This window comes from Mesorhizobium sp. WSM1293 (genome assembly GCF_000513875.1).
GTDB classification, from domain to species: domain Bacteria; phylum Pseudomonadota; class Alphaproteobacteria; order Rhizobiales; family Rhizobiaceae; genus Mesorhizobium; species Mesorhizobium ciceri.
Genome location: NZ_AZUV01000001.1, coordinates 945644 through 1003314, shown reverse-complemented (window position 1 = coordinate 1003314; position 57671 = coordinate 945644). Strand labels below are relative to the sequence as shown.

The window sequence follows — 57671 nt, the reverse complement described above, 5'->3', positions numbered from 1 at the left end:
TCAGCCGGGAACGCGCGCCGTCACCCTGCTTCAGGACCCGGACTCACGCATCGCCGGCGCGGAGGTGGAGAGCAAGGGCCGACGCACGAAGATCGTCGCGCGCCGCGGCGTCGTCATCGCAACCGGCGGCTTCGAATGGGACGCCGAAATGCGCGCACGCCACTTCCCCGGCGCCTTCGACCGGATCGGCAGCCCGCGCGGCAATGAGGGCGACGGCCAGAAGCTTGCGGCTTCCGTCGGCGCGCAATTGGACCGCATGGATCAGGCCAACGTCTATCCCTGCCTGCCGACGCGCTACCAGGGAAAATCGCACGGTCTGCCTATGACCTTCCAGGCCGAGCCGCACTCGATCGTGGTCGATCGCCACGCAAAGCGCTTTGTCAGCGAAAACGCCTTCAACATCGGCGAGGCGATCGATGCGCGCGGGCCGGATGGCGCGCCGATCCATCTGCCCTGCTATCTCGTCGGCGATCATCGCTTCCTGAAAACGTCGCTGCCTTTCCGCTGGTATGCCTCCTACGAGCGCGACTGGATCAAGAAGGCCGATACGATCGCTGGCCTTGCCGCCAAGCTCGGGCTGCCAGCAGCGGCGCTCGAGGAGACGATCGCCCGCTGGAACAGCTTTTGCGCGAAGGGACACGATGCAGACTTCCAACGCGGCGACAATGGCTGGGAGGCATACAAGGCACATGGACCTGAGAACCGGCTGAAGCCGATCGACAAGGCGCCCTATGTCGGCATGACGATCAATCGCTCGATCCTCGGCACCAAGGGCGGCGCCCGCACCAACGAGCGAGCCCAGGTGCTGAGGCCGGACGGCTCGATCATCCCCGGCCTCTATGCGGCAGGGCTTGCCATGGCCAACCCCATCGGCACGCGCGCCGTGGGAGCCGGCACGACGCTGGGCCCCAACCTGACTTGGGGCTTCATAGCGGCCGAGACGATCCTGCATCAGAACAGGTGACTGCGTAGAAGATCTCCGACCGTCCTTAAAAACAACAAAATCAGTGTTTGCCGCACGTCCCACGAGATCGCCGTGACCATCGATTAGCAACGAAAAGGGCGCTCCACTTGGAGCAGCGACGGCCCTTTGATCGATCAGCTCTCGCTCGATCAGGACGTTTGAGTATGCTGGACTACAAATGAGTAATGCTGGACTACAAATGAGTAATGCTGGACTACAAATCGGAAAAATTCTCATTAAAACGATTGTCTTTTGCTGAAATCGGTAGGAGCCCTCTGTCGGCGGGAAGGCAAGACAAGCGCCTTGCTGTCGACTTCCGGGAACAGCCTCTTAATTTGCGTTTGCTCTCCGAGGTTGGCATTCATCACAGGTTTTGTCCGACCAGGATCCTTCACAAAATATTACGTAAGGGAACGTTCGCGCCTGACTCTTCTTAGGCAATCGAGGCGGTTGTCGCCTCGTGCATTGTGAAGGAGAAGAAGAATGCCCAATCAAGGTGGTAGCCACGAACAGCATGTGAAGGCAGGCCAGCAGAGCCACAAGAATGCCGACAATAAAAACCGTCAGCAACAGCAGGCCGCTGGTGGTGGTCAACGGCAGCAGGGCGATGGATCCGGCATGCGTGGTGGAACCCACGAACAGCACGTGAAAGCTGGCGAACAAAGTCACAAAAACCGCTGATCGCGGGTGATTTCGTCAGACCCACCCCGAAATATCGGGGTGGGTCTGATTGCATCTGAAAGAGGTGCTATCGACGACGCCGCGGTTGGGGTCGCGAAGTCGCGCCGGCGGCTTCGCCGGGGCGACATCAGTCAGGACGCTCAGTCAGGCAGCTTGCTCCAGGGCGCGCTCATTGACACCGCCTTCGCCCAGCCCGGAAAGCGCTTCGTCGGTCGCGACCTCCTCTTTCAATGTCTCGTTGAGGAGCTTGACCACGTCGCTCTTGCCAAGCTGTTCAGCCCACGCGACCAACGTGCCGTAGCGCGCGATTTCATAATGTTCGACGGCCTGTGCCGCGCCGACCAGCCCAGCATCCAGGGCTGGGTCGCCCTTGTATTCGTCGAGAATTTCCGACCCTTCCTCAAGAATGCCGTCGATCGCCGGACAGGTTTTGCCGCGAGCCGGTTTGTCCATAAGTTCGAACACTTGCTCGAGCCGATCAACCTGGCCTTCGGTTTCCATGCGATGTTTCTCGAAGGCCGCAGCCACCTCCTCGGATTCGGCGCCCTTTGCCATCTTCGGCAAGGCCTTGAGTATCTTCTTTTCAGCGTAGTAGATGTCCTTCAGCCCATCGAGGAACAAAGCCTCCAGTCCCTTGGTCGTCGCTCTTTTTGCAGTCGCCATGATTTGTCTCCCTTGGATTGTCGTGAAAGCTCACCGGCGGTGTAGCCATGGACTAACTTTCCATGGAAGCAGTTGTTCCCTGGGGGCGACGTGGAAGGGCAGCGCGTCGAACACCGCTTTTATCGAGGGCCGATCGACATCAAAAGGCTATGGACGATGACGGTGTGAGAGCCGCCGGCAGGGGGGACGGAAAGCACCGGGGTTCGTCGCGCTGTATGGAGTAGATGGTGAAAAGAGATACTTCCGATGGGTTCATATACGAAATCATATTTACATATAAAACAAATCATGATGATCTTGCTGTCGTGCAACGGCGGCTAAGGTAGTCGGTTCCGGCGTCCGTCGCCGAGCCTGAATGCCAGCAGATGATCGTGCACAATGAAATCAAAGATGATGTCGCGGTCGAGTGAGCCGTGCATTGGTCGGATGTAGGGAGTGCGGCATGCCCTTTGATGTCATCGTTGTCGGAGCCGGCGCAGCCGGGGCTGTCCTTGCCGCCCGGCTCACCGAAGATGCGGGCACGAACGTGCTTTTGCTGGAAGCGGGGCCGGACTACCGGAGCGGCGAGCAACCTGCCGAGATGGCGAGTCCGAATCCCTTCAACCTGCTGCTTCCCGATCATTTTCAGCAACAATATATGTACCCCGACCTGATGGCTCGCCGCACGAAGCGGCAGGAACACCGGGTCTACTGGCGCGGCAAGGGGCTTGGCGGTTCGACGGCCGTCAATGGGCAGATTGCCATTCGCGGCGTGCTCCATGCCTTCGACCGCTGGGAGGAAATCGGATGCAAGGGCTGGTCGGGAGCCGACGTGCTGCCCTTCTTTTGCCGCTTGGAGGATGATCCGATCGCGGCCAATTTTCACGGCAGCGATGGCCCGATTCCGATCTACCGCGCGCCTGTCGAAAGCTGGGGAAGCGTCGACAAGGCCATGCGCCAAAGCGCGATGGCCCTCGGCCATCCCTGGCATGACGATCTCAATGCTCCGGATGCCGAAGGGGCTTGCACCTATCCCATCAACAGTCGAGCCGGCAAGCGCGTGTCGGTCAATGACGGCTATCTGGAAGCTGCCCGCGACCGGCCGAACCTCACCATCATCGGGCAGGCGACAGTGGACAAGGTGCTTTTCGATGGCAAGAAAGCGATCGGCGTTTTGGCCATCGTGGCCGGTCAGGTTCGCAAATTCGAGGCGCCGCTGGTCATCGTCTCGGCCGGCGCCATCCACTCTCCAGTCATCCTGCAGCGCTCGGGCATCGGTCCGGCGGCTCTCTTGAATCGAAAGGACATCGAGGTGCTTGCCGATCTGCCGGTCGGCGAAGGTTTCTTCGACCATCCTTATTGCCGCATCGAACTGAAGCTGAAGCCGGAATTCAAGGCGACCGATGTCGACGCGCGGCATACCAACTGCTGTGTGCGGATGAGTTCCGGTGTGCCGGGTGCCGAGCGCGACGACATCCTCTACGTCGCCATGAACCATGGCGGTATCGGCGTGGAGTCCGACAGCGCCCAGTTCGGCGAGGCCATGGTCAATCTGATCCTGATGGAGGCCAAGAGCCGGGGCACCGTGCAGTTGCGTTCCGCCAATCCCTTCGACCAGCCGATCGTGGAAGAGAACATGCTGGACGATCCGATGGATATTCAGCGCATGCGTATCGCCTATCGCCACCTTGGCGAGATTGCCCGGCAGGCGCCGATCCAGGCGATCGCCGAGCGCGTCCTGCTGGGGGATTCCGATCTGCCTTTGTCATGGCTCGAAACGGCAAGCGACGAGGAGGTCGACAATTTCCTGCTGGCGCAGTCTTCCGATGCGCAGCATGGGATCGGCGGCTGTTGCATGGGGAGGCCCGGCGAGGCCGTGGTCGATCCGGAATGCCGGGTCTACGGTTTTGAAGGGCTGCGGGTTATCGATGCGTCGATCATGCCGCTCGATTGCCAGGCAAACACCAACCTGACCTCGATCATGATTGGCGAGAAAATGGCCGACAACCTGCGCCGGTCCATCTGACAGCTTGCTGACGAACGGCATACGGTCGCACGGGAGGCCCGCGCTAAAGGCGCGGGCCTTGAATGTCAGCGAGTGACGTCCACGGTAATCGTCTTCAGGTCGCACATTTCCATCAGCGTGTGCCGACCCCCGGTGCGGCCGAGGCCGCTCTGCGTCCCGGCGGCGCCGCCGGCAGGAATATGCGGCTCCCAATAGCAGCTCATCTCATTGATGTTGACGATGCCGACCCTCAGGCTTTCGGCAAAGGCAAAGGCGTTCTTGATGGTGCTGGTGAAGACCGCGGCCGACAGGCCGTAGGGGCTGGACGCCGCAAGTTCCATCGCCTCCTCGTCGGTCTCGAAGGTCAGCACGGGTGCAACCGGCCCGAAGGATTCCTCGACGTTGAGCAGGCTTTCCCGGGTCAGTCCTGTGACGATCGACGGCTCGAAATAGAGATTGGTGGCAAAACCCGACGCCACATTGCCGCCGGTGACGATCTCGGCGCCACGAGCGCGGGCGTCCGCAATGTGGCTGAGCACCTTGTCGACGGCGACCGCATTGTTGATCGGCCCCATCGTCGTCGCGGGATCGAAAGGGTCGCCCATTTTCACCTTCGCGGCCGCTTTCACCAGACCTTCGATAAACCGGTCATGGATGGATTTATGCACCAGCACGCGTTCGGTGGCCGTGCAGATCTGCCCGGCATTGGCAAAGCAGCCGGCCCCCACCTGAGCGGCGGCCATGTCGATATCGGCATCGGCCAGCACGATGGTCGGACCGTTGCCGCCCATTTCGAGCAGAAGCGGCTTGCCCGCGCCACGCCGGGCGATCGTCGCGCCGGTGGCGGAACTGCCGGTGAAGCCGATGGCATGGGTGCCCGGATGAACGACGGCCTCGTCGCCCACCTCCGCACCATCTCCCAGAACGAGATTGATGGCGCCGTCCGGCAAGCCCGCCTCGATGAAGCATTCGACAAGTGCCGTGGCAATCAGCGATGTCGTCGGCGCCGGCACCCAGACAACGGTGTTGCCCGTTGCGACGGCCGGTCCGAGATAGTAGAGGCAGGGCAGGGCGAGCGGGAAATTCCATGGCGTGATGATGGCAAAGATGCCCTTCGGCTGCAGGAAGCTGAAGGCGCGCTTGTTGGCATCGGCCAGGGGAAACGCCGCCGTCTCCAGCCACTTCATCTGCTCTGCCGCATTGCGGAAACCGAGAGCTGCCGCCGATGCTTCGGCCTTTGCCTCGCTGTGGAAGGGCTTACCCTGTTCCAGGCAGAGCAGGTGGGCAAGCTCTTCGGCGCGCCTGTCGATCGCGTCGGCGATGCGCATGCACAATTGAGCGCGTGCGAAGGTTCCCATCTTGCGCATGGTCTCGCGTGCGCCTTCGGCGGCTTTCACCGCGCGACCGACATCGGCGCGGGTGGAAAGGGAGAGATAGCCGAGATGCTCGCCCGTCGAAGGACTATCGATTTTCAGGAATCTGCCGGAGCTGCCGGCAATCCACTCGCCGCCGATGCGGTTGATGCCGATACGGGCGGCTGCTTCCGGCTCCGAGACGATCGCCATGCCGCGCAGGTTGGGGCCTTCGAGAGAAGATTTGAAATGGACTGTCATCATGCGTTCCTTTGGCCGAATTCGGATTGGATGTTCAAAATGGCGGCGCGGCTGCGCTCCACGGCTGCGATGAAAAGTCTGCTGCCGGCCTGCGCGCTCGCCTGCGACGGCGTACCGATGACGCCGTTGTCGCGGATGGCTTCGAAACGGCGCCAGACGGTGACGGCCGGCGCGGCGTAAAGGTGAGGATCCGGCCAGGATGGCGGGGTGCCGCCTGGCGGGATGAGATCGCGGCGAACGCTGTCGCCAAGCACATGCATCATCAACGACGTTTCAAGCGCGCAAGCGTGACCGGTGCCCGTGGCGGCATCGGGCAGGGCCTCCGCCGCCACGTCGGCGATGAGATCGAAATACGAGAAACCCGCCGTGACGATGCCACGCTTGCCAAGGGTGGTGATCGCCACCTGGATGGCGGCGCGGTTTCCGCCATGGCCGTTCAGCATGACCGGCAGGAAGCCGTCTTCGGCAAGGCAGGTGCAGAGATCGACGAGAACGGCGATGAAGGTCTGCGGGCTGAGGCTCATGGTGCCGGAGAAGGAGCGATGATGCTCGGACGAGCCATAGGCGACAGGTTCGGCGACACGGATGGAGGCCTGTCCTTCTGCCGCGGCGAGCGCAACCGCTTCCGCAAGCCAGCAATCGACGCCGAGCGGCAGATGCGGCCCATGTTGCTCGACAGCGCCGAGCGGCAGAATGACGACGGGTTTGTGCACGCCGGCTGTCGCGTGTCTTTCCGTATCCGGGGAGGTCATCAGCGCAAAGCTGGATCCAGGCGGGATCGGCAAGGCCGGAGTTGGCTCGTTCATCGTGCTGCCTCGACAAGCCGGGCCTTGGCGTAGGTCATGCCGGAATCGGCCAGGAGAGCGACCATGATGATTGCTCCCTTGTAGAGTTCGAGGCTGGACGGGTCCGTGCCGAACACCCGAAGCGCCGTCGTCAGCAGGCTGACGATCAGCGCGCCGACGACCGCGCCCCACACCGTTCCCCGTCCGCCGAAAATACTGGTGCCGCCAAGCACGGCCGCGGCGATCGCGTCCAGGAGCAGCGAGATCCCGCCGATATTGGGCGTCACGACAGGCACCCGGCTGATCATGATCACAGCCGTCAGGAAGACGAAGATACTGGAGGCGCAATAGACGAGAATCGTGTGTTTCGTCACCGGGATGCCGGCAAGTTCCGCGGCTCCGGCATCCGACCCGAGCGCATAGGTACGCAGCCCGAAACGGCTGTGCCGCATCAGGATCGCTGCTACAGCGACGATCAGGAGCGTTGCGAAGATGACGTTGGGAATGCCGAAGCTGCGCTCGATGCCGACGGCGCGAAGCGTCGGATCCTTCAGCATCAGGACGCCTTTGGAGGCAACTGCAAGCGTTGCGCCCTGCAGCGCGACCATTGTGGCCAGTGTCGTCACGAAGGGCGGTATCTTCAACAGTGCGATAACGGCGCCGTTCGCGAGGCCGATCACCACCATCACGGCAAAGCCGACGAGGAGGGCAAGCGGCAGGCCGGCGCCGCCGTCGATCAGGCTGGCGATAAAGACGGCACAGAAGGCGACGCCGACGCCGGCGGACAGGTCGATGCCTGCCGTCAGCAGAACGATCAGGGCGCCAAGCGCCAGTATGGCGATCGGAGTCGCCTGGGCGACGATGTTGACGAGGCTGGCGGTTGAAACGATGCGGGCGTCAATGAGTGCGAAGATCGCCAGCAGGATGACCAGCAGGATCAACGGCGAGAGGTCGAGAAAGCGCCTGCACCAGATGTTCTGTTGGCGGGTCATGAGGGTTCTCTCATCGGATGTGCCAATCTTCGACCGGTTCGCGCAGGCCTGATTTGACGCTGCGCAGGATTGCATCATTGACGGCGACGGCGCGCAGGGCGTCGTCGAGCGGCATCACGAAAGGGGTTTCGTCGCGAACCGCGGAAATGAAATGGTGGACCTCCTCGAAGAGATCCCCCGTGATGTGGCCATTGACGGTCGGCCAGTGCAAGGCGTCGGGCTGCGACCACTGTCCATGCGACAGGATACGTAGACCGTGGTCGCGCACGTCGAGGTCGATCATGCCTTCAGTGCCGATGATTTCGGTGCGCGCCCAGATGCCGGTCGGAACGGTCGGTGGCAGCGTCCAGCCGAAGTAGAGCTGTCCGCCCATTCCGTTCGACAGCTCGACGGTGGAGAAGATCGCGTCTTCGGAGCGAACTCCGAGCGAAGGCATGAGCTTGGCGACCGGACGGGAGTAGACGGCGATGATGTCTGAACCTGAGATCCATTGCAGCGCATCCACGTCGTGCACGCCGAGGTAGAAGCAGACGCTCGAGTTTCCGTTCATGCGAAGACCGACTTCGCGATTGGTGAAACGGCCGCTGCTGCCGTGGATCGGCTCGCCGATCCGCCCGGATTTCACCGCTGCCGCGGCTTCGCAATAGCGCGGGTCAAACCGCAGGATGTGGCCGACCAACAGACGCGCGCCGTTTCTCTCCGCCGCCTTCGCAATCGCCTTGGCAGCGGAAAGATCATGAGCCATCGGTTTTTCGAGCAGCACCGGCTTGCCGGCATCGAGCAGCGTGCGGCAGACGTCTTCATGCAGCGTGTCGGGTGCCGCCACTATGTAGGCGTCGGCGGCATTGGCGGCCAGCGCGGTGGCGGCATCGGTGAAATGCCGGGCACCGAAATCGGACGCGGCCTTGCTTCCCGAGGCAGGATTCGGATCAACGAATGCCGACAGTTCCGCGACAGGGCTGGCGGCAACCACCTGCGCATGCAGGAGGCCCATGTAGCCGGCACCGACGATGGCGATCTTCAACTTGCTCAAAGGGTTTCTCCTCACAGGCATGGTGCAAGGTTGGATGCTGGCCGGGGTGAGCAGGCTGGTGGTGTGATCGTGCGATCACCAAAGGCCAGCGTCATTACGTCTTCTTCCGTCGCCCCACGCGCCAGCGTGCCGACAGAGTGGCCTTCGCGCATGACGACGATGCGGTCGGCAACGCCGAGAACCTCGGGCAACTCGCTCGACACCATGAGGATCGCCGCGCCCTCGGCCTTCAATCTTGCGATCAGGTGATGGAGTTCGGACTTCGCGCCGACGTCGACGCCGCGTGTCGGCTCGTCGAGCAGGATGATCTTCGGCTTGGTGGCAAGCCATTTGCCGATGACGACCTTCTGCTGATTGCCGCCCGAAAGCTCGATGGTCATCTTGTCGGGCTGGGCAGGCCGCACGCCGAGTGAGCCGATGAGATCGCGCGCGAGAGCCAGGATGCGGCGAGGTCTGAGCAGGCCGAAGTGACTGTTGTCGCGAATCCAGGCGAGGGACAGGTTATCCCTGATCGACATCGTGCCGACAAAGCCTTCCAGATGCCGATCTTCCGGTATGTAGACGATGCCGGCGCGATTGGCGGCCTTGGTGTCGCCGCCGGTCTGCTGCCCGCCGAAAATTCTGAGCGTGCCGCCATGCATGGGATCGAGGCCGGCAATCAGCCTGAGCACTTCGGAGCGGCCGCTGCCCATCAGGCCGGCGAGCGCGACGATTTCGCCCCTGCACACGCTGAGCGTGGCCGACTTCAAGAGCTTGCCATCGGAAATGTTGCTGATCTCGACCGCGGTTTCGCCGACTTGCGCTTCGAGATAGGGGAAGATGTCGCCGACATCGCGCCCGACCATCATGGCGACGATCTCGGCCTCGCTGGTCTGGCTGGTCTGGCGCTCGCCGATGAAGCGTCCGTCACGCAGAACGACGACGCGGTCGCACTGGCTGAAGATCTCTTCCATCTTGTGCGAGATGTAGAGGATGCCGGCGCCGCGAGCTCTCAGCCTGTCGATCAGGTCGTAGAGCTGGTCGCGCTCGCGGTTGGAGAGCGCGCTGGTCGGCTCGTCCATGATGAAGAACCAGGCATCGGACAGAACGGCACGGGCAATTTCCACCATCTGCCGGTGCCCGACGGAAAGCGTTCGCAGCTCCGCGGCAATGTCGATATCGAGCGACAGCTCGTCCATGATGGCCTTCGCATCGCGCCGCATCCGGGCCCGGTCGAGAAATCCCAGGCGGGTGTGCGGTTCGCGGCCGATGAAGAGATTCTCCGCCACCGTCAGGTCCGGCGAAAGGCTGAAATGCTGATGGATGACGCTGATGCCCTTGGCATCGCTGGGGGAGTGGAACTGGACGGCGTTGCCGTCGATGACGATCTCACCCTCGTCCGGGCGATGCAGACCAGAAATGCACTTCACCAGCGTCGATTTCCCGGCCCCGTTCTCGCCGGCAAGTCCCACCACCTCGCCAGCCGAGACGGCAAAGCTGACACCGTCGAGTGCCTTGACGCCCGGAAAAGACTTGCCAAGCCCGCGCAAGGCGATGCTGTGTTTGCCGACCGGTGTTGCGGCGGTGTTGCGGGGCGACGGGGTGGACTTGCGGCCACCGGTCTTGAACAAGGCGGCGACACTCTCCGGCTGGCTGGTGAGAACGGCCACCAGAATGAGGCTCGCGGTCACGAAATAGATCAGGATCTGCGGCACCTGCAGGAAGGACAGGCCGGTGTTGATGACGCCCAGCAGCAGCGCCCCGATCGCCGTTCCCCAGATCGAGCCCTGGCCGCCGGAGAGTTTCGTGCCGCCGATGATCGCGGCTGTGATGGCTGTAAATTCAAGGCCGGTGCCGGCAAGCGGCTGTGCCGAACCAAGGCGGCCGATGGTGAGGATCGCGCCGAGCCCGGCTGTCGCACCGGCAATCACGTAGACGGAGATGCGCACGAGGTCGACGGGAACCAGAGAGGCCCGCGCCGCCCCCGCATTGCCGCCGATCGCATAGATCCAGCGCCCGTATACCGTTCGATTGAGCACGAACCACCAGAGGCTCAGGCAGATGGCGGCGATGATGACGGAGACCGGCAGCAGGCCGATTGTCTCGCGTCCGGCGAAAAGCAGGACCGGATCGGCGACCGCGATGCTGGATGCGCCGGAGAGACTGAGCGCCAGGCCGCGCGCGAACGCCATGGTGGCGAGCGTTGCGATGAAGGGAGAGATGCCGGCAAAGCCGATCAGCGCTCCATTGAGCAGACCTATCGCGGCACCGCCACCGATCGCGGCGAGAAGGCTCAGGCTCGCCGACCCGGTTGCCGTGTAGGCAAGACCCGCGGCGATGCCGGAACAGGCGAGGTTGCTGCCGACGGAAATATCAATGCCGCGCGCGATGATCACGGCCGTCATGGCAAAAGAGATGAGGGCGATGACCGCACTCTGCTGCGCGATGCTGACAAGATTGCCGGTCGACAGAAAACGCGGATCGATCCAGCCGAAGACGGCGATGGCGACCAGCAGCACCGCGATGAGAACCGGTTCGTTGCGCCGCAGTAACGGAGAGGTCCAGGACTGGAACATGGGTCGGTCCTCTTATCGAGCATCATGCGCGGTCACCACGGAGCGGCGACGGCGATCGCCAGGAAAAGGGGACGCCGGATGACATGTCATCCGGCGCTTGAGCCGCTTTAGGCTGTTACTTTGCCAGGGTCATGGCGGTCGCCGGAACCTTGGGACCGAGTTGCTCGGTATAGTTCTTGGCTTCCACCGCCTCCTTGTCGGTGTTGATGTATTCGAAGGTGAGGCCATCCGCCTTGAGCTTCGCCGCCGTCGCATCCGAGGTCACGAAATAGGTCGGCATGTAGAGATCCTGCGGCAGCTTTTCGCCGTTGGCCAGGCGAGCGGCAACGGCGATGTTCCAGTAGCCGACACGATAGGCGCCGGTCAGCACGTCCATCACCATCTTGCCGTCGTCGATCAGCGGCTTCATCTCGGCGTCGCCGTCATAGCCGCCGTAGAGCAGCTGGGTTCCCATCGAACTGGCAACGGAATCGGCTGCCAGGCAAAGGCTGTCTGAGATGCAGCCGATGGCCTTCAGGTCCGGATAGGTGGTGAGCCATGTCTGGGCGGCATTCGTTGCCTTGGCTGCGTCCCAGCCGGTCGGCTCGATGCCGACGACCTTGATGTCCGGAAACTCCTTTTTCAGGGTTTCGACAAAGCCTTTTTCGCGCGTGTCGGACACGAAGTTGCCACGCGAACCGACGAGCAGGGCGACTTCGCCCTTGCCGCCAAGCGACTTGCCGAGCGCGCGGGCAACCATCGACATGTTGTCGTAGTCCGGATAGAGCGTCGAATAGTTCGAGCCTGCCTCGACCTTGTTGCCCATGGTGATCACCGGAATGCCGGCGGCAGTGGCTTTCTGGATCACCGGAATGACCGCGTTCTTGTCGATCGGATCGATCAGGATCGCGCTGACGCCCTGATTGATGAAATTCTCGATGATGCTGACCTGTTTTTCCAGGCTACCCTCGGCGCTCTGCCAGGTGGATTTCACCCCATAGTCGGCGGCAGCCACGTCGCCGGCTTCCTTCATGCGGACAAAGAAGGAGTTCTGCAAGTCGATTGCCGCAAGTCCAAGAACCTTTTCCGCGGCAAGCGAGGGCGTTGCGATGGCGAGTGCAAGCAGAGCAATGGATGCTTTCAGGGAAATGCGCATGTTTCAGTTCTCCTCTTGTTGCGACAGGACGATTCTTCGCCTCTTTTTCATGTCCCGCACGACGACCGTCCCAGCGACAGGCATTCCGGCGGTATTCCGCGGCACTCGTGCCGTATCCATGTCGGGCCGCGTCCTGCGTGGACCGGCCTTTCTCGACCTCAGCCGTTCAGGCCTTCGACACCGGCGCCGCAGACAAGCCCGGCGATGCGGGCGCCGCGCGGTGGCTTGAAAGCTCCGCTCATCAACGCGGCCAGCGATGCCGCGCCGCTGAGGTCGGCGGCGATGCCGAATTCGAACCAGAGCAATTCAGCGGCTTTCTGCATGTCCGCATCCTCGACAAGGACGATGTCGTCGACGTGCTTGGCGACGATCTCGTAGATACTTTCGTCCGTGCGGCCGCAGGCCATGGTCGCCACCTTCGTCGTTATCTCGGGCAAGCGAACGACACGGCCGGCAGTCAGGGAGGCGTGAAGGGTCGGTGAACCGGTCGGCTCGACACCAACGATCCTGGCGTCGGGTTTGACGTGCTTCAGGACTTCGGACATGCCACTGATGAGGCCGCCTCCGCCGATCGCGACGATGTAGATGTCGGCATCGGGAATCTGGTCGACCATCTCCAGCGCCACGGTTCCCTGGCCGGACACGATCTGCGCATCGGCGAAGGGATGCATGTAGAAGGCGCCGCGCGCTTTTGCCTCGGCCAATGCAGCCTCATGCGCTTCATCCCAGACCTTGCCTTCGAAGCGAACGTCAGCGCCCCATTTGCGCAGCTTTTCCGCCTTCAGCGGGCTTGCATTGTTCGGCAGGTAGATGGTGGCGGGAGCGCCGGCCCGGGCAGCCACATAGGCGGTGGCCAGGCCGTGATTGCCGCCGGATGCGGCGACCAGTCCGTTTTCGATCCGGCCCGGCTCGAGCGTTTTCACCCGGTTCGTGGCGCCCCGGATCTTGAAGGAGCCGCTCACCTGGAGGCATTCGAGTTTCAAATAGACATCATTTTGGAGGTTCGCGCCCGTGGCATGGTCGAGCTTGACGACCGGGGTGCGCCGTATGAAGGGGGCAATGCGCCGGGCAGCCGCCATGATGTCTTCATGGCTCATCGGTCAGTGCCTCCGGATATTCGTTGGCCAGCACGAAACAGCAATTCCCCGGGCGCACGCGGCCGGGTTGACGCTTGGCGAAAACGATGCCGTCGATGGGGTGAAGGAGATCGATGGGCGCGCGCGACGGCGTGTGGAGGAAGTGAATGCGTCCGGCAAGGTCGCCTTTGCTGACGGCACTGCCGAGCGGGCTCAAGGGTTCGAAGACACCGTCCTCCTCGGAAAGCAGATAGCCTTCGCTTCCGGGCACTTTGAGCACGCGTGCGTTGGCGCCAGGGGCAATGTCAGGCGCACCCTTCAGGACGCCTGCATGTTTCAGCACATTGCGGATGCCCCTGCGGCAGATGGCCAACGCATCCGGACTGACAAGGCCGCCGCCGGCCATCTCGCTGCCGATGACGATCAGCCCCTGGTGATTGGCGGACGCGGTCGAGGTCCGGGTTTCACCGAGATTGTCGACCATGACAACGGTCGGCGCCCCGAAGGCGAGCGTCGCCTTGATGTTCTTGCGATGCCCCTGCGCGGTCGGGGAGGGCTCGATGATCGCGCTCGGCAGGATCATCAGGGACGAACCGCCGGAGTGGAGATCCAGGAAATAGTCGGCCTTCGGAAACAGGATGTCATGCACATAGGCCGCTATCTGGCTTGTCAGCGTGCCGTTGAAATCGCCTGGAAAACTGCGGTTGAAATTCAACCCGTCGACCGGGGAGGTGCGGGTGCCGGCCTCGACGGCCCGAATGTTGATGGCCGGAATCGCGATGATGCGACCGGCTATATCCCGTGGATCGATCTCGCGCAGAAGCTCGCCGAGCGCGATCGGCCCCTCATATTCGTCGCCGTGGTTGCCACCCTCGATCAGGACCGTCGGACCGTCTCCGTTCTTGATGACGGCCAGCGGAACGCGGACCGTGCCCCAGGCATCGTCGTGCGGCGATTGGGGCACATGGAAGAAGCCGATCTGCTTGCCCTCGCGATCGAAATCGACCGACGTGTAAACACTGTTGTTTCGGGGCGTGATGGTCGCGCGGACAGTGTTTGCTGGTCTCTGGACGGTCATCGGCTCGGCCTCGAAATTCATTGTCCCCGTCATCATGTCAGTTTTATATATGGTGTCAAGTTTGGATATAAAACCAATGGCAATTCCGATTTCTTGTCTCTATCGTGCGTGGACCACCGGGGATTCTTCGAATGGCAGATGACGCAAAAGAGAGTGGCAAACCGACCTATTCGGCCCCGGCGCTGACGAAGGGTCTGGATGTCCTGGAGCTGCTGGCGGAGGCGCGGGCGCCCTTGACGATGAAGGAGATCGCGGAAGGCCTCGGTCGTTCGAAGAATGAGATTTTCCGGATGCTGATCGCGCTCCAGGAGCGTCAATATATCGAGCGCAACGCCGAGACCGACGCCTATTCGTTGACCGACAAGCTTTTCAAGCTGGGGCTGCACACGCCGAGCGCTCAGGATCTCATATCCGCCGCAATGCCCGAGCTGACGCGGATTGCCGGGGACTCAAATCAGTCGCCGCACCTGGTCGTCTTCAATCATGGCTTGACTGTCGTGACCGCGGCCGTTCCCGGCGGCGAGGACATGGCGTTCACGCTGCGCCTCGGCTACGGCCGCCTGGCCACCGACGCGACCTCCGGCCATGTGATCCTTGCCTTCCAGCCGCCAAAGGTCGCGACGCGGATGATCGACGAATGTGCGGCACATTCGCCGGCGCCGCTGGATCGAGAGGCGCTGGAAAAGCAGCTTCGTACCATCCGCGCGGACGGTTACTGGATGCGCGAGAGCCGTGATTTCGTCGGCATCACCGATATCTGCTGTCCGGTCATCGGACCGGACGGCAGCGCCGTCGCCTCCATTATCGTCGCCTATATCAATCGCCATACGCGTGAAAGCCGCCATGCCTTTACTCTGGAGGTCCTGCGTGCTGCCTGCGATCGCATCTCCATGAAGCTGTCACCGAAGGTTCGCTGAGGGGTCGTGGTGCGCTGACGGCGCGGACGAGGCACCGCCCGCGGGACGTTTGCACCGGATTGATAATACCAGTATGGGTCCAGTCAGGAATGTTTTGATCCTGGGTGCTTCTCGCGCGGGAGGAAGAGCAATGACAACCGTGAACCTGATCGGGCTTGTCAGTCGGGAGATGGAAGCGACAGCCTCCGATGTGCCGCTTTACAGACGGTTGAAATCGGCGATCGAGGCAGCGATCCGCTCCAATGCGTTGAAGGCCGGCGCGGTTCTGCCGGGCGAGCGGGTTCTGGCGGAAGCCCTGTCGATCTCGCGTGTCACTGTGAGAAAAGCTCTGGCGTTGCTCGAAGAGGAAGGGCAGCTCAATCGCCGGCATGGTTCCAAAACCGAGATCGGGTCGCGGGTCGAAAAATCGCTTTCGACGCTGACGAGCTTTTCGGAGGACATTCTGGCGCGCGGCCTGAAGCCTGGATGCCTATGGCTTTCCAAACAGATAAGCCGTCCATCGCCAGCCGAAATGATGGCTTTGGGTATTGCCGCAAACACCAATGTAATCCGCATGCGCCGCGTGCGGACGGCCGATGGCGCGCCGATCGCCGTCGAGGTCTCGGCCGTGCCGGTTCGCTTCCTTCCTTCGCCCGAGATGGTTCAGGACTCCCTCTATGAAGCGCTAGATGCACGCGGCTTCCTGCCTCAGAGGGCAATCCAGCGCATGCGCTCGCGCGGCGCATCGCTGGAGGATGCAAGACACCTTCATTGCGAGATGGGCGCACCGCTGCTGATGACCGAGCGCCGCTGCTTTCTCGCCGACGGACAGATCGTGGAATACTGCGAGACACGCTACAAGGGAGACGTCTACGACTTCGTCTTCGAGCTGCAAAGATAATACCAGTTATGAACTGGTTGTAATCTGGTATTTTCCATTTATCGTGATGGCGACAGGGGAGTGCCGACGTGCAGCGGGAAGACATCGCCAACAGTCTCATCGTGTCCTGCCAGCCGGTTCCCGGCGGCCCGATGGACAGTGCGCAATTCGTGACGGGCTTTGCCAGGGCCGCTCTTGAAGCCGGAGCCAAGGCCCTGCGCATCGAATCCGTGCCCTATGTCGCGGCCGCCCGCCTGGCCGTCCGCGAGCCGATCATCGGTATCGTCAAGCGCGATCTGACCGACAGCCCCGTGCGCATCACGCCCTATCTGGCCGATGTCGAGGCGCTGGCCGAGGCGGGCGCCGATATCATCGCTTTCGATGCGACGGACCGTGTCCGTCCCGTTCCTGTCGAAGCGCTTGTGAAAGCCGTCAAGGCCAGGAACAAGCTGACCATGGCCGATTGCTCTTGCCTTGACGATGCGCGCCGGGCCCTTGCCGCGGGTGTCGATTTCGTCGGCACGACGCTTTCCGGCTATGTCGGCGGGCCGGAGCCGGAGGATCCGGACATTGCCCTCATCGCTCAAATGCGAACCCTGACCCCCTACGTCATCGCCGAAGGGCGTATCCGGTCGCCGGAGCAGGCGGCCGCCGCCGCGCGCGCCGGCGCCTGTGCCGTGGTTGTCGGATCGGCGATCACCCGTACCGAGCACGTCACCTCGTGGTTCCACCAGGCGATTTCCGAGGCCTATGCGGCAAGAGGCACGCAAACCGTGCTTGGCCCAACCGTGCTGGGCATCGACATCGGGGGAACCAAGACCATGGCCGCGCTGGTCAGCGGCGGCAAGGTGGTCGAGGACATGATCGTGCCTACCGCGCGAGAGGCTGGACCCGACGCCTGGCTGGCATCCCTTGCGCAAAGCACGTCAGCCTGGTCAAGCCGCTTCAGTCGTATCGGTATTGCGGTGACGGGGCTGGTGCACGATGGACGCTGGTCGGCGTTGAATCCGGCGACGCTTGGCATTCCCGACGGCTACCCGCTGGTCGAAAGGGCATCCGCTGTTTTCGGCAAGCCCGTCTGTGCGTTCAACGATGCCCAGGCAGCCGCCTGGGGCGAATACAAATTCGGCGCCGGGCAAGGTCGCGACATCGTCTTTCTGACCATCTCGACCGGAATTGGCGGCGGCATCGTTTGCAACGGCCGATTGCTGTCCGGTCTTGCCGGTCACTTCGGTCTGATCCGTGGTTTGTCTGCAGACCATGCCCCACTCGAAGACAGCACCTCCGGCCGCTGGATCGCTTCGCAGGCCCTCAAGGCCGGCTTCAAGGCCGATGCCGCCGATGTGTTCGGGCGTGCGCTGAAGGGCGAGGCCTGGGCCGACGCCATCGTCTCGCGGAGCGCCTCGCGGGTCGCGACGCTGTGCCGGGACATTCAGATGATGTTCGATCCGAAATCGATCGTCATCGGCGGCAGCATCGGTCTTGTCGATGGCTATCTCGACCGGGTGCGCGCGCTTCTGGGCGAGGTTCCACCGCGCCTTTCCTCCAATCTCGTTGCGGCGAAGCTCGCGGGCCACGCCGGCGTCATCGGTGTTGCCGATCTTGCCAAATGGGCAAGGTAGCGGCGCCGCCGGTCATGCCATGCAAAAATCATCAAAAAAGAAGGGAACGATCATGAAATTGAGCAGGACGTCTTTTGCGCTTATGGCCACCCTCCTCGCGGGGACAGCTTTGCCGACCTTTGCCAACGCAACCGTGACCGTGCTCGGCTGGCCTGGCGGGTCCGAGGAAACCGCACTGCGGGCAACCGTGGAAACCTACAACAAGCAGGCAAGCGATGCCGACAAGGTGGAGCTGCTGTTCTTCAACCGCGAAGGCTTTTACGACAAGCTGCAGGCCGACATGGCGGCCGGATCCAACGCCTTCGACGTGAACCTCGTCGCCACCTACTCGCTCGGTCGCTACGCGCCCTATATGGAGCCGGTCGATCTTGGCGCGGATGCGGCCAAGGTTTTCGGCGAATCCGTTCTCAAGACGATGCAGTTCGACGGCAAGCAATACGGCGTGCCGACAGACCTTTCGCTGCACTTCATGTACTACCGCAAGGATCTCGTCGACGCCTTGAACAGGGATGACGCCGCCAAGAAGACCTATGGTGAAATCGCCCAGAAATATCTCGGCAAGCCGCTGCAGCCGAAGGACCCGGACAGCTGGACCTGGGACGACTGGGCGGCCACCGCCCTCTATTTCACCAAGCAGGTGAACCCGGACAGCCCGGTGCGCTACGGCACGGTCCTGCAGATGAAGAACCTGCTGTTCAACATGATGGTCTTCCAGTCCCTGCCGCGCTCCTACGGCGGCGACTGGATGGACAAGGACGGCAATGTCACGGTGGATTCGGATGCCTACAAGACCGGCCTCGAGCTCTACAAGAAACTCTATGATGCCGGGTCATCGCCCAAGGATTCGCTGAGCTACGAATATGCGGAAACCAACGCGGCCTTCGCATCCGGTCAGGCCGCGACGGCACTGCAGTGGAATGCCGCGGCGGCGGATCTGACCAGCACCGAAAAATCTCCGGCGGTCGCCGAGGTGACCGGGATCGTCGCGCCGCCGGCAGGTCCCGACGGACGCGCCGATCATATCCACGGCCTTGGTTTGGGCCTCAACAAGAACGCCAAGAACAAGGAAGGCGCCGTCAAGTTCCTGAAGTGGCTCGCCACCGAGGATGCGGCCTTGCTCTATGCGCGCAGCGGCGGTTCGCCGGCATTGTCTCCCGATGTCGTCGCCAAGGTTGCGAAGGAACGTCCCGATCTCGTCAAGCTCGGCGAATTCGCCAGCAAGTACGGCTATGTCATGACCGGAGCGACGTCTGCGAGTGCGCTCCCGGTCTATGAGCTGCAGGCAAAGGAGTTTACCGGCTACTGGTCCGGCCAGCAGAGCCTCGAAGATGCGCTCGCCCACACCAAGGCGGGCATGCAGGACCTTCTCAAGAAATGAACCATTTGCCGGACGCCGGGTCGAGCTCGGTGTCCGGCACGTTTGGCGGATCGACATGGCCCTTGTGACACGTGCCGAAGGCAGGATGTATCTGACGCCGCTGGTCGGCTTCCTGCTGCTGTTCCTCGGCTTTCCGGCGATCGTCAATCTGATTTATTCCATTTCGGCCGTCACATTCGAGACGCTGCGCAGTCCGGTGTTGAGCGGTTTCAGCAACTATGTCTCGGTGTTGAACGACCGCGAATTCTGGAGCTCGGCCTGGTTCTCTCTGCGCTTCGGTATTCTTACCGCATCAGCGGAATGTCTGATCGGTCTTTTCCTTGCCATCTTCCTGGCACCGCTTCTGAGCAAGCGACCAGTCCTGATGGCGCCGTTGATGCTGCCGCTGATGGTCGCGCCGGCCATGGTCGGTCTCATGTACCGGCTGGTGCTGCATGAATTCGCGGGACCCGTCCCCTACTATCTCTTCGAATGGTTCGGTGACAACCCGGCCTTCCTCGACATCAACAATGCCTTCCGCACCCTTGTCGTCGTGGAGACGCTGCAATGGACGCCTTTCGCCTTCCTGCTCTTCTACATGGCCTATTCGGCCATACCGCTCGACGTGCGCGAAGCCTCCTCGCTCGATGGCGCATCACCGTTTGAGATCGTCCGGTGGATCGACCTGCCATTGATGAAGCCGACGCTGGTCATCGCGTTTTTCATCCGTTTCATCGACGGTTTCCGGGTGTTCGACAATGTCTATGCATTGACCGGCAGTGGTGCAGGAGGTTCAACGACGTCCTTGTCGATCTACATCTACCAAGCCTTCTTCAAGGAAGGGGCTATTGGCAAGGCGGTCGCCGCCTCGGTTGTCCTGTTCATGGCGTCGTTCATCGTTCTCCACTGCCTTAACCGGCTTGCCGGCCGCAGGAAGCGTTGACGATGGCCGGGGCACTGCGCTGGATCGTTTTTGCCATCGCCGTGCTGGCGATGAATTTCCCCATTATCGTGACGCTGATCACATCGCTCAAAAGCCAGCGCGAGCTTTCGACGAACCCCGGTTTGTGGATCAGCCAGCCGACGCTCGACAACTATCTGGAGGTCCTGACGCAGACCAGCCGCTTCAACATCTATGCCTATCTGCTGAACAGCACCGTGGCGGCGCTGATCGGAACCGGCCTTGCGATCGTGCTCGCGTTCCCGGCTGCCTATGCGATCGCGCGCAGCGAGGCGGGAAAGCGCTTGGTCCTGCCGATCGTCATCAATCTTCGCGCCGTGCCGCTGATCATCTTCGCGATCCCGCTTTACATGATGTACCAGTGGCTGGGCCTGCTCGATACGCGGATCGGGCTCGGGCTCATCCTGACCATCGTCAACGCGCCGCTTGCACTCGTCATCCTGGTAAACGCGATTTCAGATGTACCAGTCGAACTCGACGAGGCGGCGAAAGTCGATGGCGCAAGTTCCTTGCAGGTGATGATGATGATCGTCCGGCCCGTCATCCGACCGGCGCTCGTCACAACCTTCATCTTCGGCTTCATCACCGCCTGGAACGAATTCCTCTTCGGCCTCATGCTGACAACCAGTCGTGCCGTGCCGATGACGGTCGGCGCATCCTTCTTCTTCGCCGCGAGCGGCGGTGGCGTAAAATGGGGAACCGCTTCCGCCGTCATGATGCTGGGCGCCTTGCCGCCGGCACTGCTGGGTCTTGTGATGTATCGGCAGATATCGGGATCCATGACCGCTGGGGCGGTCAAGGGCTAAAGCAAGAAGAAGTTCGTCTTTCCGACAAATTGGACAACCCAATCCGACAGCGCCAGCGCACTTGTCAGGCCAGGTGACTCGATTCCGAAAAGACGGATCAGCCGTCCGGACGGATCTGCCAGAATGTCGAAATCGCCGAACTGCAACCCGTTCGTTAGGCCGTAGCCCACAATAGCTCGGCTCCAGTTCCCCCTCTCTCAGCCGCGGCCAATAGATGGCGCGTAAAATGGTGTGGCCCCGGGCTGGCCGAGGAAGGAAGAAATGGTGCAGCTTGCTGATGGCGAAATCGCGATGGCGCAGACGCAACGCAGTCTGGTTAGGTCCAGCCTAAGCCGAACTACTGAAAATCATAATTTGTGCAGCGCACCCAACGTGCTTTGCTCCGCCATCGGCTGAAAGAAAACAAGAAAAGAATGTCAGGCGACAGGCTTCGGCGATGCCTCCGGAGCGGGTTTCGTTCGGGCCGGGATAACGCCCGACTTCAGAAAAACAGGGGAACGTGATGACGACAATAATCTCGAAGTTTCGCCGGGCCGCGCTGGTGGCCAGCATTGCGCTCAGCGCCATATCGGTGAGCCTCCACGCCGAAGCTGGCAGCTTGAAACTGGGCATGACGACCTGGGTGGGGTACGGACCGCTCTTCCTTGCCCGTGACATGGGCTACTTCAAGGAAGGTGGGCTCGATGTCTCGCTTGAAATCATCGAGGAAGCATCGCTGTATATGGCGGCTGTTGCCGCCGGCGAGCTCGACGGCAGCGCCTCGACCGTCGACGAGATCATGAAGTATCGTTCGAAGGATGTTTGCTTCAAGTCGGTCTATGCGCTGGATGACAGCCATGGCGGCGATGGCGTGCTCGCGCCCAGCGGGGTCAAGAGCATCGCCGACCTCAAAGGCATGGACGTAGCGCTGAACGAGGGTTCAGTGTCGCAGTTCTGGTTCAATATCCTGCTCAAGCAGGCCGGTCTCACCCAGGCCGATGTGAAGATCACCAACATGACGGCAGACGATGCCGCTGCCGCCTTCATGGCCGACCGCATTCCCGTTGCCGTCACCTGGGAACCGCATCTGACGCTGGCCAAGAAGGAAAACAAGGGACAGGTGCTGATCGACTCCTCCAAGACACCCGGCTTGATCGTCGATGTGGTGGCGCTCAACTGCGACTACATCACGAAGAACCCCGGAGATGTCGAGGCGCTGGTGAAGGGCCTCTACAAGGCCAACGAGTTCATCAAGGAGAATCCTGAGAAGGCGTATGAGGTGATGGCCAAAGGCGTCGGCGGCTGGCTGAAGGATCCGAAGGACTTCGCTTCCTCGGCCGCTGGCGTGAACTTCTACGGTAAGCAGCGCAATGCCGAATTCTTCGCCGGTGGCGAGACTGGCGAAGCCGGCAAGCTGATCAAGCTGGGCGGCGATATCTGGGGCGGCTTCGGCAAGCTCAAGATGGACATCAAGTATGATGACCTCGTCGATACGTCCTTCCTTGGGAAGTAGCTTGGCCTTGGAAAGTAGCTTGGCCTTGGAAAGTAGCTTGGCCTTGGAAAGTAGCTTGGCCTTGGAAAGTAGCTTGGCCTGCGAAGTAATTTGACCTTGCAAAGTGATTTGGCTGAACCGGAGGCGGACCTCGCGCCTCCGGTTCAAGCGGCCCAAAAGGGTATCCCGTGACACTAGCACCGAACACGAGCTCTCTGGTCAGCAATGGCGTGACCGCGAGAGTTGAAGAAGGTCAGGCCGGTCGATCCGTCCTGAAAGTCATCGCCACACCGTTTCGGGCTGTGCCGCGCTCTCTCTCCATTACGCTCGGCTTCATGGTCTGGATTGCCGTCATCGGCGGCTGGTTCGCGCTGACCTATTCCGGAGCGGTCAAGGAAATGTTCCTGCCTCGCCCAGAATCCGTGTTGTCCACCACCATCAGCATGGCGCTTGACGGGTCGTTGTGGGAGCATGTTTTCGCCAGCGTCCAGGTGGTGTTGATCGGCTTCGTCCTTTCGAGCATCGTTGCGGTGCCGCTTGGATTGACGATGGGCACCTATCGCATCGTGCAGGCCGTTCTCGAACCGTTGGTCAATTTCATACGCTATCTGCCGGTGACGTCCTTTGTGCCGCTTTTCATCCTGTGGATCGGCATCGGCATCGAGCAGCGCGTTGCCGTCATCGTCTTCGGCGTCTTCTTCCAGCAACTCGTCATGATCGCCGACAGCGCTCGCAGCGTCCAGCGCGACCTCGTCAACGCAGCCTATACGCTCGGCACGAAACGAGGCGACACGGTCTTCCACATCGTCTTTCCGGCCACGCTTCCGAGCGTGCTGGATGTGCTGCGCGTCACCATGGGCTGGGCCTGGACCTATCTCGTCGTGGCCGAACTCGTCGCCGCCCGCAGCGGACTTGGCTACATCTCGCTCAAAGCCATGCGCGGCTTTCAGGTCGACGTGATCTTCATGGCCATCGCCATGATCGGCATCCTTGGTCTTTGCACCGACCAATTGTTCCGGGGCATCCGCCGCCTCGTCGCTCCCTGGGCCAATTGAGGAACACGCACACATGGACGCCCTGAATCTTACGACGAAACCAAAGAGTTCCGACATAGGCATCGACAATGTGGTCCTGCGCTACGGCAAGGGTGACAATGCGGTGCTGGCGCTGGATGGCATTTCCTTTCACGTCGTGCCCAACGAATTCTGTGTGATCGTCGGCCCATCCGGCTGCGGCAAGTCGAGCCTGCTTTATCTCGTCGCCGGTCTTGAGGAGCGCACCGGCGGCATGATCGTAGTCGGCGGCAAGCCTGTTACCGAGCCGGGCCCGGATCGCGGCATGGTGTTTCAGGCATATACGCTGTTTCCCTGGCTTACGGTGGCGCAGAACGTCGAATATGGCCCGAAGCGGAAGGGCATTGCGCCGGCCGAGCGCAGGGTCATTGTCGAGCATTTTCTCCACGAGGTCGGTCTGGCAAAGTTCGCCAACCATTACCCGTCTCAGCTGTCGGGCGGCATGAAGCAGCGCGTTGCGATTGCGCGCGCGCTCGCCAATGATCCGGACGTGCTGCTGATGGATGAGCCTTTTGGAGCGCTCGACAGCCAAACCCGTCACAGCATGCAGAAGCTTTTGCTGAGGATCTGGGATCATTCCAAGAAGACGGTCCTATTCGTTACCCATGACATCGACGAAGCGATCCTGCTGGCGGACAGGGTGCTCGTCATGTCCGGCCGGCCCGGTCAGATCAAGAAGGAAATCCGCGTAGGCCTCCCGCGTCCACGCAGCATGGATCTGGTCATGGAGCCGAACTTCATCGCCATGAAGCGGGAGATCCTCGAGCTCCTGAAGAATGACGAAGACGACGAGCACTAATGCATGTCGCTCAAAAGTGACCTCGGTTTTGGGCAGACGACATGCATGAAACAGACATCGGCAGTCTTCGGTGTGGATGACGAAACGGGCAAGGCATGAGCATCGAGGCGGCGGAATTTGACTATATCGTCATTGGCGCGGGCTCGGCCGGCTGTGTCTTGGCAAACAGGCTGAGCGCAGACCCGGCAGTTCGTGTCTGCCTGATCGAGGCGGGTGGCAGCGACGACCGCACCAGGGTGCGCGTGCCGGCCGGCATTCTCTCGCTCTACGGCAATCCGAACTTCGACTACGGCTACAAGGGCGTGCCGCAGCCGCTGCTCAACAACCGCCGCATACCGGTCAACCGGGGCAAGGTTCTTGGCGGGTCGAGTTCGATCAACTCGATGGTCTATATTCGTGGCGCCGCGCAGGACTACGATGAATGGGCAGCGCTTGGCTGTGCCGGGTGGTCCTATGCCGATGTCCTGCCGGTCTTCAAGAAATTGGAGCGGAACTGCCTGTTGCAGAGCCCCGCCTATCACGGATTCGACGGCGAATTGCTGGTCGACAACCCGCGTGATCCCAACGTGGTATCCAGCCTGTGGGTTGAGGCGGGCAGAGGCGTAGGCCTGCCCGAGAACCGCGACTTCAATGCCGGTGGCCAACTCGGCCTCGGCATCTACAACGTGACCCAGAACAGAGGCGAGCGCTTCTCGGCCTACAGCGCCTTTGTCCGGCCGATTCTCGGCCGCTCGAATCTGCGGATATTGTCAGGCGTCGAGGTTCTTGATCTGGCGATTGAACGCGAGCGCGTCACCGGCGTCAACGTGATCAGGGCAGGCGCAACCCAACGGTTGGGGTGCCGAGCGGAGGTCGTCCTCAGCGCGGGTGCGATCGGATCGCCGCGCATTCTGCTTGCTTCCGGCGTCGGCCCGGCCGGGGAGCTGAAAGCAGCGGGGATTGAACCGGTCGCGAACCTGCCAGGCGTCGGTAAGAACTTGCGCGACCATGTCGATGGCATGATCACGGTGCGATCGAACAGCCGCAAGACGCTCGGCCTTTCACTCGCCAATCTTCCGGCGATGCTGGCGGCGCCGTTCCAGTATTTCGCCCGGCGCAAAGGCATGCTGACGACCAACTATGTCGAAGCCGGCGGCTTTGCCAGGACGAAGTATGCCGGGAGCATACCCGACATTCAGTTCCACTTCGTGCCGGGCTATCGCAGCCATCGCGGTCGGCTCGTCGAATATGGCCACGGCTATGCCGTGCACACCTGTGTGTTGAGACCGGGGAGCGTCGGCGAAATCACGCTTCAACGCGACGGCACCCGCCGCAATATGCTCATAGACCATCGCTTCTTCAGTGACGAACAGGATGCCCTGACCCTCGTCGAGGGCATAAAGGTCGCGCGTTCGATCCTGGCTTCGCCGGTTTTTGGCGGCATCCGCGGACCGGAAATCCTGCCTGGGCCCGACGTGAACACCGATGACGAGATTCTCGCCTATCTGCGTGCCGAGGCTCTTACCGTCTATCATCCGGTTGGCACGGCCAGGATGGGCAACGACGCCATGGCGGTGGTTGATCCCGCCGGTCTCAAGGTGCGCGGTTTCGACAATCTGCGCGTCGCTGATGCCTCCGTCATGCCGACATTGATCGGTGGCAACACCAATGCGCCATCCATGATGATTGGCGAAAAGGCGGCTATGGCAATACTGGCGTAGCCGTCTGCGCGCGGCCAATTCAGCATTTAGGAACAAGCTAACCACTGCCACATGAAATCGTAATTTTCGCTGCCCGGTCCCTCCAGTAAACCAACGATCAGACCTCCGCCGCATGCGCAGAAACTCTCGGGGAGAGCCAGAAAGGGCCGCTGAATGCCAGTCGAAACAGTAGACACGCTTGTTGTTGGCGGCGGCCAGGCGGGGCTGGCGATGAGCGAGCATCTGAGCAAGTGCGGCGTGCCCCATCTCGTGCTGGAGCGGGACCGCATCGCCGAACGCTGGCGTAGCGAAAGATGGGACTCGCTGGTCGCCAATGGTCCCGCCTGGCATGACCGTTTTCCCGGCATGGAATTTCCCAATGCCGGTCCGGATGCCTTTATCGGCAAGGAGAAGGTCGCCGACTATTTTGTCGCTTACGCCGACATGATCGCTGCCCCCATCCGCTGCGGCGTGGAGGTCAGGAAAGTGGAAAGGCTTGTCGGCCGTCCCGGCTTCCGGATCGAAACCTCGGATGGCGTGATCGAAGCCAGGAGCGTGGTTGCCGCCACCGGCGCTTTCCAGCATCCGGTCATCCCGGCCGTCGTTCCCGGGGACGCCGGACCTATGCAGATACATTCCAGCGCCTATCGCAATCCCGGCCAACTACCCAAAGGCGCGGTGCTGGTGGTCGGCTCCGGGTCTTCGGGGGTGCAGATCGCCGACGAGCTCCAGCGTGCGGGACGGCGGGTTTATCTCTCGGTCGGGCCGCACGATCGGCCGCCGCGGGCCTATCGCGAACGTGACTTCTGCTGGTGGCTGGGGGTTTTGGGCAAGTGGGACGCGCAGGCGCCTGCGCCCGGCACCGAACATGTCACCATCGCGGTCAGCGGCGCGCGTGGCGGCCAGACGATCGACTTCCGGCGCCTTGCCGCGCAAGGGATGACGCTGGTTGGCCGGACCGAATCCTACAGGCACGGTGTGATGACCTTCGCACCCGATCTGGCCAAGAATATCGCGCGCGGCGATGCGAATTACATGTCGGTTCTGGACGAGGCAGATGCCTATGTCGCCCGCAACGGCCTCGACCTTCCCCCGGAGCCCGAGGCCCGCAAGATCGGCCCGGACCCGCAATGCATGACCGATCCCATTCTCGAGCTGAACCTGTCGGAAGCCGGGATAGGTTCGATCATCTGGGCGACGGGATTCACCGTCGACTATAACTGGCTGAAGGTCGATGTGTTCGACGAAAGGGGCAAGCCGAAGCACCAGCGCGGTGTGTCGACCGAGCCCGGCATCTATTTCCTCGGACTGCCTTGGCAATCGCGCAGGGGGTCGAGCTTCATCTGGGGCGTCTGGCACGACGCGCAGCATGTGGCCGACCATATTTCCACGCAGCGCAAATACCTGGCCTACCATGCGTCCGCGAAGCGCGAGACCAAGGTGGCATAGACACGGCACCTCAAACGGGATGCCCCGACCTCGAGCCTGATCCGACGGAGACCAAGATGGCGCATACAAGAATTCGAAAGTTCAACACCAAGGACACTTATCCCGAGCAGAAGCTCGACAATGATCTGTGCCAGGCGGTCGTTACGCGGGGCGGCAGGACCGTCTATCTGCGCGGCCAGTGTCCGCAGGACCTCGACACGGCCAAGAACATCGACAGCCATGATCCGGTCGAGCAGACGCACAAGGTCATGCAGAACATCCGCCAGCTGATCGAGGAGTGCGGCGGCACCATGGAGCACCTGGTCAAGGTGGTGGTCTACATCACCGATGTGCGCCATCGTGAGGCGGTCTACCGTACCATGGGCGAGTATATCAGAGGCGTGCATCCCGTCTCGACCGGCCTTGTCGTGCAGGCCCTGGCGCGGCCGGACTGGCTGGTCGAGATCGACGGCACCGCCGTCATTCCGGACTGATTGCGATGACCTTTTCCATTGTCGCGCGGTGCGGCCGCACCGGCATGTTCGGGGTCGCGGTGTCCTCCTCTTCGCCTGCTGTTGCGGCGCGCTGCGCCTATGCGCAGGCGGGCGCCGGGGCCATTGCCAGCCAGAACGTCACCGATCCTACGCTTGGACTGCGCGGTCTCGAATTGCTGGCGCGCGGCGCGTCCGCGGCGGAGGCGATTGCCATATTGAAGCGCACCGGTGCCTATCCCGAATACCGGCAGGTGCTGGCTGTCGACGCCGCTGGAGCGACCGCGATCCATTCGGGTCCCAAAGCTCTTGGCATCTGGGCGGAGGCGCGAGCTGACAATGTCGCCTGCGGCGGCAACATGCTGGCCCATGATGGCGTGCCGCAAGCGATGGTCGAGGCCTTCCTGGCGTCGGAGGGGCATCTCGGCGACCGCCTCATCGCGACTATGCGCGCGGCGCTGACAGCCGGCGGCGAGGCTGGCCCTGTCCATTCCGCCGGCATGAAGCTGGTGCGTGAGGTGGCGTGGCCGGTCGCCGACCTGCGCTGCGACTGGACCGACGATTGTCCTATCGAGCAACTGGCGGCGCTGTGGCAACTCTACAAGCCACAGCTCGATGCCTATGTGACCCGCGCGATCAACCCATCCGATGCGCCGAGCTACGGCGTGCCGGGCGACGAATAGTCAAGACAGGGGTCACCTGCGATGAGTGAACTCAGCCACAAAGACTGGATCGGCAAGGCGTCCGCGATCCGTTTTCGTGACAAGGCGTTCATCGACGGCAAGACGGTCGCTGCGCGTTCGGGCCGGACCTTTGCCAGCGTCAATCCGGCAACCGGCGAGGTGCTGGCCGAAGTGGCGTCCTGCGGCGAGGAAGACATCGATCTGGCGGTTGCCGCCGCTAGGCGCAGCTTCAACGCCGGCGTCTGGTCGCGCACCAGCCCGGCGCACCGCAAGGAGGTGTTGCTGCGGCTGGCGCAGTTGCTGCGCGACAACCTGCATGAACTGGCCCTGCTTGAATCGCTCGACATGGGCAAACTGGTCAGGGATGCGGCTTCGGTCGACGTCCCCGGCTCGGCGGCGATCTTCCAATGGTATGGCGAGGCCATCGACAAGATCTATGGCGAGGTGGCGCCGACCGGCGAAGGCGATCTGGTGCTGGTGCGACGCGAGCCGCTTGGCGTGGTCGGCGCGGTGGTGCCGTGGAACTTCCCGCTCGACATGGCGACCTGGAAGTGCGCGCCGGCGCTGGCGGCGGGCAATTCGGTGGTGCTGAAACCCGCCGAGCAGTCGCCTCTGTCGGCCCTGCTCCTGGCGGAGCTGGCGATGGAGGCGGGCCTGCCTGCCGGCGTGCTCAATGTCGTGCCCGGCCTTGGCGAAACCGCCGGCCAGGCGCTTGGCCGCCATATGGATGTGGATTGCCTCGCCTTCACCGGTTCGACCGCGGTGGGCAAGATGTTCCTGCAGTACTCCGGGCAGTCGAACATGAAGCAGGTCTGGCTGGAGACCGGCGGCAAGAGCCCCAACCTCGTCTTTGCCGACTGCGGGGATCTCGATGTGGTGGCCGATATGGCGGCCTTCGGCATCTTCTTCAACCAGGGCGAGGTCTGTTCCGCCAATTCACGCCTGCTCGTCCAGCGCGGCATCAAGGATGCCCTGGTGGAGAAACTGGTGCAGCGTGCGGCGGCCACGCAGCCCGGCGATCCGCTCGATCCGATTTCGAAAATGGGCGCGATGGTCGATAGTCGCCACGCCGCCAATGTCATGCGCTTCGTCGAGGCCGGTAAAAAGACCGCGCGCCTGGTCGCGGGCGGCGACATGGTCACGGTCAATGGGCGCGGCAGCTTTGTCCAGCCCACCATTTTCGACGATGTCACGCCTGCCGATCCGATTGCCCGCGACGAGATCTTCGGGCCGGTGCTTTCGGTCATTGCCTTCGATGACGAGGCCGACGCGATCCGCATCGCTAATGACAGCCCCTACGGGCTCGCCGCATCGCTGTGGACCGACAGCCTGTCGCGCGCGCACCGCATCGCCGGGCGGCTGCAGGCCGGCACAGTTTCCGTCAACAAGGTCGACGCTCTGAGCCCGATGACGCCGTTCGGTGGTTTCAAGCAATCCGGCTTCGGCCGCGACCTGTCGCTGCATGCGCTCGACAAGTACACCGCGCTCAAAACGACATGGATCAAATATTGATGGGCGCCTAGAGCGCATCGCGATCGAACGGATTCAAGTGATGCGCTTTAGGCCTTTGCTCCATGCATGTCGTTTGCGCAAAACCGGGGCCACTTTTGCGCGACATGCATTAGGCTTGATCGAAGCCCTCAAACCGGCAACATAGCCAGCCATGCCGCTACGCTTCACGCTCAGACAGCTGGAATATTTCGTTGCCGTGGGCGAAGCCGGCTCCATCGCCAAGGCGGCCGAGCAGGTCAATGTGTCGCCGCCATCGATTTCGGCCTCGATCGCGCAGTTGGAAACCGAGTTCGGCGTCCAGCTTTTTGTCCGCAAGCATTCGCACGGCCTCTCGCTCACCGCCGGTGGCCGCATCTTCCTCAAGGAAGCCGCCCGGCTGCTCAATGATGCCGATGCCTTGCATGACGTCGCCGGCGATTTTGCCGAGAAGGTGCGCGGCCCGCTGGCGGTAGGATGCCTGCTGACCTTTGCGCAGATCGTGCTGCCGGCGCTGCGCATGCGGTTCGAGCGTGCTTATCCCGATGTGCGCGTGCGCCAGTTCGAGCGCAATCAGGGGCAATTGCTTGAGATGCTGCAGCGCGGTGAAATCGACCTTGCCCTGACCTACGATCTCGAACTGTCGCAGGATATGACCTTCGAGCCGCTGATGTTGGTGCCGGCCTATGTCATGCTGCCGGCGGGCCATCGTTTCGCGACCAAGGCGTCGATCACGACGGAGGAACTGGCCGACGAGCCGATGGTGCTGCTCGACCTGCCGTACAGCCGCGAATATTTCCTGTCGGCATTCCACCAGCGAGGGATCCGGCCCAATATTGCCGAGCGCACCGGCGACATTGCGGTCATGCGCTCCATGGTGGCCAACGGCTTCGGCTACGGCATCGCCAACATGCGGCCGCTCAACACGCTGGCGCCGGACGGCAAGCCGCTCGTCTTCGTGCCGTTGGACGGTGACCTGCGGCCGCTGACCATGGGCGTCGCCTTGCCCAATTCCGAACATCGTACGCAATCCGCCCAGGCGTTCATCGACCACTGCCGGCATTTTGTCGTCGAGCAAGGTGTGTTCGGAGCCGAGCGGGCCGTCGGCCAGGCAGCGCTTCCGCAGAAGTAGCGCCCGGTTACGCCAGTTGCTGGTCGGCAAGCCGCTTAAGCAATTTTTCCAGCATGTCGTCGCAGCGGCGCATCTGCTCGACGCTGACGAATTCGTCCGGCTTGTGCCCTTGCGCCATCGACCCCGGTCCGCACACGACCGTCGGCGTGCCGAGATCGCGGCTGAACAGGCCGCCTTCCGTGCCGAAGGCCATCTTGATGGTATTGTTGGCGCCGGTCAGCGATTTGACGAAGGCGACGGCTTGCGAACTGGCTGGCGTGTCCAGGCCGGGATAGGTGTTGGTGATGTCGATGTCGATTGCTGCCTCGGGCGCGATGGTCGAGGCTTCGGAAGCAATATGAGCAGCCTCCTTGCGCAGGCGGTCGAGAATCTCGTGCGGGTCGTCGGCCGCGACATTGCGGATCTCGAAGTCGACCTGGCAAAGGTTCGGCACGATGTTCAGCGCCACGCCGGCGTTGATCTTGCCGACATGGACGGTCGTGTATGATATGTCGTAGTCGCCGTCGCGGGCGCCATCGCGCACCAGCCGGTCCTGTTCGCGGCGCAAGGCGGCGACGAAGTCGCAGCCGAGATGGATGGCGTTGAGCGCCAGCGGGGCCAGCGCCGAATGGCCTTCGCGCCCCTTGCAAAGCGCGCGTGCGGCAAGCTTGCCCTTGTGCCCCGTCGCCACCTGCATATCGGTCGGCTCGCCGACAATGCATAGCAGCGGCCGATGCGGGGCCGCTTGCAGCATGTCGATTAGGCTGCGCACACCGATGCAGCCGATCTCCTCGTCGTAGGAGAGTGCCAGGTGCAGAGGCGTCTTCAGCGTCATTTTCGCGGCCTTGAGGCACGCGGCGAGCGCGCAGGCCACAAAACCCTTCATGTCGGCCGCGCCGCGTCCGTAAAGCTTGCCGTCACGGTTCGTCATCTCGAAGGGCGGCAGCGTCCAGGCCTGGCCGTCGACGGGAACGACGTCGGTGTGACCGGACAGCATGATGCCGGAAGCATCAGTCGGTCCGATGGTGGCAAAGAGGTTGGCCTTGTGGCCGTCCTCGCTGTGGATGATCTGGCTGGCAGTGCCGTGCGCGTCTAGCAGGTCCGCCACGTAGTTGACGAGGGCGAGGTTCGAGTCGCGGCTCACCGTCGGGAATGCGAGCAGCTTTTCAAGGATCTGGATGCTGTCCATGCGTCTTGTGTCTCATTGGCCGTCGGTACTTCTAGCATCGCGTGGCCGGGGCCTTGAAGTCGCATTTGGCTCAGTCGGGATTCAGCGGATGCTAATCCGGATGTGTGCGATTAGGCGCGGCCTAACCGGCACAGAAGAAATCTGTTGTTTTCCGGCGCTTGCCGCAACTTATGAATGGTCTCACGGCATCAACCCACTGGGCTGGCCGGCTTGCGTCACGCCTCGAAACCATGATCGGGCGTGCTGCAGGGCGACGCTGGCAGGAAGGCACGTTCCATGCGCGATCCGCGTTATGATATTCTGTTTGAGCCCGTGAAGATCGGTCCGGTGACCGCCAAGAACCGCTTCTATCAGGTGCCGCATTGCAATGGCGGCGGCTATCGCGACCCTTCGGCCGCGGCCGAGATGCGCCGCATCAAGTCGGAAGGCGGCTGGGGCGTCATCTTCACCGAGCAAACCGAGATGCACCACACATCGGAGATCACGCCCTTCATCGAGCTCAGGCTGTGGGACGATGCCGATATTCCGGCGCTGGCGAAGATGGCCAAGGCAATGCACCAGCATGGCGCGCTGGCCGGCATCCAGCTGGCCTACTCAGGCATCAACGGGCCGAACCTCTACACCAAGGAAGTGCCGCGCGGGCCGTCGGCCCTGCCGATCCGCACCTTCACCAACGATCCGGTGCAGGCGCGCGCCATGGACAAGCAGGATATTCGCGACCTGCGCCGCTGGCATCGCAATGCCTTCAAACGGGCGAGGCTCGCGGGCTTCGATTTGGTGTGTCTCTACGGCGCGCATGGCTTCGGCATCATCCAGCACTTCCTGTCCACGGCCACCAACCAGCGCAGCGACGAATATGGCGGCTCGCTGGAGAACCGCTCGCGGCTGATGCGTGAGCTGATCGAAGAGGGCAGGGACGCTATCGGCGACACGTGCGGCCTGACGCTGCGGCTGTCGCTGGACGAGATGATCGGTGAGCTCGGCTTTGCCAATTCCGAAGTGCGCGACATGATCGAGATGCATGCCGATCTGCCCGACCTCTGGGACCTGGCGCATGGCGCCTGGGAGGACTGCTCCGGGCCGTCGCGGTTCAAGGAGGAGGGCGCGCAGGAGAGCCTGGTGTCCGGCATCAAGAAACTGACCTCGAAGCCGGTCGTAGGCGTCGGTCGCTTCACCTCGCCGGATGTGATGGTGAAGATGATCAAGTCCGGCACGCTGGATTTCATCGGCTGCGCGCGCCCATCGATTGCCGATCCCTTCCTGCCGAAGAAGGTGGAGGAGGGGCGCATCGAGGACATTCGCGAATGCATCGGCTGCAACATCTGCATCACCGGCGACATGACCATGTCGATCTCGCGCTGCACGCAGAACCCGACCTTCATGGAGGAATGGCGCAAGGGCTGGCATCCCGAACGCATGCAGGCCAAGGGCGATAGCGACAGCGTGCTGATCGTCGGCGCCGGCCCGGCCGGGCTGGAGGCGGCGCGTGCGCTCGGCCTGCGCGGCTATCAGGTGGCCATCGCCGAGGCCGGCACCGAACTTGGCGGCCGCGTGGCGCGCGAGTGCCGCTTGCCTGGTCTCTCGGCATGGGGACGCGTGCGCGACTACCGCCAGTACCAGATCAGCCAGATGTCCAATGTCGACGTCTATTTCGAAAGCCGATTGTCGGCGCAGGAGATACTGGACTTCGGCTTTCAGAACATTGCGCTTGCCACCGGCTCGACATGGCGCCGAGACGGCGTGGCGCGCGCGCATGTCGTGCCGATGCCGATCGACCCGGCCATGCCGGTCTACACGCCGGACGATCTGATGGCCGGCACTGTGCCGACCGGCAGTGTCGTGCTGTTCGACGACGACCACTACTACATGGGTGGCGTTCTGGCCGAGCTGATGGCGCGCCAGGGTGCGAAGGTGACGTTGGTGACGCCGTCAGCCTATGTGTCCGACTGGACCCGCAACACGCTGGAGCAGGGCGCCATCCATCGCCGGCTGGCCGAACGCGGCGTCGAGATCGTGCTGAACCGGACTGTGACGCGCATCGTGCCGGGCGGTGTTGCCACGGCGTGCGCCTATACGGGCAGCCAATTTGACATCGCCGCGGACGCCGTGGTGCTGGTCACGTCACGCCACCAGGACGATAGTGTCTGGCAGGAATTGAAGGCGCGGCGGGACGAATGGGCCGATAGCGGCATCCGCTCGGTCAAAATCATCGGCGACGCCGAGGCGCCGGGTCCGATCGCCTGGGCAACCTATGCCGGCCACCGCTTCGCGCGCGAGCTGGATGAAGCCGATATCGGCGACGCACTGCCCTTCCGGCGCGAGGTCACAGCGTTGGCCGCGGAATAGGGCGCCTGCGGCGCGGTCAGCGAATATCGGATTGTTTCAACCATACCGCATTGCACAATTCCTTCGCTTGGTCACAATGCAGGCATGGTTCGAACCGCACTCGCCGTCCTGGTGATCGATGAAAACCGCATCCGCGCCGCGATCATCGAGGCGGGGTTGCGCGAGGCCGGCCATGAGCGGGTCACTGTCATCCATGATGTGACCGGCATTGCGCGGCGGATCGCCGAGATCGAGCCCGACGTCATCGTCATCGATCTCGAAAACCCGAATCGCGACATGCTGGAAAACATGTTCCAGCTGTCGCGTGCCGTAAAACGGCCGATCGCCATGTTCGTCGACCGCTCCGACCAGGCCTCGATCGAGGCGGCGGTCGATGCCGGCGTTTCGGCCTATGTCGTCGACGGTCTGCGGCAAGAGCGCGTCAAGCCGATCCTCGACATGGCGGTCAGCCGCTTCAACGCCTTTTCGCGCATGGCGCGCGAACTGGAAGAGGTTCGCGGCGAGCTCGAGAGCCGCAAGGTGATCGACCGCGCCAAGGGCATCCTGATGAAATCGCGCGGCCTCTCCGAAGAGGCCGCCTACACGCTGCTGCGCAAGACGGCGATGAACCAGAACCGCAAGATCGGCGACATCGCCCAAAGCCTGGTGACTGCCGCGGGGCTGCTGGGACCGGCGGAGGACGAATGAGCATGACTGCCGAGCACCAGATCACCGCCGGCTTCATGCCGCTTTTCGACAGCGCCGTGCTGGTCGCGGCGGGCGAACTTGGCTTCGCCGCGCAAGAAGGCATCGATCTGAAGCTGCACCGCGAGACATCCTGGGCCAACATCCGCGACCGCATCGCCATCGGCCACTTCCATCTCGCGCATATGCTGGGACCGATGCCGCTCGCCTGCAATCTCGGGCTGACGCCGCTGGCCTCGGAAACCATCGTGCCGTTCTCGCTCGGCCTCGGCGGCAATTGCGTCACCATCTCCAATGCCGTTTGGGCCGGTATGGCGGCACACGGCGCCGAGGCCGACCTAGACCCGGCGCGCGCCGGTGCCGCACTTGGCGCGCTCATTCGCGAGCGCGCTGCGGCCGGTGGCGATCCGCTGCGCTTTGCCGTGGTGCATCCGCATTCCGGGCACAATTACGAATTGCGCTATTGGCTCGCCGCCTGCGGCATCGATCCGAGCCAAGAGATTGAGATCGTCATCGTGCCGCCGCCCTTCATGGCCGATGCGCTGGCCGCCGGCCGCATCGACGGCTACTGCGTCGGCGAACCCTGGAACAGCGCTGCGGTGGCCGCCGGCACCGGCCACATCGTCACCGTCAAGGCGCGGATATGGCGCAACAGCCCGGAGAAGGTGATCGGCGTGCGCAAGGCTTGGGCAGACGAAAACCCCGAGGCCTTGGCGGCGCTGCTGCGCGCGCTGCATCACTCGGCGCGCTGGTGCCAGGATCCGGCCAACCATGGCGAACTGGCCGGGGTGATGGCGCAGGCCGGCTTCCTCGGCCTGCCGCCGACCGTGCAGATGCCGATCCTGACCGGCCATCTCCAACTGGGCGGCGGTGCGGAGCGGACCATCGACGACTTCTTCCTCCCCTTCGATAAGGCGGCGAACTTTCCGTGGAAGAGCCATGCGCTGTGGTTCTACACGCAGATGGTGCGCTGGGGGCACGTGGCGCACACGCCTGAAAATCTCGCCATCGCCCGCGATTGCTACCGTCCCGACCTCTACCGTTCGGCGCTGAAGCCGCTCGGCGTCGCGCTTCCCGGCGCCAATTCGAAAGTCGAGGGTGCGCTCCAAATTGCCACCGCGGTCGGCGCGACAGGCGCCGGCCTTGTGCTCGGTCCGGACGGTTTCTTCGACGGTCAGATCTTCGATCCTGACGAGATCGATGCGTACATTACCGGCCAGAAATCTGCCGAGATTTAGGCCTGATCATTTCCGCGCCATCCTTGTGCATTGCACAAAAATTGTGCGCGCGATTGCCCTAATGAACAATCTTTGGCCTTCCGGCCATAGGGTTCAGTGCGCCGGCGATCAGCGCAGGCTGCTGATTTCATTTGCCTTTTTCACCTCTCTCAAAACTGGCACGGTTCCTGCTTTGAAATAGACAGGCCCTTCGCGGGTCACGGAACAGGCGTCCAATGGCGGGCGCCACAGGCAAAGCTGCCGCTCAGGTTCATGCGCGCTCCCGGTCACCCGGACGCGAAGACCTGGCTGGCGGCTTTTTTGTTTTGATCAACACGCAATCGACGACGCGGATCTCAAGCCGCGCCCAACCGGAGACGACGATGACGAAACGGATCAGGACTGGAACGACCCTCAAAGACATGACGCGCCGCGATTTTCTGGTCAGCAGCGCGATGACGGCCGGCCTGTTCGTGGCGGCCCGCAAGCTCTTCCCTTCCGGCGCCTATGCCGCGACCGCCACTCCGGAGGTCACCGGCGCCAAGCTCGGCTTCATTGCCCTCACCGATGCGGCCCCGCTGATGATCGCCAAGGAGAAGGGGCTGTTCGCCAAGTTCGGCATGCCCGATGTCGAGGTGCTCAAGCAGGCCTCCTGGGGTGCGACACGCGACAATCTGATGCTCGGCGGCGCGGCCAACGGCATCGACGGCGCTCATATCCTGACACCGCTGCCTTACCTCATGCACACCGGCAAGGTGACGCAGAACAACCAGCCGATGCCGATGGCGATCGTGGCTCGGCTCAACTACGACTGCCAGGGCATTTCGGTCGCCCAGGAATATGCCGGCACCGGTGTCGGCCTCGACGCCTCGAAGCTGAAAGACGCCTTCGCTGCCAAGAAGGCGACCGGCAAGGAAATCAAGGCCGCCATGACCTTCCCGGGCGGTACGCATGATCTGTGGCTGCGCTATTGGCTGGCCGCCGGCGGCATCGATCCCGACAAGGACGTCTCGACCATTGTCGTGCCGCCGCCGCAGATGGTGGCCAACATGAAGGTCGGCAATATGGACGTGTTCTGCGTCGGCGAGCCGTGGAACGAGCAACTCGTCCATCAGGGCGTCGGCTTCACCGCCGCCACGACAGGCGAATTGTGGAAGGGCCATCCCGAAAAGGCGCTCGGCCTGCGCGCCGAATTCATCGAGAAAAATCCGAACGCCACCAAGGCGATCCTGATGGCCGTCATGGAAGCCCAGCAATGGTGCGAGGCCACCGAGAACAAGGACGAGATGGCCGCCATCATCGGCAAGCGGCAATGGATGAACGTGCCCGTCGCCGATATCATCGGCCGTCTCAAGGGCGACATCAACTATGGCAATGGCCGCGTCGCCAACGGCACCGATCTCTCCATGAAGTTCTGGAAGGGCGGCGTCTCCTATCCGTTCAAGAGCCATGATGCGTGGTTCCTTGCCGAGAATATCCGCTGGGGCAAGTTCGCGCCGACCACCGACATCAACGCGCTGGTCGACCAGGTCAACCGCGAGGATCTGTGGCGCGAGGCGGCCAAGGATCTCGGCGTCGCGGCAGCCGACGTTCCGGCGTCGTCGTCGCGCGGCGTCGAGACCTTCTTCGACGGCAAGATTTTCGATCCGGCCAACCCGTCCGCCTATCTCGACAGCCTGAAGATCAAGGCATCGGCGTAGCTTGATCGCAAGCGGTGCATGCGCCGCTTGCGATCACTACCTGCCCCAAGGAGTTTTCCCCAGACATGTCGATCCAGACTATCGAGGACACCAAGGTGAAGGCCTTTCCCGCCAAGCCGGCGGAGGTCATCGCCTTCACTGCCAAGGCACGGCGCCGCTTCGAGCCGCTCGCCATCGCCGGCAAACTGGCGAGCGCGCTGGTGCCGCCCATCATCGTCATCGCGCTGATGCTGGTCGTCTGGCAGATCGCCTGTTCGTCGCCGACATCGAGCCTGCCGCCGCCGACCCAGGTGTGGAACGAGGCCTACGACCTGATAGCGCATCCGTTCTTCGACAATGGCCCGCAGGATATAGGTCTGGCCTGGCGCGTGCTGATCTCGCTGCAGCGCGTCGCCGTCGGCTTCGGCCTGGCGGCGGTCGTCGGCGTCGCGCTCGGTGCGCTGGTCGGCCAGTCGATCTGGGCGATGCGCGGCCTCGACCCGGTGTTCCAGATCCTGCGCACGGTGCCGCCGCTGGCCTGGCTGCCGCTGTCGCTGGCGGCGTTCCGTGATTCCAGCCCGTCGGCGATCTTCGTCATCTTCATCACCTCGATCTGGCCAATCATCATCAACACCGCGGTCGGCGTGCGCAACATTCCCGAGGACTACCGCAACGTCTCGCGCATCCTGCGGCTCAACCAGTTCGAATTCTTCGTCAAGATCATGGTGCCGGCCGCCGCGCCTTACATCTTCACCGGCTTGAGGATCGGCATCGGCCTGTCCTGGCTCGCCATCGTCGCGGCTGAAATGCTGACTGGCGGCGTCGGCATCGGCTTCTTCATCTGGGATGCGTGGAACTCGTCGCGGCTGCCCGACATCATCGTCGCGCTCGCCTATATCGGCGTCACCGGCTTCTGCCTCGACCGGCTGGTCGCGGCGGTCGGCGCCTTCGTCACCCGCGGCACAACAGCAAAGTGAGGAGAGGGGCGATGACGGCCTATCTGAAGCTCGACCATATCGACAAATCCTTCACGCGTGGTGCCCAGGTCAGCGAGGTGTTGAAGGACATCAGGCTGACCATCGACAAGGGCGAATTCGTCTCCATCATCGGCCATTCCGGCTGCGGCAAGTCGACCCTGCTCAATCTGATCGCCGGGCTGACCAAGGTGTCGGCCGGCGCCGTGCTGCTCGAGGACAAGGAGGTCGACAGCCCTGGACCGGAACGCGCCGTGGTGTTCCAGAACCACTCGCTGCTGCCGTGGCTGACCGTCTACGAAAACATCAACCTGGCGGTGTCGAAGGTCTTCGGCCGTTCGAAGAGCAAAGTCGAGCGGCATGACTGGATCATGCGCAATCTCGACCTCGTGCAGATGGCGCATGCCAAGGACAAGCGCCCGGCGGAAATCTCCGGGGGCATGAAGCAGCGCGTCGGCATCGCCCGGGCGCTGGCGATGGAGCCGAAGATCCTGCTGCTCGACGAGCCGTTCGGCGCGCTCGATGCGCTGACGCGGGCCCATCTGCAGGACGCGGTGATGGACATCCATTCCAGGCTCGGCTCGACGACGATCATGATCACCCATGACGTCGACGAGGCGGTGCTGCTCTCCGACCGCATCGTCATGATGACCAATGGCCCGGCGGCGACCATCGGCGAAGTGCTTGCCGTGCCGCTGGCGCGGCCGCGCCGGCGCGTCGAACTCTCTTCCGACCGGACCTTCCTGCGCTGCCGCGAGGCGGTTCTGAAGTTCCTCTACGAACGCCACCGCTTCGTCGAAGCCGCGGAGTAGCACCATGAGCGAAAGACTTGTCATCATCGGCAATGGCATGGCCCCCGGGCGCATGCTGGAGCATCTGCTGGAACAGGCTCCGGGCCGCTACACCGTCACCATCTTCAACGCCGAGCCGCGCGTCAATTACGACCGCATCATGCTGTCGCCGGTGCTGTCGGGCGAGAAGGCCTATGAGGAGATCATCATCCATGGCGACGGCTGGTACATCGCCAACAACATCACCCTCTACAAGGGCCACAAGATCGTTGCCATCGACCGGACGGCGAAGACCGTCACCTCCGATCATGGCGTCACCGAACCCTACGACAAGCTCGTCATCGCCACCGGCTCGGTACCGTTCATCATTCCGGTGCCGGGCCATGACCTGCCGGGGGTGCTGACCTATCGCGATCTCGATGACGTGCAGGCGATGATGCTCGCTGCCCAGTCGCGGGCCAAGGCGGTGGTCATCGGCGGCGGCCTGCTGGGTCTGGAAGCGGCGGCGGGCCTCAACGCGCAAGGCATGGACGTCACCGTGCTGCATGTCATGCCGACCTTGATGGAGCGCCAGCTCGATCCGGCCGCCGGCTATCTCTTGCAGCGTGCGGTGGAGCAGCGCGGCATCAAGGTCATCACCAAGGCCAACACCCAGGCGATCACCGGCAACGGCAAGGTCGGGCAGGTGGAACTTGCTGACGGCACCATTATCCCAGCAACGCTTGTGGTGATGGCCGTCGGCATCAGGCCGAATTCGGCGCTGGCCAAACAGGCCGGCATCGCCGTTAACAGGGGCATCGTCGTCGATGCCGGCATGCGCAGCAACGATCCCGACATCTACGCGCTCGGCGAATGTGCCGAGGTCAACGGCCAGGTCTATGGCCTCGTCGCGCCGCTCTACGAGATGGCGCGCGTGACAGCCAGCCAGCTTGCCGGCAACGAAGCGGCGGCCTTCGTCCATATGGACACGCCGACCAAGCTCAAGGTCACCGGCATCGACCTGTTCTCGCTCGGCGACTTCGCCGAGGGCGAGGACCGCCAGGAGATCGTGCTGCGCGATGCGGCGGCCGGCGTCTACAAGCGACTTGTGCTGAAGGACGACCGCATCATCGGCACCGTGCTCTATGGCGAGACGGCGGACGGCGCCTGGTTCAACGATCTCAAGAAAAAGCAGACCGACATATCCGAGATGCGCGATACGCTCATCTTCGGCCAGTCCTACCAGGGGGGTGCCCCGCTGGACCCTATGGCGGCCGTTGCAGCCTTGCCGGATGATGCGGAGATCTGCGGCTGCAACGGCGTTTGCAAGGGGAAGATCACCGGCGCGATCACGGCCAAGGGCCTGACCTCGCTCGACGACGTGCGCGCCCACACCAAGGCCTCGGCCTCCTGCGGCTCCTGCACCGGGCTGGTCGAGAAGCTGATGGTGCTGACCATCGGCGACAAATACAATCCAGCGGCGGTGCAGCCGATGTGCGGCTGCACGACGCTCGGTCATGACGAGGTCCGCCGGCTGATCATCGCCAAGCGCCTGAAGACCATTCCCGCCGTCATGCAGGAACTGGAATGGACGACCTCCTGCGGCTGCGCCAAATGCCGGCCGGCGCTCAATTACTATCTCGTCTGCGACTGGCCGGACGACTACGCCGACGACTACCAGTCGCGCTTCATCAACGAGCGCGTCCACGCCAACATCCAGAAGGATGGCACCTATTCGGTGGTGCCGCGCATGTGGGGCGGGGTGACCAATGCCGCTGAACTGCGCGCCATCGCCGACGTTGTCGACAAGTTTGAAATCCCGATGGTCAAGGTCACCGGCGGCCAGCGCATCGACATGCTCGGCATCCGCAAGGAAGACCTGCCGGCGGTGTGGGCCGATCTCGGCCAGGCCGGCTTCGTCTCCGGCCACGCCTATGCCAAGGGGTTGCGCACGGTGAAGACCTGCGTCGGCTCGGACTGGTGCCGCTTCGGCACGCAGGATTCGACGGGCCTCGGCATCCGCATCGAAAAATTCATGTGGGGCTCGTGGACGCCGGCCAAGGTCAAGATGGCGGTGTCGGGCTGTCCGCGCAACTGCGCCGAGGCGACCTGCAAGGATGTCGGCGTCATCTGCGTCGACTCCGGCTACGAGATCCATTTTGCCGGCGCGGCCGGCCTCGACATCAAGGGCACCGAAGTACTCGGGCTTGTGAAGACTGAGGACGAGGCGCTGGAGCATATTGTGGCGCTGACGCAGATGTACCGCGAGCAGGGCCGCTACCTCGAGCGCATCTACAAATGGGCCAAGCGCATCGGCATCCCCGAGATCAAGCGCCAGATCATGGACGATGGCGACAAGCGCAGGGCCTATTACGAGCGCTTCGTCTTCAGCCAGAAATTCGCCCAGGTCGACCCGTGGTCGGAACGCGTTTCCGGCAAGGACAAGCACGAATTCCGGCCAATGGCCTCGGTCGGTTTTGCGCAGGCGGCGGAGTGAGCGTGATGAACTGGATATCGATAGGCTCTCTCTCCGACATCCCTCGCCGCGGCGCGCGCTGCGTCGCCACCCCGGAAGGCAAGATCGCCGTCTTTCGCACCGCCGACGATCAGGTCTACGCCATCGACGACCATTGCCCGCACAGAGGCGGACCGCTCAGCCAGGGCATCGTGCACGGCACGGCGGTGACCTGTCCCTTGCACAATTGGGTGATTTCGCTGGAAACGGGCAAGGCGCTCGGCGCCGACGAGGGCGCGGTGCGCACCATTCCGGTGCGGATCGAAGGCGAGCATCTGTTCATTGCGCTGGAAGCGCTGGCCAGCCGCGCGGCCTGAACCCATGGAGATCGATGAAGCGCGCGAGGTGAGGACCACCTGCCCCTATTGCGGGGTGGGCTGCGGCGTGCTGGCGAAGGTCGCCGCGGACGGGCAAGTGTCCGTGCGCGGCGACCCCGACCACCCGGCCAATTTCGGCCGGCTCTGCTCCAAGGGCTCGGCACTGGCCGAGACCATCGATCTCGACGGCAGGCTGCTTCATCCGGAGATCCACGGCCGCCGCGCCGGCTGGGACGAGGCGCTCGACCTCGTCGCCTCGACCTTCTCGCAAACCATCGCCGAGCACGGGCCCGATGCGGTCGCCTTCTATGTCTCCGGCCAGTTGCTGACCGAGGACTACTACGTCGCCAACAAGCTGATGAAGGGCTTTGTCGGCTCCGCCAACATCGACACCAATTCGCGCCTGTGCATGGCCTCTTCGGTCGCCGGCCACCGCCGCGCTTTCGGCTCCGACACCGTGCCCGGAACCTATGATGATCTGGAGCTTGCCGACCTGATCGTGCTGGTCGGCTCCAATCTCGCCTGGTGCCATCCGGTGCTCTACCAGCGCATCGCCGCGGCCCGGGAAAAGCGGCCGGAGATGAAGATCGTGCTGGTCGACCCGCGTCGCACCATGACCGCTGACATTGCCGATATGCATCTGGCGATCGCGCCCGATGGCGACGTCGCTTTGTTCACTGGCCTGCTCGCCTATCTCGGCCGGCACAATGCGCTCGACCGCACCTATATCACGACGCACACGACGGGCTTCGGGCAAGCGCTTTTCGCCGCCTCGGCGCTGGACCTGGCCGGCCTCGCCGTTGCCACGGGCCTGAGCGAGGACGAGCTTGGCCGGTTCTACAGCCTGTTCGCGGCGACCTCCAAGACGGTAACCGTCTACAGCCAGGGGGTGAACCAGTCGTCTTCGGGCACCGACAAGGTCAACGCCATCATCAACTGCCATCTCGCGACCGGCCGCATCGGCAAACCCGGCGCAGGGCCGTTTTCGGTGACCGGTCAGCCCAACGCCATGGGCGGGCGCGAGGTCGGTGGCATGGCCAACATGCTGGCCGCGCATATGGAAATCGAAAACCCCGAACATCGCGAGCGCGTGCGGCGCTTCTGGAAGGCGCCGACTGTGGCCAAAAAAACCGGCCTGAAGGCGGTTGAGATGTTTCAGGCCGTGGCAGACGGGCGCATCAAGGCGCTGTGGATTATGGCCACCAACCCGGTCGATTCGATGCCGGACGCCGATGCCGTCGAAGCGGCGATCAAGGCGTGCCCGTTCGTCGTGGTGTCGGACGTGCTGGCCCGGACCGACACCGTCCGCCACGCCCATGTCCGGCTGCCCGCCGCCGCCTGGGGCGAGAAGGATGGCACCGTCACCAATTCCGAACGCCGGGTGTCGCGCCAGCGCGCGTTTTTGCGCGTGCCCGGAGATGCGCTGCCTGACTGGCGGATTATTGCCGAGGTGGGCAAACGGATGGGGTTTGGTGAGGCGTTTTCCTACGTGTCGCCGGCGGAGGTGTTTGCCGAGCATGCCGCGCTGTCGGGTTTCGAGAATGATGGTGCGCGGGATTTTGATATCGGGGCTTATGCAGGGGTTGATGCGGAGGGGTATGAGGCGCTTGAGCCGTTCCAATGGCCAGCGCCGAGCCAAGGCGCCCCCCTCTGGCCTGCCGGCCATCTCCCCCTCAAGGGGGGAGATCGGCTGTCATGGCCGTCTTCGCCAATTCACAACGTCGCAAAGCGAAAGCGGTCGGCGAAGCTGCCAATCTCCCCCCTTGAGGGGGAGATGGCCGGCAGGCCAGAGGGGGGCGCTCAAGCTGGAGGTTGGCCAGAAGGGGTCGGCACGACTGGGCTCCAGGCTCGCTTCTTCGCCAACGGCAACTTCTTCACACCCGACCGCAAGGCGCGCTTCATCGCCATCCGTCCCACCACGGAAATCCGCACCAGCCCCGATTATCCGCTGATCCTCAACACCGGCCGCATCCGCGACCATTGGCACACCATGACGCGGACGGGGAAAAGCCCGCGTTTGTCGCAGCACATCGCCGAGCCCTTCGTCGAAATCCACCCGGCGGATGCGCTGCGCTTCGGCATCGGCGACGCCGACATCGCACGCGTTTCCAGCCCGCGCGGCGAGGTTCTGGTGCGCGTTCTGGTGACGGCACGCCAGCGACAAGGCAGCCTGTTTGCGCCGATGCACTGGACCGATCAGTTTGCCGCAAGGGGCCGACTCGACACGCTGACCGCGCCGCTGACCGATCCGGTTTCCGGCCAGCCGGCGCTGAAACATGTCGCCGTCCGCATCGAGAAATTCGCCGCAAAAGCCTTCGGGTTCGCTGTGACGCGGCAGCGGCCGGAGCTTGATATCGCGGCCTACTGGGCCGTGGCCAAATGCACGGGCGGCTGGCGGGTCGAGTTGGCCTTTGCCGATGACGACATCGACTGGTCCGGCTTCGCCGGGTCACTGTTCGGCGCTTCACCGGGCGCCGAAATGTCAGCCTATCATGATCGCGACGCCGGCCAGCACCGCATCGCCGCCTTCGACGGCGATCGATTGTCGGGCGCGTTGTTCGTCGCGCCAGGCCCGGTCGCCGTCTCGCGCGGCTGGGCAGCGGACCAACTGAGTGCCGATCATGTCGACCGGCGCGGCAGGCTGGCGATCGTGGCCGGGCGGCCGGGTGGGAGCGACGTCGACCGCGGCGCCGTCGTCTGCTCCTGCTTCGGCGTCGGCGCTAACCAGATCGCGGAAGCGGTGCGCCGTGGTTGCGGCAGCGTCGCGGCAATCGGCGCGGCCCTGCATGCCGGCACGAATTGCGGGTCCTGCCGCGCCGAGATCAGGGTCATCATCGACGCACAGAGTCTCCAAGCAGCCGAGTGATTGTCTGACCAAGGGGCCTGCGCGACGGCACTGGTTGAGCTATGGTGGCGCAAGCGTGCGGCGTCGCGCGCGAATCGTCTTCAGTCAGGGTCATCCAATGGCAAATCCTCCGCGCCGACCGACAAATCCGATGGCGGCCGCCGAGGCGGCTTTCAAGCAGGTGAAGAAGCCGGCTGCCCCGGTCCGAGAGCCCATGGCCGCTCCAGGCGTCAGGGAGCTTGTTTCGATCCGAATCGACCGCGCCGTGCTGGACCATTTCCAGGCGGACGGTCCCGGCTGGCAGGACCGCATCAACGACGCCTTGCGGCAGGCGATTGAAGGCAAGCCGACCCCTACCGCGGACGATGATTCAGACGACGAATAGCGGCTGTTCCAGCCGGCTCACGTCGCCTCGAAGTGCAGGATATAGAGCTTGCGCGTCTTCTCGTGGATCGTCCATTCGCCTTTCCAGCCTTTCGGCAGCACCAGCATTTCGCCGGTGCCGACATCCTCGCTGCGGCCGTCAGGACCATGTAGCGAGACCCGGCCCGAGACGATGTGGCAGGTTTCGGAGTTTATGTCGCGCGAGGCGGTGAAGCGGCCCGGCGTGCATTCCCAGACGCCGACTTCCAGCGTGCCATCCGGCGAGGTCCACAGCGTCTTTGACGCTTCGAGCTGATCGCCGTTGATCGAGGTCGGCTTGGGCTCGGGTTCGCCGAGATCGATGAAGGCGAGATGGGCGAAGGTCTGGAAGTCGGTCATGGCGGTCTCTCAATGTCCCGTGATGCGGTCGGCGATTGCGGCCAGTTTCGACGTGTGCTGGAGGCCCGCTTCCTCGCGCTCGTCGGCAACGCGGTAGAGCTGATACATCGAATGGACACCAAGCCAGCGCATCGGCTCAGGCTCCCATTTGCTGACCTTTCGGTTGACCCAGGGCAGGCGGGTCAATTCGGTGTCGCGGCGCAGGATAAGGTCGCGCAGCGTGCGGCCCGACAGATTGGAGCTCGACACGCCGAGCCCGACATAGCCGCCGGCCCAGCCGATGCCGGTTTGCGGATCGAGGCCTGCCGTCGTGCACCAGTCGCGCGGCACGCCCAGCACGCCGCACCAGGCATGGTCGATGCGAAGCTTGGCTGTTTGCGGCAGAAGACGGGTGAGGATCGCGTGCAGGCTTTCGATGGTCGCCTGCTGCGTCTGGCCGCGCACGTCCGTCTGCGAGCCGTAGCGATAGGGCACGCCGCGTCCGCCCATGGTGATGCGGCCTTCCCTGGTGCGCTGCGCATAGCAATAGGCGTGCGCGGCATCGCCCAGCAGCTCGTGGCCCTCCCAGCCGATCTCGTCCCACAGCGATTGCGGCAGTGGCTCGGTGACGATCTGCGCGCTGTTGAGCGGCAGCCAGAGCCGCTCATTGCCTGGTATGCCGGCCGTGAACCCCTCCGTGGCACGGATGATGATGGGCGCGCGCACGGTGCCACGGTTGGTCGTGACCTTGCCCTTCTCAATGCCGGTCACGGCAGTCTGTTCATAGATCGGCACGCCAAGCCGCTCGACGGCTTGCGACAGGCCGCGCACCAGCTTGGCCGGCTGCACGCGCGCGGTGCCGTGATGGACATAACCGCCAAGCACATTTTTGATGTTGATACGGGCCTTGGCCTCTTCCTGGCCGATCAGGCTGACGCGATCGCGCGGCACACTCCAGCCGATCGCATCGGCATAGGCAGCCTTGATCCGTTCGAGCTGCGGCTTGTTCGTCGCGACCGTCAGATTGTCGACGCGGCGGATGTCGGCATCGATGCCTTCGGCCTCGGTCACCGCGATCACTTCGTCGACCGTGCGATGCATGGCGGTTTCCATGTCGATGACGGCGCCACGCGTCGAGCTCCGCAGATATTTCTCGCGCGACCAGCTGAAGCCGCCGGACAGCCAGCCGCCATTGCGGCCCGACGCGCCGAAGCCGGCGAACTCCCGTTCGACGATCGTGATGCGGATCGATGGGTCGGCCTTCTTCAAATAGTAGGCTGTCCACAGGCCAGTGTAGCCGGCGCCGACGATGCAGACATCGGCTTCGAGATCACCCGGGAGCGGCGCGCGATAGGCCGGAAGGCCGATGTCGGCATACCAGAACGAGACGTTGCCGTTGATTTTGGCGTCCATGTCTAAAAATCCTGCGGGGAAAAGAACGGTCAGGTCATCGTCATGTCAGCGCGGTCGTCGTCGGCAAGAAGTTTTGCATCGACGACGGACCAGCGCAGATCGACCGTGTCACCAATCGAGAACGGCGTGGCTTCCAGAGATGAGCGCACGATGGCGACCGAGCCGTCGCGAAGCGTCACCTGGTATTTCGAGCCGGACCCCAGATAGATTGCTTCGCTGACCTCGCCGGTGAGGCTGTTTTGCCCGGCGGAGGGAGGCGTGTTGGTGCCGGCAAGCGAGAGCTTTTCGGGGCGCAGCAGGACCACCGGTTTATGGCCGCCGGCGAGCTTGCCGCCGACAACGATCCTCTGGCCGGCGATCGTCAGGTTGGTCTCATTTCCGGACGCCTGGGCCTCGCCGCGCAAACTGGTCGATTCGCCGATGAACTTCGCCACGAACAATGTCGCCGGCTCGTCATAGAGCTGGCGACCGGTTCCCACCTGTTCGATGCGGCCCCGGTTGAACACAGCGATGCGGTCGGACAGAACCAGCGCTTCTTCCTGATCGTGCGTCACATAGACGAAGGTGGTGCCGAGTTCGCGGTGGATGCGCTTGATCTCCAGCTGCAGCCATTCGCGCAGTTTCTTGTCGAGCGCGCCGAGCGGCTCGTCCATCAAAAGCAGCGGCGGATCGAAGACGATGGCGCGTGCCAGCGCCACGCGCTGCTGCTGGCCTCCGGAGAGTTCAGAGGGATAGCGATGCGCGAAATCGGCCATCTTGACCATGTCGAGCGCCCGCGCGACCTGGCGGTCGCGCGCCTGCTTGTCCATGCCGCGCAGTGTGAGCGGATAGGCTACGTTCTTGCCGACGGTCATATGCGGAAACAGCGCGTAGTGCTGGAAGACGACGCCGATGTTGCGCTTGTGTGCCGGCAGCGCGACGATGCTTTTGCCGCCGACTGCCAGATCGCCGGAGGTGAGGTCGGTGAAGCCCGCGACGACGTTGAGCGTGGTGGTCTTCCCCGAGCCGCTGGGGCCGAGCAGCGTCATGAACTCGCCCGGCTCGATATGCAGGCTGACATCGTCGAGCGCGGTGAAATTGCCGTAACGCTTGGTTGCGCCCTTGATGTCGATGGCCGCGCCACGTTCCCTGGTGCTGGACGCAGTCATCTCAACTCCTCGTCGATTTCGAGCTGATGATCAGCCCCGCGCTGATGATCAGCGTCGTGGCAATGAAGATGATGGTTCCGACGGCCGTCACTGTCGGATCGGCGTCACGCGTGATGCTGGTGAAGATCTGCACCGGCAGGGTCTTCAAATAGGGGCTGGTGATGAACAGCGCGACGATGATCTCATCGAAGGAGGTGACGAACGCAAACAAAAGCCCGGACAGGATGCCGGGCGCGATCAGCGGCAAGGTCACGGTGCGGAATGTGGTGAAGCGGTTGGCGCCGAGACTTGCCGCCGCCGTCTCCAGCCGCGCGTCGAAGACTTCGAGGCTTGCCGACACGGCGATGATGACGAAGGGGATCGCCAGCATCGTATGTGCGATGACGAAGCCGGTGGTGGTGCCGACGAGCTGGTAGTCGAGATAGACGGCGTAGATGCCGATGGCCAGCACCACGCCGGGCACGATCATCGGCGTGATCAGGATGGCGCGCAGCAGGCCGGCGCCGGAATGTTTCATGCGGCTGAGGCCGAGCGACGCCAGCGTGCCGATCAGCGTGGCGGCGACGGCGACGAGGCCCGCGACCCTCAGCGAATTGAAGAAGCTCGACAGCCAATCGGGGTTGGTGAAGAAATTCTCGTACCATTGCCAGGAAAAACCGGACGGCGGGAAAGCGAGCGACTTCTTCTCGTTGAATGACATCGGGATGATGACCAGCGTCGGCATCACCAGCCAGACGGCGACCAGCAGGCAGAACAGACCGAGCAGAAGGCGGGATGGTGCCAGTCTCATGATCTGGACGCCTGCTTGTGGCGCTGGCGCATCAGCGGGGCGGCGAGCGCCAGAAGCACGAAGGTCGCGACCAGCAGCACGACGCCCATGGCGCCGCCGCGGCCCCAGTTGAGCAGGCTGAGCACCTGGCTCTGCACCAGCGTCGACAGCATGGTGCTGCGCGGGCCGCCGAGCAGGGCAGGCGTGATGTAGAAGCCGAGCGACAGGATGAAGACGATGATGGCGCCGGCGAAAACGCCGGGAAGCGACAGCGGCAGATAGATTTGCAGGAAGGCGCGTGCCGGGCGCGCACCAAGGCTGCGCGCCGCCTGCACGAGGCGCAGATCGATGCCGCGCATGACCGAATAGAGCGGCAGGATCATGAACGGCAGCAGCACCTGCGCCATGCCGATGACGACGCCGGTCTGCGTGCGGATCAGCTTCACGCCGTCAAAGCCGAGCAGCCTGATGACCGAATTGATGATGCCGGAATCCTGCAGCAGGATGACCCAGGCCAGGGTGCGCACCACGCCGCTGACCCAGAACGGCACCAAAACGCACAGGATGAGGACCAGCCGCAGGCGCGGTCCGACCGCCGTCATGAGATAGGCATAGGGGTAGGCGGCGATGACGCAAACGATGGTGACCCAGGCTGCGATGGAAAAGGTGCGCCACAGGACGGTGACGTTCACCGGGGTGGAAAAGAACCAGACATAGTTCTGCAAGCCCCAAGATGGGTCCGAGAAGCTGCGCAGCGTGACGGTCAGCAAGGGATAGCCCATCGCGGCGATGAGCAAAGCCAAGGCGGGCATCGCCAGCAGCGAAGGATAGGCAGCAAGGCGCGGGCGCCGCTGCGGCGCCCGCACGGCACCTGGCGGCCGAGGATGATCACCCCCGGCCGTCGGCGTATGCGATGTCTGGCTCACGCCGTCACCTTAGCGGTAGCCGGCTCAGTTGCCGGCCATCAGCGCTGTCCACTTGTCGGACGCGGCGGCGAAGTTGGCGACCCAGAACTTGATGTTCTGCTGATAGCCGAGCTTGGCGTGGTCCGGCGTGTTGGTCAGAAAGGCGGCGACGGATGCGTCGACCTTCGGCTGTGCCTCGTTGTTGATCGGCGAGTAGGAGGTCTGCTCGGTCAGGATCTCCTGCGACTTCTTGCCGAGATAGGCGTTGATCAGCGCGTAGGAAGCGTCGGTGTCCTTGGCGCCGACCGGGATGGTCAGCTGGTCCATGACGACCAGCCAGTCCTTCCACACCGGCGTGTAGGCAGCGCCGTTCTTGACCGCCGTCATGGCGCGGCCGGTCCACATGATGATCATGTCGGCCTCGCCGGATTCGGCGAGCTGCTGGGATTCTGCGCCCGTCTTCCAGAAGATCGTGTCGGGACCGATCGCCTTGATCTTGGCGATGCCCTTGTCGATATCGGCCGGCGTCATGGCGTCGACCTTGCCGCCGTCTGCCAGGATGGCCTGTTCGATCAGGCCGCCGAGCGGGCTGCCGCTGCCGTCGATGGCGCGGGTGCCGGGAAATTTCGCGGTGTCGAAGAAGTCCTTCCAGTCCTTCGGCGGATTGTCCTTGTACGTGTCGTTCTTGTACATCAGGACCATGCCGTAGTTCATCGCCGGCACGCTGCACTCGCCGACCTGTCCGGGCGGGATGTGCGAGATGTCGAGCTTGGTCAAATCCAGCTTCTGGAACAGTTTTCCGCAATGCACGAAGGGCGGAAAATCGTCCGTATCGACGACATCCCAGGTCACATTGCCTGATTCGACCTGCGCCTGGAGCTTGGCGATTTCGGTCGGCCCATCATTCAAAAGCTTGACGCCGCTCTTGTCGACGAATTCCTTGAGGGCGGCGACCTGGCCGTCCTGGTAGATGCCGCCATAGGAGACGAAGGTCAGCGTCTTTCCCTTCAGCGAGCCGTCCACCACGGTCCCGGCCGGCGGTGCGTTCTGCGCGTGAGCGGCGGCCGCAAGCAAGGCCAGTGCGGCGGCGCCGACGAACCCGGCCAATCTTGATCTGCTTCCCATTTTCTAACCCTCCGATGGCTCGCTGTTTGATTTTGGTAGGCCGGGCGCGAACGTTTTCCGGGCTACATATTGGTCGAGGTCGACGGCGCCGCTGGTCGGCGGCGCAATGATCCACAGCACTTCGGCCACCGTATCGCCGACATTGATCGTCCGGTGGGGCGTCGAGGTCGAATATTCGATGCTATCGCCCTCTTCGAGGGTGAAGCTCTCCTCGCCGAGCGTCAGTTGCACGCGTCCGCGCAGCACGAGGAACATCTCGCTCGCGTTGCCGTGCGTGTAGGGCACGTCGCCGGTCGAGCCGCCGACGGCGAACTCGCCGCAATAGACTTCCATCTCGCGGATCGGCCGGCGCGACAGCAGCGTCTTGCGGTAGCCTTCGCTGGTCGGCAGCGCCGGCCGCTCGCTGCGTGTCAGCACCGCGTGCGGCGACACTTCGCATTCGTCGAAAAGATCGGCGAGGCTGATGCCGAGCGCATTGGCAATCAGCATCAGCGTGCTGGTGTTGGCGCCGGAAAGGCCGCGCTCGAGCTGGCTCAGGAAACTGGCGGTGGTGCCGATCATGTCGCCGAGCTGGCGCAGCGTCAGGCGCCGCGTGGTGCGATAGGCCTTGATCCGATCGCCCAATACCGTCGAGCGGCGCGCTTCGGCGCTGGTCGCGGCATTGTCGTTGAGTGCGTGATCCGCAGCGATTTTCATGGCGATCTCAGGGTTCACTTAACATGCTATTAAGTGGGGCGTCCTGGCAAGCGGATTCGCCTGGTCACCTGAAAATCATCGATGGACCTGCAGAGGGGCATGATCGGCCGACCGGCAACCCGGTTCAGCTCGATCACTGGATCATGAAGCGCGAACTGAATGGCAGGCTTGCCGCGCCGACGGCCTTCGGGCTGATGGTGACGCGCGCCGGCAGCGCTTCGATGCCGGGGAATTCCCGGCCGATGTCGTCGCACAAGGCCTCGGCAATCTTTTGCGGCGCATAGCTGGACAGGACGACCGTCCTGAACTCGACAAACTGGGTCAGCGCGGAGATCGACGCTTTCAAGCGGTCGGAACACTCGCCCAGCCATGCGCTGTAGGCCTCGCCCAGATCGGGCCACTCAGGGCTGCTGCTCCAGATGATTTCGGACGGGCGCCCGCGCATGGCCAGTTCGCTCTCCAGGCGCATCAGGCCGTGATCGAAGCTGGCGCTGGAGTTTCCCTTGTAGATCTGGTGGTTGAGGATGAGCCTGCTCTGCAGCCGTGCTCCGAGATAGAAGAACAGATAATCGTTGAGCGGCTTTGCGACGCCGAACATGCTCTCGCCGCCGGCTGCCGCGGTGATGTCGTTCTGCACGAAAACCGGCAGCTTGATCTGTGCCTCGATCTCGGCCTGCAAGGCCTTGAGCGAGGTGCTCGATCCGTTGCGGGTTGCAGCCATCGTGTCGACATCGTCGGGAACCGCCAGGCCGATGCCGGCAACCCGGCTGCGCGCCTCGACCGGCAGGCTGGTCATGGCTTGCCCGATCGCGCCGAACAGATCGCTGCTTTGCGGAAACGGATTGGCTTCATCCGCCGGCAACTGCGTGTGGAAGCGCACCGTGCCGATGAAGTCGATGAGCGCGATGTCGATCCTGCGCCGGCTGAAGCCGACGCCAACCGCATAGGCGCCCTCCGGGTTGAGTGAAAGCGGGATCGTCGGCGGCCCGACGCGGCCGCGCTGCGCCTCGCCCTGCGAGACCAGGCCCTCCTGCTCGAGCGAGCGAACGATGACTGAAGCCGTCTGCGCCGACAGGCCGGTCTTCTCGCCGATTTCCATCCGCGAAATGCCTTCGTTCTGAAGCAGCAGGGACAGCACCAACCGCTCGTTGTAGCTGCGGACGCTCAATGCATTCAGCCCGCTCGCACGATCGGCGATGCGCAAGGGATTGGGTGGTGCGAATCTCATGTCAGGCAAAGGTCGCCCCGTCGGTAAGAGGGCGTTGCCTGGCGGCGGTATGGTTGCTCATGTCGAGCGGCTCCAGCCGATGGCATCGACCGCGCGGGCGAGCGCGGTGCCCAGCAATCTGTGCGCCTCGGCATCGATGTGAAAGCCGTCCGCTTCGCTGCACGACACCACCGAGCCGGCATCGAAAAAGTGGAGTTCGAGCGAGTCCGCCAGAACCTCGAACTCGAGCGCGAGCAGGCGCGATTTCTCTGGCGCACCGGCGAATATGGACTTCCATTCCTTGACGTCGTCCTGCATCGGCGGCGGCGCCACGATCATGATCTCGGGCGTCGAGCCGCCCGGACCTGGCGCCAGCTCCTTGATGTCGTAGACGAGGCAGCCGATGCCCATCGCCACTTCCGACGGCGGCTTGTTGAAGCGGATCTTCAGATCGTTGGTGCCGAGCATGATGATGACGAGGTCGAGCGTCGCATGGCTCTGCAGGCAAGGACGAAGATAGGTTCGGCCGTTCTTGTGGGCGCCCTCGATCGGGTCGTCGTGGACGGTGGTGCGGCCGCTCAATCCTTCCTCGATGACATACCAGTCAGGGCCCAGCTGAGAACGCAATATGCCCGGCCAGCGTTCACCCGGACCATAGCGCTCGAGCGGCCCCCTGCCGGGGATCTGGCCGTGCGTGTTGGAGTCGCCGTAGCACAAGACTGAACGCATGTTTTTCCCGCCGGGACAGACTGCGCGCCGAAGCCGGCGAGCGCCATTCATGATGGATAGTGGAGCGGCGAAAGGCAAGCAAGGGAATAGTCATTCAACCTGACTAACTATTGACAGGGCGAATCCGCTGTGCTTCTAAAGTGCCCGGAGGAGTTCTCGACCGTCATCATCGTCCAGCAGAAGTCGGGCTTCGACACGCATGTGTTCGGGGGCGGGAGAATTGCGCGCATCGGTCGGTTTGTGACGGGGGCATGCATTGGGAGAGCGTCTCGTGGCCATACGAATTTGTAGGCCGGAGCAACCACAAGGAGGAGTGTTCAATGTTAGGATTGCTGAAAACCGTCGGCCTGGGGATGCTCGTTGCGTCCACGCTTGCCGTGACGTCCCTGGCGCATGCGCAAGACGTCAAGCTGATGGACGGCGTGGCGCCGCGCCCCGACGACACGCGCATGACCGCCGCCGGTGCGTTCAAGAAGGACCCGCCTTGGGTCATCGGCATGAGCGACTTCGGTGTCAACGCAAACACCTGGACGGTGCAGGTGGCGCATGAGGCGGAGAACGCCGCGGCCAAGGACAAGCGCATCTCGAAATTCATCCTGCTCGATGCCGGCTTCGACCAGAAGAAGCAGGTGGCCGATATCGAGGACCTGATCGCACAGCATGTCGACGCCATCATCGTTCAACCGGTGACCAGCACATCGGCCAATGCCAGCATCGCCAAGGCGGTCGCCGCCGGCATCCCGGTCATCCTTCACACAGGGCGTATCGATTCCGACGCCTACACCACCGAAATCCAGGGCGGCGCCGAGCACTTCGGCAAGGTCATGGGCGACTGGCTGGTGAAGACCGTCGGCGACAACGGCAAGATCTGGGTCCTGCGTGGCCTGGCCGGCCATCCGGAAGACACCAACCGCTACAACGGCCTCCTGGAATCGCTCAAGGGCACGCATGTGCAGATCATTGCCGAGGAGCATGGCGACTGGCAGTACGACAAGGCCAAGAAGCTGTGCGAGACGCTCTATCTGAACAATCCGCAGGTCGACGGCATCTGGTCGTCCGGTGCCGACATGACGCGCGCCTGCGTCGATGTCTTCAAGCAGTTCGGCACACCCATTCCGCCGATTTCGGGCGAGGGCAACAATGGCTATTTCGGCCAGTGGATTACGGATGGGTTCAAGTCGATCTCTCCGGAATACAGTCCCGCCCAGGGCGCTGCCGGCGTGCGCGCTGCCGTTGCCCTTCTGGAAGGCAAGCAGCTCTACAAGCGCTATGTCTACAATCCCGACGGATGGGACCAGGACAAGGCCAAGAAATACTATCGCGACGACCTGACCGCCAATGTCTGGTGGCCAAGCGAATTGCCGGAAGACAAGCTCAAGGAATACTACGGCAAGAAGTGACGGCGCCGTGGCTGGCGGGGAGTGGACAAACATTCCCCGCAGGCCGTTCCATGTGTTGAATCCGGTTCGTTCGAGGGTTTCGTGACCAATCTTGTCGAGATGTCCCACATTTCGAAGGCATTCGGAGGGAGCAAGGCGCTCCATTCCGTTTCCCTGGACCTCAAGGCGGGCAGCGTCCATGCCCTGATGGGCGAGAACGGTGCCGGCAAATCGACGTTGATGAAGATTCTGGCGGGCGTGCATCAGCCCGATTCCGGCGAGATCTTCATGAGCGGCGAGAAGCTCGATTTGAAGTCGCCGCGCGCCGCGCTCGATGCCGGCATTTCGACCGTTTTCCAGGAGCATTCGCTGCTGCCCAATCTGTCGATCGCCGAGAACATGTTTCTCGGCCGGGAGCCGACGACCCGGTTCGGCTCGATCGACTATCCCGCGATGAAAAGCCAGACCGCCAGGGCGCTTGGCGAACTCGGCCTCACGCTCGACCCGTCGCAACTCGTTTCCAACCTGACCATAGCCGAGCGGCAATTCGTCGAGATCGCGCATTGCATCCAGGCCGACGCCAGCGTGCTCATCCTCGATGAGCCGACGGCGGCGCTCAACGCGGCCGATGTCGATGTGCTCAACCGCAACATCCGCCGGCTGCGCGACAAGGGAAAAGCCATCGTCTACATCTCGCATCGCATGGAGGAGATCTTCGAGTTGTGCGACACGGTGACGGTGCTGAAGGATGGCGCACTGGTCGGCACCAGGACGGTGTCCGAGATCACCACCGACGAACTCATCGCCATGATGGTCGGACGCGAACTCCAGGACCTTTTTCCCGATCGTACGGGCGATGTAGGCGATGAGATACTGCGCGTCGAAAACCTCAAGATCACCGAGACATCGCAGCCGCTGTCGCTGACTTTGCACAAGGGCGAGATCGTCGCCCTGGCCGGGCTGGAAGGGCAGGGCCAGCAGCGCTTCCTGCGATCGCTGATTGGCCGCTACCATCCCTTCGCCGGGACGATTTCCATCAACGGCAAGGCGCTGAAGATGCCGCTCCCGGCGTCGGCGGGCGTTCGGTATTTGCAGCAGCTGAAGGTCGGCTTCGTTCCCGAGGACCGCAAGGAAGAGGGGCTCTTCCTCGCTTTGCCGATCGCCCACAACATCGCCATCGGATTGCATTCGAGGCGCCCGGAACTTGCGCCGGCGCGGCCATATCGAAACGTCATCGCCCGCATGATGGAGGTCATGAACATAAAGGCGGCGGGCCTGTCGGCTGCGGTCGGTTCGCTGTCGGGCGGCAACCAGCAAAAGGTTCTGCTCGGCCGCTACCTTGCCGCCGATCTCGATCTTCTGCTGGTCGAAGAGCCGACGCGCGGCGTCGACATCGGCGCCAAGTCCGAGATCTACCATCTTCTGCGGGACTTCACCGCGAAGGGCGGCGCGGTGCTGGTGCTCTCGCGCGAGACGATCGAGCTAATCGGGCTCTGCGACCGCATCTACGTCGTCCATCACGACACGATCGTGGCCGAAATGCCGGCAGCGCAGGCGAGCGAACACAAGATTCTCGACGCGGCCCTCATGGGCGGCTCCACGCGCCAGCATTAGGGGCCTGCCATGGTTCGTTCGGTTTTCAACATCCTGAATGGCCGGAACACGCGGCAGGGCCTGTGGGGCCTGCCGCTGCTGGTCGCCTTGCTCATTTCGCTGTGG

General features: G+C 63.1%; 50 protein-coding genes (2 of these 50 running past the window's edge). 31 read left to right on the top strand and 19 right to left on the bottom strand.

Annotated features, from left to right (window positions below; translation table 11 throughout):
* Both M729_RS0105090 and M729_RS0105085 read left to right on the top strand, forming a co-directional pair.
* Positions 1 to 964, top strand: the 3' portion of a protein-coding gene (locus M729_RS0105090; RefSeq protein WP_198032079.1) for an FAD-dependent oxidoreductase. The gene continues 641 nt to the left of window position 1, outside the view; the window shows 964 of its 1605 coding nt (coding positions 642-1605); the start codon falls outside the window, past its left edge; the stop codon is at positions 962 to 964.
* A gap of 483 nt (positions 965 to 1447) precedes the next feature.
* Positions 1448 to 1645, top strand: a complete 198-nt coding sequence (locus tag M729_RS0105085; protein WP_013530427.1) for a hypothetical protein — start codon at positions 1448 to 1450, stop codon at positions 1643 to 1645.
* 144 nt (positions 1646 to 1789) lie between these two features.
* On the opposite strand, the gene M729_RS0105080 is transcribed toward M729_RS0105085, so the two are convergent.
* The gene (locus tag M729_RS0105080; protein ID WP_013530428.1) at positions 1790 to 2308 is read right to left on the bottom strand and encodes a ferritin-like domain-containing protein; all 519 of its coding nucleotides are present in this window, start codon (positions 2306 to 2308) and stop codon (positions 1790 to 1792) included.
* 442 nt (positions 2309 to 2750) lie between these two features.
* Here M729_RS0105080 and M729_RS0105070 point away from each other — a divergent pair, with 442 nt between their 5' ends.
* A complete protein-coding gene (locus M729_RS0105070) occupies positions 2751 to 4313 on the top strand; it encodes a GMC family oxidoreductase N-terminal domain-containing protein (protein ID WP_032808004.1) in 1563 nt (520 codons plus the stop codon).
* Positions 4314 to 4378: 65 nt separating this feature from the next.
* Here M729_RS0105070 and M729_RS0105065 read toward each other — a convergent pair whose 3' ends face one another.
* The 8 genes from M729_RS0105065 to M729_RS0105030 form a co-directional block, all read right to left on the bottom strand.
* Positions 4379 to 5905, bottom strand: coding sequence for an aldehyde dehydrogenase family protein (locus M729_RS0105065; protein ID WP_027160939.1), 1527 nt, complete (start codon positions 5903 to 5905; stop codon positions 4379 to 4381).
* On the bottom strand, positions 5905 to 6711 hold the full coding sequence (locus tag M729_RS0105060; RefSeq protein WP_027160938.1) for a creatininase family protein: 807 nt from the start codon (positions 6709 to 6711) through the stop codon (positions 5905 to 5907). Before M729_RS0105060 ends, M729_RS0105065 begins: the two co-directional genes overlap by 1 nt.
* Positions 6708 to 7682: an ABC transporter permease gene (locus M729_RS0105055; RefSeq protein ID WP_050596181.1), complete on the bottom strand. Its 975-nt coding sequence runs from the start codon at positions 7680 to 7682 to the stop codon at positions 6708 to 6710. The genes M729_RS0105060 and M729_RS0105055 overlap by 4 nt, the downstream gene beginning before the upstream one ends.
* Positions 7683 to 7692: 10 nt before the next feature.
* The gene (locus M729_RS0105050) at positions 7693 to 8715 is read right to left on the bottom strand and encodes a Gfo/Idh/MocA family oxidoreductase (RefSeq protein WP_027160936.1); all 1023 of its coding nucleotides are present in this window, start codon (positions 8713 to 8715) and stop codon (positions 7693 to 7695) included.
* A gap of 11 nt (positions 8716 to 8726) precedes the next feature.
* Positions 8727 to 11270, bottom strand: a complete 2544-nt coding sequence (locus M729_RS0105045; protein ID WP_027160935.1) for an ATP-binding cassette domain-containing protein — start codon at positions 11268 to 11270, stop codon at positions 8727 to 8729.
* Positions 11271 to 11385: 115 nt separating this feature from the next.
* Entirely contained in the window at positions 11386 to 12405 is a 1020-nt protein-coding gene (locus M729_RS0105040) for a sugar ABC transporter substrate-binding protein (RefSeq protein WP_013530435.1), read from the bottom strand.
* A gap of 158 nt (positions 12406 to 12563) precedes the next feature.
* Positions 12564 to 13502: a threonine/serine dehydratase gene (locus tag M729_RS0105035; RefSeq protein WP_013530436.1), complete on the bottom strand. Its 939-nt coding sequence runs from the start codon at positions 13500 to 13502 to the stop codon at positions 12564 to 12566.
* Positions 13492 to 14595: a succinylglutamate desuccinylase/aspartoacylase family protein gene (locus tag M729_RS0105030; protein ID WP_224620669.1), complete on the bottom strand. Its 1104-nt coding sequence runs from the start codon at positions 14593 to 14595 to the stop codon at positions 13492 to 13494. The genes M729_RS0105035 and M729_RS0105030 overlap by 11 nt, the downstream gene beginning before the upstream one ends.
* A 95-nt stretch (positions 14596 to 14690) precedes the next feature.
* On the opposite strand from M729_RS0105030, the gene M729_RS01000000134670 reads away from it, so the two are divergent.
* The 15 genes from M729_RS01000000134670 to M729_RS0104945 all read left to right on the top strand — a co-directional run bounded on the left by M729_RS01000000134670 (position 14691) and on the right by M729_RS0104945 (position 31325).
* Positions 14691 to 15476: an IclR family transcriptional regulator gene (locus M729_RS01000000134670; protein WP_050596180.1), complete on the top strand. Its 786-nt coding sequence runs from the start codon at positions 14691 to 14693 to the stop codon at positions 15474 to 15476.
* Between the two features lie 130 nt (positions 15477 to 15606).
* Positions 15607 to 16356, top strand: coding sequence for a GntR family transcriptional regulator (locus tag M729_RS0105020; RefSeq protein ID WP_027160933.1), 750 nt, complete (start codon positions 15607 to 15609; stop codon positions 16354 to 16356).
* Between the two features lie 68 nt (positions 16357 to 16424).
* Positions 16425 to 17957, top strand: coding sequence for a putative N-acetylmannosamine-6-phosphate 2-epimerase (locus M729_RS0105015; RefSeq protein ID WP_027160932.1), 1533 nt, complete (start codon positions 16425 to 16427; stop codon positions 17955 to 17957).
* 82 nt (positions 17958 to 18039) lie between these two features.
* Positions 18040 to 19335, top strand: a complete 1296-nt coding sequence (locus M729_RS0105010) for a sugar ABC transporter substrate-binding protein (RefSeq protein WP_245267541.1) — start codon at positions 18040 to 18042, stop codon at positions 19333 to 19335.
* Positions 19336 to 19390: 55 nt separating this feature from the next.
* Positions 19391 to 20257: a sugar ABC transporter permease gene (locus M729_RS0105005; RefSeq protein WP_027160931.1), complete on the top strand. Its 867-nt coding sequence runs from the start codon at positions 19391 to 19393 to the stop codon at positions 20255 to 20257.
* 2 nt (positions 20258 to 20259) lie between these two features.
* Positions 20260 to 21081 carry a carbohydrate ABC transporter permease gene (locus tag M729_RS0105000; RefSeq protein ID WP_027160930.1) on the top strand — a complete coding sequence of 274 codons (822 nt, stop codon included), beginning with the start codon at positions 20260 to 20262 and terminating at the stop codon, positions 21079 to 21081.
* 502 nt (positions 21082 to 21583) lie between these two features.
* Positions 21584 to 22573 carry an ABC transporter substrate-binding protein gene (locus tag M729_RS0104990; protein ID WP_027160929.1) on the top strand — a complete coding sequence of 330 codons (990 nt, stop codon included), beginning with the start codon at positions 21584 to 21586 and terminating at the stop codon, positions 22571 to 22573.
* Positions 22574 to 22740: 167 nt separating this feature from the next.
* Positions 22741 to 23607: an ABC transporter permease gene (locus M729_RS0104985; protein ID WP_024503974.1), complete on the top strand. Its 867-nt coding sequence runs from the start codon at positions 22741 to 22743 to the stop codon at positions 23605 to 23607.
* A gap of 13 nt (positions 23608 to 23620) precedes the next feature.
* Complete coding sequence (locus tag M729_RS0104980) at positions 23621 to 24424, top strand: ABC transporter ATP-binding protein (protein ID WP_013530446.1); 804 nt, start codon at positions 23621 to 23623, stop codon at positions 24422 to 24424.
* A 95-nt stretch (positions 24425 to 24519) separates the two neighbouring features.
* Positions 24520 to 26124, top strand: a complete 1605-nt coding sequence (locus tag M729_RS0104970) for a GMC family oxidoreductase N-terminal domain-containing protein (RefSeq protein WP_027160928.1) — start codon at positions 24520 to 24522, stop codon at positions 26122 to 26124.
* Positions 26125 to 26277: 153 nt separating this feature from the next.
* The gene (locus M729_RS0104965) at positions 26278 to 27552 is read left to right on the top strand and encodes an NAD(P)/FAD-dependent oxidoreductase (protein ID WP_027160927.1); all 1275 of its coding nucleotides are present in this window, start codon (positions 26278 to 26280) and stop codon (positions 27550 to 27552) included.
* 56 nt (positions 27553 to 27608) lie between these two features.
* A complete protein-coding gene (locus tag M729_RS0104960; protein WP_013530449.1) occupies positions 27609 to 28025 on the top strand; it encodes a RidA family protein in 417 nt (138 codons plus the stop codon).
* Between the two features lie 5 nt (positions 28026 to 28030).
* Positions 28031 to 28705 (top strand): DUF1028 domain-containing protein, encoded by a 675-nt coding sequence (locus tag M729_RS0104955; protein WP_013530450.1) that lies wholly within the window; start codon positions 28031 to 28033, stop codon positions 28703 to 28705.
* A 21-nt stretch (positions 28706 to 28726) separates the two neighbouring features.
* Positions 28727 to 30217 (top strand): aldehyde dehydrogenase, encoded by a 1491-nt coding sequence (locus tag M729_RS0104950; RefSeq protein ID WP_024503970.1) that lies wholly within the window; start codon positions 28727 to 28729, stop codon positions 30215 to 30217.
* 151 nt (positions 30218 to 30368) lie between these two features.
* Positions 30369 to 31325, top strand: coding sequence for a LysR family transcriptional regulator (locus tag M729_RS0104945; RefSeq protein ID WP_013530452.1), 957 nt, complete (start codon positions 30369 to 30371; stop codon positions 31323 to 31325).
* A 7-nt stretch (positions 31326 to 31332) separates the two neighbouring features.
* Here M729_RS0104945 and argE read toward each other — a convergent pair whose 3' ends face one another.
* A complete protein-coding gene (argE, locus tag M729_RS0104940) occupies positions 31333 to 32493 on the bottom strand; it encodes an acetylornithine deacetylase (protein ID WP_024503969.1) in 1161 nt (386 codons plus the stop codon).
* A 276-nt stretch (positions 32494 to 32769) separates the two neighbouring features.
* Here argE and M729_RS0104935 point away from each other — a divergent pair, with 276 nt between their 5' ends.
* The 10 genes from M729_RS0104935 (at position 32770) to M729_RS0104890 (ending at position 46225) form a co-directional block, all read left to right on the top strand.
* A complete protein-coding gene (locus tag M729_RS0104935) occupies positions 32770 to 34839 on the top strand; it encodes an NAD(P)-binding protein (protein WP_024503968.1) in 2070 nt (689 codons plus the stop codon).
* An 84-nt stretch (positions 34840 to 34923) separates the two neighbouring features.
* Entirely contained in the window at positions 34924 to 35526 is a 603-nt protein-coding gene (locus M729_RS0104930) for an ANTAR domain-containing response regulator (RefSeq protein WP_013530455.1), read from the top strand.
* A 2-nt stretch (positions 35527 to 35528) separates the two neighbouring features.
* Complete coding sequence (locus M729_RS0104925; protein ID WP_027160926.1) at positions 35529 to 36761, top strand: CmpA/NrtA family ABC transporter substrate-binding protein; 1233 nt, start codon at positions 35529 to 35531, stop codon at positions 36759 to 36761.
* Between the two features lie 362 nt (positions 36762 to 37123).
* Positions 37124 to 38440 carry a CmpA/NrtA family ABC transporter substrate-binding protein gene (locus tag M729_RS0104920; protein ID WP_027160925.1) on the top strand — a complete coding sequence of 439 codons (1317 nt, stop codon included), beginning with the start codon at positions 37124 to 37126 and terminating at the stop codon, positions 38438 to 38440.
* Between the two features lie 65 nt (positions 38441 to 38505).
* Complete coding sequence (ntrB, locus tag M729_RS0104915; RefSeq protein ID WP_013530458.1) at positions 38506 to 39396, top strand: nitrate ABC transporter permease; 891 nt, start codon at positions 38506 to 38508, stop codon at positions 39394 to 39396.
* 11 nt (positions 39397 to 39407) lie between these two features.
* On the top strand, positions 39408 to 40205 hold the full coding sequence (locus M729_RS0104910; protein WP_013530459.1) for an ABC transporter ATP-binding protein: 798 nt from the start codon (positions 39408 to 39410) through the stop codon (positions 40203 to 40205).
* 4 nt (positions 40206 to 40209) lie between these two features.
* Positions 40210 to 42660 (top strand): nitrite reductase large subunit NirB, encoded by a 2451-nt coding sequence (gene nirB, locus M729_RS0104905; protein ID WP_027160924.1) that lies wholly within the window; start codon positions 40210 to 40212, stop codon positions 42658 to 42660.
* A 5-nt stretch (positions 42661 to 42665) separates the two neighbouring features.
* Positions 42666 to 42995, top strand: coding sequence for a nitrite reductase small subunit NirD (gene nirD, locus M729_RS0104900; protein ID WP_027160923.1), 330 nt, complete (start codon positions 42666 to 42668; stop codon positions 42993 to 42995).
* A 4-nt stretch (positions 42996 to 42999) separates the two neighbouring features.
* On the top strand, positions 43000 to 45861 hold the full coding sequence (locus M729_RS0104895; RefSeq protein WP_027160922.1) for a nitrate reductase: 2862 nt from the start codon (positions 43000 to 43002) through the stop codon (positions 45859 to 45861).
* A gap of 97 nt (positions 45862 to 45958) precedes the next feature.
* Positions 45959 to 46225 (top strand): BrnA antitoxin family protein, encoded by a 267-nt coding sequence (locus M729_RS0104890; protein ID WP_027160921.1) that lies wholly within the window; start codon positions 45959 to 45961, stop codon positions 46223 to 46225.
* 17 nt (positions 46226 to 46242) lie between these two features.
* Here the strand turns inward: M729_RS0104890 and M729_RS0104885 are convergent, their stop codons facing one another.
* The 9 genes from M729_RS0104885 to M729_RS0104845 form a co-directional block, all read right to left on the bottom strand.
* Positions 46243 to 46602, bottom strand: a complete 360-nt coding sequence (locus M729_RS0104885) for a cupin domain-containing protein (protein WP_027160920.1) — start codon at positions 46600 to 46602, stop codon at positions 46243 to 46245.
* 9 nt (positions 46603 to 46611) lie between these two features.
* Positions 46612 to 47994: an FAD-binding oxidoreductase gene (locus M729_RS0104880; protein ID WP_027160919.1), complete on the bottom strand. Its 1383-nt coding sequence runs from the start codon at positions 47992 to 47994 to the stop codon at positions 46612 to 46614.
* A 29-nt stretch (positions 47995 to 48023) separates the two neighbouring features.
* On the bottom strand, positions 48024 to 49142 hold the full coding sequence (locus M729_RS0104875) for an ABC transporter ATP-binding protein (RefSeq protein WP_027160918.1): 1119 nt from the start codon (positions 49140 to 49142) through the stop codon (positions 48024 to 48026).
* Between the two features lies 1 nt (position 49143).
* The gene (locus M729_RS0104870) at positions 49144 to 49932 is read right to left on the bottom strand and encodes an ABC transporter permease (RefSeq protein WP_027160917.1); all 789 of its coding nucleotides are present in this window, start codon (positions 49930 to 49932) and stop codon (positions 49144 to 49146) included.
* Positions 49929 to 50837, bottom strand: a complete 909-nt coding sequence (locus M729_RS0104865; RefSeq protein ID WP_027160916.1) for an ABC transporter permease — start codon at positions 50835 to 50837, stop codon at positions 49929 to 49931. The genes M729_RS0104870 and M729_RS0104865 overlap by 4 nt, the downstream gene beginning before the upstream one ends.
* A gap of 24 nt (positions 50838 to 50861) precedes the next feature.
* Positions 50862 to 51941, bottom strand: a complete 1080-nt coding sequence (locus M729_RS0104860; RefSeq protein ID WP_023809407.1) for an extracellular solute-binding protein — start codon at positions 51939 to 51941, stop codon at positions 50862 to 50864.
* Positions 51942 to 51944: 3 nt separating this feature from the next.
* On the bottom strand, positions 51945 to 52637 hold the full coding sequence (locus M729_RS0104855; protein WP_027160914.1) for an XRE family transcriptional regulator: 693 nt from the start codon (positions 52635 to 52637) through the stop codon (positions 51945 to 51947).
* A 133-nt stretch (positions 52638 to 52770) separates the two neighbouring features.
* Entirely contained in the window at positions 52771 to 53865 is a 1095-nt protein-coding gene (locus tag M729_RS0104850; RefSeq protein WP_027160913.1) for an ROK family transcriptional regulator, read from the bottom strand.
* Between the two features lie 57 nt (positions 53866 to 53922).
* On the bottom strand, positions 53923 to 54573 hold the full coding sequence (locus M729_RS0104845; RefSeq protein WP_023809404.1) for an SGNH/GDSL hydrolase family protein: 651 nt from the start codon (positions 54571 to 54573) through the stop codon (positions 53923 to 53925).
* A 320-nt stretch (positions 54574 to 54893) separates the two neighbouring features.
* Here M729_RS0104845 and M729_RS0104835 point away from each other — a divergent pair, with 320 nt between their 5' ends.
* From M729_RS0104835 to M729_RS0104825, 3 genes are all read left to right on the top strand, one after another.
* Entirely contained in the window at positions 54894 to 55973 is a 1080-nt protein-coding gene (locus tag M729_RS0104835; RefSeq protein ID WP_013530473.1) for a substrate-binding domain-containing protein, read from the top strand.
* 81 nt (positions 55974 to 56054) lie between these two features.
* Entirely contained in the window at positions 56055 to 57566 is a 1512-nt protein-coding gene (locus tag M729_RS0104830) for a sugar ABC transporter ATP-binding protein (RefSeq protein ID WP_027160912.1), read from the top strand.
* Positions 57567 to 57575: 9 nt separating this feature from the next.
* Positions 57576 to 57671, top strand: partial view of an ABC transporter permease gene (locus M729_RS0104825; protein ID WP_013530475.1) — the 5' end (the start) only. 867 nt of this gene lie beyond the right edge of the window; the window shows 96 of its 963 coding nt (coding positions 1-96); the start codon lies at positions 57576 to 57578; its stop codon lies beyond the right edge, outside the window.

What these genes read in the sequence shown, in the direction of transcription:
- M729_RS0104935 (WP_024503968.1), top strand. Translation starts at nt 32,770, where the DNA reads ATGCGCGATCCGCGTTATGATATTCTGTTTGAGCCCGTGAAGATCGGT.
- M729_RS0104925 (WP_027160926.1), top strand. Translation starts at nt 35,529, where the DNA reads ATGACTGCCGAGCACCAGATCACCGCCGGCTTCATGCCGCTTTTCGAC.
- M729_RS0104860 (WP_023809407.1), bottom strand. Translation starts at nt 51,941, where the DNA reads ATGGGAAGCAGATCAAGATTGGCCGGGTTCGTCGGCGCCGCCGCACTG.
- M729_RS01000000134670 (WP_050596180.1), top strand. Translation starts at nt 14,691, where the DNA reads ATGGCAGATGACGCAAAAGAGAGTGGCAAACCGACCTATTCGGCCCCG.
- M729_RS0105070 (WP_032808004.1), top strand. Translation starts at nt 2,751, where the DNA reads ATGCCCTTTGATGTCATCGTTGTCGGAGCCGGCGCAGCCGGGGCTGTC.
- ntrB (WP_013530458.1), top strand. Translation starts at nt 38,506, where the DNA reads ATGTCGATCCAGACTATCGAGGACACCAAGGTGAAGGCCTTTCCCGCC.
- M729_RS0105010 (WP_245267541.1), top strand. Translation starts at nt 18,040, where the DNA reads ATGGCCACCCTCCTCGCGGGGACAGCTTTGCCGACCTTTGCCAACGCA.
- nirD (WP_027160923.1), top strand. Translation starts at nt 42,666, where the DNA reads ATGAACTGGATATCGATAGGCTCTCTCTCCGACATCCCTCGCCGCGGC.
- M729_RS0105085 (WP_013530427.1), top strand. Translation starts at nt 1,448, where the DNA reads ATGCCCAATCAAGGTGGTAGCCACGAACAGCATGTGAAGGCAGGCCAG.
- M729_RS0104965 (WP_027160927.1), top strand. Translation starts at nt 26,278, where the DNA reads ATGCCAGTCGAAACAGTAGACACGCTTGTTGTTGGCGGCGGCCAGGCG.
- M729_RS0104895 (WP_027160922.1), top strand. Translation starts at nt 43,000, where the DNA reads ATGGAGATCGATGAAGCGCGCGAGGTGAGGACCACCTGCCCCTATTGC.
- M729_RS0105040 (WP_013530435.1), bottom strand. Translation starts at nt 12,405, where the DNA reads ATGCGCATTTCCCTGAAAGCATCCATTGCTCTGCTTGCACTCGCCATC.
- M729_RS0104950 (WP_024503970.1), top strand. Translation starts at nt 28,727, where the DNA reads ATGAGTGAACTCAGCCACAAAGACTGGATCGGCAAGGCGTCCGCGATC.
- M729_RS0104835 (WP_013530473.1), top strand. Translation starts at nt 54,894, where the DNA reads ATGTTAGGATTGCTGAAAACCGTCGGCCTGGGGATGCTCGTTGCGTCC.
- M729_RS0105045 (WP_027160935.1), bottom strand. Translation starts at nt 11,270, where the DNA reads ATGTTCCAGTCCTGGACCTCTCCGTTACTGCGGCGCAACGAACCGGTT.
- M729_RS0104960 (WP_013530449.1), top strand. Translation starts at nt 27,609, where the DNA reads ATGGCGCATACAAGAATTCGAAAGTTCAACACCAAGGACACTTATCCC.
- M729_RS0104990 (WP_027160929.1), top strand. Translation starts at nt 21,584, where the DNA reads ATGACGACAATAATCTCGAAGTTTCGCCGGGCCGCGCTGGTGGCCAGC.
- M729_RS0104970 (WP_027160928.1), top strand. Translation starts at nt 24,520, where the DNA reads ATGAGCATCGAGGCGGCGGAATTTGACTATATCGTCATTGGCGCGGGC.
- M729_RS0105065 (WP_027160939.1), bottom strand. Translation starts at nt 5,905, where the DNA reads ATGACAGTCCATTTCAAATCTTCTCTCGAAGGCCCCAACCTGCGCGGC.
- M729_RS0104890 (WP_027160921.1), top strand. Translation starts at nt 45,959, where the DNA reads ATGGCAAATCCTCCGCGCCGACCGACAAATCCGATGGCGGCCGCCGAG.
- M729_RS0105060 (WP_027160938.1), bottom strand. Translation starts at nt 6,711, where the DNA reads ATGAACGAGCCAACTCCGGCCTTGCCGATCCCGCCTGGATCCAGCTTT.
- M729_RS0105080 (WP_013530428.1), bottom strand. Translation starts at nt 2,308, where the DNA reads ATGGCGACTGCAAAAAGAGCGACGACCAAGGGACTGGAGGCTTTGTTC.
- M729_RS0104845 (WP_023809404.1), bottom strand. Translation starts at nt 54,573, where the DNA reads ATGCGTTCAGTCTTGTGCTACGGCGACTCCAACACGCACGGCCAGATC.
- M729_RS0104875 (WP_027160918.1), bottom strand. Translation starts at nt 49,142, where the DNA reads ATGACTGCGTCCAGCACCAGGGAACGTGGCGCGGCCATCGACATCAAG.
- M729_RS0105005 (WP_027160931.1), top strand. Translation starts at nt 19,391, where the DNA reads ATGGCCCTTGTGACACGTGCCGAAGGCAGGATGTATCTGACGCCGCTG.
- M729_RS0104910 (WP_013530459.1), top strand. Translation starts at nt 39,408, where the DNA reads ATGACGGCCTATCTGAAGCTCGACCATATCGACAAATCCTTCACGCGT.
- M729_RS0104870 (WP_027160917.1), bottom strand. Translation starts at nt 49,932, where the DNA reads ATGAGACTGGCACCATCCCGCCTTCTGCTCGGTCTGTTCTGCCTGCTG.
- M729_RS0105035 (WP_013530436.1), bottom strand. Translation starts at nt 13,502, where the DNA reads ATGAGCCATGAAGACATCATGGCGGCTGCCCGGCGCATTGCCCCCTTC.
- M729_RS0104850 (WP_027160913.1), bottom strand. Translation starts at nt 53,865, where the DNA reads ATGAGATTCGCACCACCCAATCCCTTGCGCATCGCCGATCGTGCGAGC.
- M729_RS0105020 (WP_027160933.1), top strand. Translation starts at nt 15,607, where the DNA reads ATGACAACCGTGAACCTGATCGGGCTTGTCAGTCGGGAGATGGAAGCG.
- M729_RS0104980 (WP_013530446.1), top strand. Translation starts at nt 23,621, where the DNA reads ATGGACGCCCTGAATCTTACGACGAAACCAAAGAGTTCCGACATAGGC.
- M729_RS0105030 (WP_224620669.1), bottom strand. Translation starts at nt 14,595, where the DNA reads ATGATGACGGGGACAATGAATTTCGAGGCCGAGCCGATGACCGTCCAG.
- M729_RS0104885 (WP_027160920.1), bottom strand. Translation starts at nt 46,602, where the DNA reads ATGACCGACTTCCAGACCTTCGCCCATCTCGCCTTCATCGATCTCGGC.
- M729_RS0104930 (WP_013530455.1), top strand. Translation starts at nt 34,924, where the DNA reads ATGGTTCGAACCGCACTCGCCGTCCTGGTGATCGATGAAAACCGCATC.
- M729_RS0104880 (WP_027160919.1), bottom strand. Translation starts at nt 47,994, where the DNA reads ATGGACGCCAAAATCAACGGCAACGTCTCGTTCTGGTATGCCGACATC.
- nirB (WP_027160924.1), top strand. Translation starts at nt 40,210, where the DNA reads ATGAGCGAAAGACTTGTCATCATCGGCAATGGCATGGCCCCCGGGCGC.
- M729_RS0105000 (WP_027160930.1), top strand. Translation starts at nt 20,260, where the DNA reads ATGGCCGGGGCACTGCGCTGGATCGTTTTTGCCATCGCCGTGCTGGCG.
- M729_RS0104855 (WP_027160914.1), bottom strand. Translation starts at nt 52,637, where the DNA reads ATGAAAATCGCTGCGGATCACGCACTCAACGACAATGCCGCGACCAGC.
- argE (WP_024503969.1), bottom strand. Translation starts at nt 32,493, where the DNA reads ATGGACAGCATCCAGATCCTTGAAAAGCTGCTCGCATTCCCGACGGTG.
- M729_RS0104920 (WP_027160925.1), top strand. Translation starts at nt 37,124, where the DNA reads ATGACGAAACGGATCAGGACTGGAACGACCCTCAAAGACATGACGCGC.
- M729_RS0104945 (WP_013530452.1), top strand. Translation starts at nt 30,369, where the DNA reads ATGCCGCTACGCTTCACGCTCAGACAGCTGGAATATTTCGTTGCCGTG.
- M729_RS0104955 (WP_013530450.1), top strand. Translation starts at nt 28,031, where the DNA reads ATGACCTTTTCCATTGTCGCGCGGTGCGGCCGCACCGGCATGTTCGGG.
- M729_RS0105055 (WP_050596181.1), bottom strand. Translation starts at nt 7,682, where the DNA reads ATGACCCGCCAACAGAACATCTGGTGCAGGCGCTTTCTCGACCTCTCG.